This is a genomic window from Flavobacterium panici (assembly GCF_903819335.1).
GTDB lineage: Bacteria > Bacteroidota > Bacteroidia > Flavobacteriales > Flavobacteriaceae > Flavobacterium > Flavobacterium panici.
On sequence record NZ_CAIJDE010000046.1, the window covers coordinates 1 to 57,671 of the forward strand.

The following is a 57,671-nucleotide window of genomic DNA, read 5'->3' on the forward strand; positions in this document are numbered from 1 at the left end:
TAATTATCAATTATTTAAATATTAAATACAAAAATTAACAAGAAAAAAACAACCGCTTGTAAAAAGATTCATATTTTTTACTAAATTTGGTTAAAGACTCCATAAGTCTTAAAATTTAAGTATTTTTATTAACAATTGTTCATTTTTAATCTTTAAAATAGTGAGCCTCAAAACTATTGTAAAGAAAGAAATATACAAGCTTGATTTAGACCGGATATTAATATTAACCTACTAATATGAAAATCATACACAAGATTCGATCTTTAAAGAGCTTTCGCCTGCCTAATGTTTTTATTTTAATTTTGATCGTTTTTATTTCATGTGCATTGCTAATTTGCATCAACTTTTTTACGATTAAAATATTATCTGCTAACAGGGCATATGTAAACGGAGAATCTCATTACTCTAAAGGACAAAAAGATGCTTCACTCCATCTTATTACTTATCTATATAATAAAGATCCCAATCAATATAAATTATATTTAGAAGAACTAAAAGTACCTCAAGGCGACGGAATTGCCAGAAAAACGCTTTTAAAGGCCGGCGACAATAAAGTAGCAAGGCAGGGTTTTACTATTGGCCGAAATCATAAGGATGATTTAGACGATCTTGTCTGGTTGTTTGTGAATTTTAAAAATGTTCCGTTTTTAGCGAAGGCTATTCATGAATGGGAAGAAGGAGATGCTTTAATCGAGAAACTATTTATCATTGGAACTCAGGTAAATGCTAAGATCCAGCATAACACCTTAACTGTTGCTGATCAAATAAAATTTCTTCATCAAATAAGCAGTATTAGTGCCAAACTTACTATTAATGAGCGAAATTTTTCGAGTACACTGGGAGAAGGAACTCGTAAAATCAAAAACCTGCTCATCATTACTAATATTATTTTCACTTTAATAATCATTTTAAGCGTTTGCTCTTATTATTCGATAATGGTAAAACGTTTAATTGTTTCAAAAAAAGAAATTGAGGTCAAAAATGAAAATCTAATTTTAGCCAATAACGAGTTAGACCGTTTTGTATACAGTGCATCGCATGATTTAAGATCTCCCATAACTTCTTTAAAAGGTTTGATTGAAATTACGCAACTCGAAGATGATATTGATCAAATAAGAGATTATCTGCGGTTAATGTATCAGAGTCTTGCGAAACAAGATCAATTTATCAGCGATATTATTGACTATTCTAAAAATAAACGGAAACAAATTATAATGGAGCCTGTAAGTCTGCAGGAAATCTTTAATGAAGCTATTTCGCAATTAATGCATATTGAAAATGCCAGTAAAATAACTTTTACACAGGAATTATTAGTAGACCAAATTGAAAGTGACGGTTTGCGTTTAAAAATCATTATCAGCAATTTACTTTCTAACGCTATCAAGTATGCTGATAATACTAAACAGGAAATGTTTATTTCGATTAAAACTTATATTCATGAAGGTTTTAACAAAATTGAAGTATCTGATAATGGAATTGGAATTAATGACGATTGCAAGGATTATATTTTTGAAATGTATTTTGGAACAAACAAAAATAAAGGCTCAGGATTAGGGCTCTATATCGTTAAGGAAGCAGTAGAAAATATTAAAGGAAATATTTCGGTATTTTCTGAAAGTAATATTGGGAGCAAATTTATCGTAACAATACCAACTTCATATGGAGCTTAAACCTTCATTTCTATTAATTGAAGACAATTTAATTGATCAGCTTGTTACCAGAAAACTGCTGACAAAAGTTCTGGATATAGATCAGGTTTTTGTTGCCAATAATGGCCTTGAGGGCTTGCAGTGGATTATTAAAAATAAAAAAATCTGCCACTCTTTAATTATCTTATTAGATATCCAGATGCCAATAATGAATGGCTTTGAATTTCTGGATATTTTCGAAACACTAAATGAAGAAATTAAAAACGAAATTCTGATTTTCGTAATGTCTTCCACTCTAGATCAGGAAGAAATTAAGCGTATAAAAGATAACATATATGTGAAGGATTTTTTAACTAAACCCTTTCCAATTGAAGAATTAAAAAAACAGCTTACCAGCTATTTCTTATTCTAGAATACGGTTTATTTGTGAAAAGGCTCTTTGGTAATAAGCTTCTTTAGTTGAAGAAATCATAACACCACCATGAGTCGAAGAATGAACAAATTTGATTTCACCATCAGCATTTTCAACTACCATTCCAACGTGATTAATTTGACGTCTTCCGTTAGTTTTAAAGAAAATTAAATCTCCTTTTTGTGCTTCTGTAGTAGCTACTTTTGTTCCGATGCGAGATTGCTCGATGGAACTTCTTGGCAGTTTTATATCAAAATTTCCGAAGGTGCAGAACATTAAACCAGAACAGTCAAAACCTGCTTTGGTAGTTCCGCCAGAACGATAACGGGTTCCTATATTTTCTGTTGCGTTTAGAATTAATTGATCAATTAAATCTGAATGATTACCATTATAAACAAAAGTTGAGTCCTTTTTTATTACTGTATTATCTGCAATTTGAGCGGCAGGCGCAGCAGTAGTTTGATTTTCTAATTGAGGTACTGGAGAACTTACTGCATTTAATGCATCTGCTTTTTCTTTGGTTGTCCTTATTTTTAAAACGTATCCAACTGGAAGTTTTCCTTTAATAAACGGATTTTGACGTTCTAATTCTTTTACCGTTATTCCGTATTTTTTTGCTATTGCGTATTTTGTTTCTTTTGGCTGTACCTCAACGAAAATATCAACATCTGTTACCGGAGTACTTTCAGGTTTTTCAGCAGTCTGAGTTTGAGAGACAACAGGAGTATCTTTTATATTTTGATCTGTTTTTCCTCCAGAAGGACGAATTTTCAACATGTAACCCACTCCTAAATTCCCTTTAATAAAAGGGTTTTGGCGTTCTAATTCTTCAACCGTTATTCCGTATTTCTTGGCTATTGAAAATTTTGTTTCTTTGGGCTGCACTTCAACTACAATTTCTCCGTCTGCTGCCGGAATAATTTCTGGCTTTGCTTCATTGATTTTAACTGTATTTTCTGAAACTGCCTGAGCTTTTGACGGAATATTAAGCTGCTGTCCTATTTTTAAACCTTCTGTTTCTAACGTTGGATTTGCTTTTTTCAATTCATCAACAGAAACATTGTATTTTTTAGCGATTCCCCAAAGTGTTTCTTTTTGTAAAACCTCATGTGAACCAGGAGTATTATTGGCAATTGTTTGGGGAGTATTTTGTGAAGATTTGACGTTTTTATTCGGAATTAATAAAATCGAATTGAGTTTTAAAACTTTAGGTGCATCTGGATTTGCTTCTTTAATATCTTTAGCCTTTAATCCGTATTTTTTAGCAATTACAGTAAGGTTTTCTCCTTTTGAGATTTTATGTTTGGTAAATTTTTCCTGAGAAAAAGCTCCAACACTAAAAAAAAACAATACTATAATTAATCTAAAAACCATATTTACCTATTAAAGTTTATTACTCCTTTTTTTAAGTTTAGATAATATTTTAAACTTAAAAGGCGCGAATATATTACCTAAAAAGGCGAATTTAACTCATTCAAGCACAAAAACCATTTTTTTTAACAATTAATTTACTTCAAATTAACAAGAAAAACTCAGCTTTAACCTTAACTTCTAGTCTATCTGACAATTACATTTTTTCTTCTTAATTGTAATTTTTAATATAATTTTCATTTTGAAACCTGATGCCCTAGCCCAGATGGAAGCGGTATCCTTTTTATTTTTTCTTTAAAAATAAAAAGATATAGCGGACAGCTCGATTAGCTCCTAATAAAAAACGCCCTGTTTTCACAGAGCGTTTTTGGTATATAATAAATCTTAAAGATTAAGCTTTTCCAGCTGCGATTAAGTTTAATGCAGAACCTGCAACGAACCATCCAATTTGTCCGGCGTTGTAAGTATGGTTTGCTAAGATTATATCTTTTGTACCATCTGCATGAACAAATTCTAATGTTAATGGTTTTCCCGGAGCGAACTCAGTTAAATCAGTAAAATTGATTGTATCATTTTCCTGAATTTTATCGTAATCTGCTTCGTTTGCAAAAGTTAATCCTAAAAGACCTTGTTTTTTAAGGTTTGTTTCATGGATACGAGCAAAAGATTTCACTAATACTGCTTTAACACCTAAGAAACGAGGTTCCATAGCCGCATGCTCACGAGATGAACCTTCACCATAATTATGATCTCCCACAACGATAGACGGAACTCCAGCTGCTTTGTACGCACGTGCAACAGCAGGAACAGCATCGTATTCTCCCGTTAATTGATTTTTAACAGAGTTTGTTTTTTGGTTATAAGCATTTACAGCTCCAATCAACATATTGTTAGAAATATTATCTAAGTGTCCGCGGAAACGCAACCATGGTCCAGCCATAGAAATATGATCTGTTGTACATTTTCCGAAAGCTTTGATTAACAATTTAGCGCCTGTAATGTTTTTTCCATCCCAAGCATCAAACGGAGCTAATAATTGTAAACGCTCTGAAGCAGGATTTACTACAACCTGAACACCTGAACCATCTGCTGCCGGAGCCTGAAAACCTGGGTCTTCGGCATAGAAACCTTTAGAAGGAAGTTCATCTCCTGTTGGAGCGTCAAGCATTACTTCTTCGCCGTCTTCGTTGATTAATGTATCTGTTAATGGATTAAATCCTAAATCACCAGCGATTGCCATTGCAGTTACTAATTCTGGAGAACCAACAAAAGCTAATGTATTAGGGTTACCGTCTGCACGTTTTGAGAAGTTACGATTGAAAGAGTGAACGATTGTATTTCTTTCTTCTTTTTCTGCCCCTTCTCTATCCCACATACCAATACATGGTCCGCAGGCATTGGCAAAAACAGTTGCTCCAATTTTATGGAATGTATCAATAAATCCGTCTCTTTCGATAGTTGAACGAACTACTTCAGAACCCGGAGTAATGGTAAACTCGGCTTTTGTTTTTAAGTTTTTATCTGCAACTTGTCTTGCTAAAGATGCTGCACGAGAAATATCTTCGTAAGAGGAGTTTGTACAAGAACCAATTAAACCAACCTGAATTTGTAACGGCCAGTTATTTTTGATTGCTTCTTCTTTCATTTTAGAAATTGGAGTAGCTAAATCTGGCGTAAAAGGACCGTTTAAGTGTGGCTCTAATTGAGATAAATTGATTTCGATAACCTGATCAAAATATTTTTCCGGGTTTGCATAAACTTCTGGATCTCCTGTTAAGTAAGAAGCCACTTTATCTGCAGCCTCAGCAACATCAGCTCTGTTTGTAGAACGCAGGTAACGACTCATAGAATCATCATAACCAAAAGTTGAAGTTGTAGCTCCAATTTCTGCTCCCATATTACAAATAGTTCCTTTACCAGTACATGACATAGAAGTTGCACCTTCTCCAAAATATTCAACGATTGCACCTGTTCCTCCTTTTACAGTAAGAATACCGGCAACTTTAAGGATAACATCTTTTGGAGCTGTCCATCCTGATAATTTACCAGTTAATTTTACTCCAATTAATTTAGGGAATTTAAGTTCCCAAGCCATACCCGACATAACGTCTACGGCATCAGCCCCACCAACACCAATGGCAACCATTCCTAAACCACCTGCATTTACAGTGTGAGAATCGGTACCAATCATCATTCCTCCAGGGAAAGCGTAGTTTTCAAGTACTACTTGGTGAATAATTCCGGCTCCCGGTTTCCAGAAACCAATTCCGTATTTATTAGAAACCGACGATAAGAAATCGAAAACTTCGTTACTTTGTGTTTTTGCTCTGGCCAAATCGGTTGCAGCGTCTACTTTTGCCTGAATCAAGTGATCGCAGTGAACCGTTGTAGGTACAGCCACTTTAGATTTTCCGGCGTGCATAAATTGCAATAATGCCATTTGAGCCGTTGCATCCTGACATGCTACACGATCTGGTGCAAAATCAACATAATCAACTCCTCTTCCAAATGCCTTTGTTGGATCTCCATCCCAAAGGTGATTGTATAAAATTTTCTCCGTTAAAGTAAGTGGACGACCAACAATCTCGCGTGCTTTGTCAACACGACCCGGCATGTTCTCATACACTTTTTTAATCATTTCAATATCAAAAGCCATAAGTTATAATTGTTTTTGTTTTTTATATTTTGAACATGACAAGTTACAAAAAATAGAAGTCCCAGAAAAGAAAAAGCCCGAGTTTATCACTCGGGCTTTTAAAATATTAATAATCGTAAGATTACATTACTAACGATTTATTTGAAGGCGCAAATTTAGTTAAGTTGATACCGTCTACAGCCGTTGTATATTCAGCTAATGTTGGAGTTCTACCCAAAATTGTAGATAAAACTACAACCGGAGTTGAAGAAAGTAATGACTCTCCTTTTTTACCATCAGCATCTTCTACTACTCTTCCTTGGAAAAGACGAGTTGAAGTTGCCATTACTGTATCACCTTTTGCGGCTTTTTCCTGGTTACCCATACAAAGGTTACATCCCGGACGCTCTAAATATAACATGTTTTCATATTCTGTACGTGCTGCACCTTTTGGAGCATTATCGTCAAATTCGAAACCTGAATATTTTTGTAAAACTTCCCAATCACCTTCTGCTTTAAGCTCATCTACGATATTATAGGTAGGCGGCGCAACAACTAGTGGAGCATTGAATTCAACTTTACCATTTTGTGCTTCTACGTTTTTCAACATTTGAGCAAGGATTTTCATATCTCCTTTGTGAACCATACAAGATCCAATAAATCCTAGATCTACTTTTTTTACTCCTCCGTAAAAAGAAAGAGGCCTGATAGTATCGTGAGTATATCTTTTAGAAACGTCAACGTTGTTTACATCTGGATCGGCAATCATTGGCTCAGAAATTTGATCTAAATCAACTACAACTTCAGCATAATATTTAGCATTTGCATCTGGAGTTAAAGCTGGTTTCTCTGCTGATTTAATTTCTGAGATTCTCTTATCTGCTTTGTTAATTAACCCTTGAAGAACGTGTTTTTCATTATCCATTCCTTTATCGATCATGATCTGGATTCTGCCTTTTGCAATTTCCAATGATTCGATTAAAGTATCATCTTCAGAAATACAGATAGAAGCTTTTGCTTTCATTTCTGCAGTCCAGTCTGTAAATGTAAATGCCTGATCCGCAGTAAGCGTTCCAATGTGAACTTCAATAATTCTACCTTGGAAAACATTCTCTCCACCAAATTGGTGAAGCATTTGCGCTTGCGTAGCATGAACCACATCACGGAAATCCATGTAACCTTTCATATCTCCTTTGAATGTCACTTTTACAGATTCTGGAATTGGCATTGAAGCCTCTCCAGTAGCAAGAGCAAGAGCAACAGTTCCAGAGTCAGCACCAAAAGCAACACCTTTTGACATTCTTGTATGAGAATCACCACCAATAATGATAGCCCACTCGTCAATAGTAATATCGTTAAGTACTTTATGGATAACGTCTGTCATTGCATGGTAAACACCTTTTGGGTCACGAGCTGTGATCAAACCAAAATCGTTCATGAATTTCATCAATTTTGGAATGTTTGCCTGCGCTTTTTTATCCCAAACCGAAGCAGTGTGACAACCTGATTGGTATGCACCATCAACGATTGGTGAAATTACGGTAGCAGCCATAGATTCTAATTCCTGAGCAGTCATAAGACCTGTAGTATCTTGCGAACCTACAATGTTAACTTCTACACGAACGTCAGAACCAGCGTGTAATACTTTACCTGCAGGTACACCAACAGCGTTTCTGTTAAAGATTTTTTCTACAGCTGTAAGCCCTTGTCCTTCAATAGAAATTTCTTTTGATGGAGCAAAAACAAGAGGCGCTTCAACATCTAAAATTTTTGCTGCTAATGTTTGAAGTTTTTTACCAAACACGATAGCGTATGAACCACCAGCTTTAATGAATTCCATTTTTTGAGGCGTAAATGCCTTAGAAATATCAATTAATTCCTTATCGCCATTATAAAGTTTTTTCTCTTTAATATTGATTGTTAAAACTGTACCTGTTTCAACAGAATAGGTTTGCTCTAAAATTGGTTCGTCATTTTCATTACGTAAAACGTTACCATTAGCATCAACCTTTTTAACCCAGTTTTTAAGGTCTAAACCAATACCACCAGTAACGTCAACAGTTGTTAGGAAAATTGGAGAAATTCCGTTTGTTCCACCAACAATTGGAGCGATATTAACGAATGGGATATATGGGCTTGCTTGTTTTCCTGTCCAAAGTGCCACGTTATTTACACCTGACATTCTAGAAGATCCTACTCCCATTGTTCCTTTTTCAGCGATCAACATTACACTTTTATCAGGATGTTGTGCTTGTAAAGCTTTAATTTCTTGCTGTGCCTGAGGCGTAATCATACATTGACCGTGAAGTTCACGATCTGAACGCGAGTGCGCCTGATTACCAGGAGAAAGTAAATCTGTTGAGATATCACCTTCACCAGCAATAAAAGTAACCACTTTAATTTCGTCAGCTACTTCTGGAAGTTTTGTAAAAAACTCAGCCTGTGCATAACTTTCAAGGATTTCTTTTGCAACTGCATTATTATTTTTGAATGCCTCTATTAAACGGTCTGTATCTGCTTCATAAAGGAAAACTTGTGTTTTAAGAACTTTAGCCGCTTCTTTTGCAATAGCAACATCATTTCCTAAAGCTAAATCCAGCAAAACTTCTATAGAAGGTCCGCCTTTCATATGTGATAATAATTCAAAAGCAAAGGCTGGTGTAATTTCTTTAACTACAGCTTGCCCCAGAATAATTTCTTTTAAAAACTTGGCTTTTTCACCAGCAGCACTTGTTGTCCCCGGTAAAGTATTGTAAATAAAAAATTTAAGAGAATCTTCTCTGTACTCGTTATCTAAATCTTTAATTTGTGCAATAATTTCGCTTAATAATTCAGCGCTATCGATTGGTTTTGGGTGAAGTCCCTGATTTTTACGTTCTTCAATCTCTTGGATATAATCCTTATAAATATTCATAATTAAGGCAGATTTATTTTTTTGTTCGCAAATTTAATCATTAATGCGGATAATTAAAAATAATATAATAGAAGTCGCCTTTTCAAAAATTATTATTGTTAAAAAACGATTTTCACTGCTTGTTTTTGTCAAAATATCAATTTTGTATTAAAAAAATGAATTATTGATATTTTAAAATCTTTTCTTTAACAAAGTCGAAATTAGGTGTTATAAAGTAAGTGAGATTTTACCTCTATTTTCGCAAAGAATAGTTCTAAATAAATAATTATAACGTTATAGTTGCGATTTTTGACGTCTGTTTTTAGTCTTTTTCCCTAGTTAAAGTTTTATCAAATTTCACATTAAAAAAAAGCACCTAAAATATTTGTAATTCAATTTTTCTTTTAACTTTGCAATTCAAAGTTCTTTCAAAAACACAAAACTATGAAATACAAATTAGAAAATGCGAACGATTACATTAATCAAATTGGTGTTGGCTTTAGTGTCTTTACCAGTTTATTCAGCGGCTTTTTTTTATTGATTTTATTATTAAATGAAAACACTAAATTTTTCGGTGCTGGAGCATTAGGCACTCTTACATTAATAATGGAGTTTATTTACGGAGTTACCGTTACATTTCTTATTCTTAAAAAAAGGGAAAAATATCTTCATTTAACTCCTTTTCTTATACTTAACTGGTTTATTGGATGTTTTTGCCTAAATACTTTTGTTCCAATATTTGAAGATCTTCCGTTCTGGGTTTACCTTATCTCTTTACTCTTTTTTATTAGTAATTTTTTCATTTACCAAAAACCACAAGAAAATAATTTTACTCTTTTTGTCTTTTTTATAAATGGATTATCTTATAGTTTAATATTGTATTTCACATTCTTTCTATTACCCCTTACACCTTTTGCCTTCGTCGGAATTTTATTATTAGGAATTGGTTTTTATGCATTAGTCCCTTTACTAGTTTGCATTATTCACATAGCAACTATAGCTCGTTATTTTCAGGAAAACAGAAAACATTTGATTTCATTCATCGCAGGTTTTGGATTTATTTTAGTTCTCTTATTTTCTTTTGTTTTAATTCTTGACAGAGAAAGCAGGCTTATTAATGTTAGACGTCCCATCAGTTCCTTTACTTCAAATGAAGATTTACCTAATTATATTAAAATATCACAAAGTCTTGAGCCTAACTTTTTTAATGAAATTTTACTCAAAAAAGACATCGTTTATACTGGCCCTGAAAAGTACTTTGATTATGATCTTGGTTCTTTTGGAATTGAACAATTTAACGAAAGAAAAGTCCACAATCCTTTTATTACAATAGCTTACATTTTCTGTGAAGATCTTAATCTGAGCCAAGACGACCGAATTAATATTCTTAAATCTAATTTTGACAAACGATTAGAAACCGAAGAACATTTGTGGAGTGGTGAAGATTTGATTACCAAAGACATCAAAGAAGATGTAAAATTATATCCAGACAGCAGGCTTGCTTATACAGAAATCACCATGAATATTGCCTGTAAAAAAGATACATGGAGAGATCAGGAAGCTATTTATTCTTTCCAGCTTCCTGAAGGTTCTGTTGCAACTTCACTTTCATTATGGGTAAACGGTATTGAAAGAAAAGGAGTTTTAACGACAAAAGAGAAAGCTGAAAAAGCATACAAACAAATTGTTGGTGCAGAAAGTCGCGATCCATCTTTAATGCAATGGCGAGAAGGAAACAAAGTTGTTGTGAGGGTTTTTCCTGTAAACTATAAAACATCAAGAACTTTTAAATGCGGCTTCACTACTCCTTTAAAAGTTGAAGATAATAAATTGAAATACGAAAGCCTTTCTATTAAAGGCCCAAATATTTCAAATGCTTCTACAATTTCAAGAATCCAGATGACAGGAAAAAGTGATGTAGAGACAAGTAAGAATTTTAAACTGCAAAATAATTTCTATATCAATAAATCAAAAGGTCTTGATGATTGGGAGGCAATAATACCTTTGAGCAAAATATCGAAGTTAAATTCTTTTGCATGGAAGGACAAAATATATGAGGTAAAAGAGAGTCAAAAAGTAAATATTCCTTTTAATGCTTCAGAAGTTATTTTAGATTTGAACAGCAGCTGGACTTTAAACGAAATAGAATCATTTGTAAACGTAAAAGGAAAAGAATTTTATGTGTATGATGACAAGGAGAAAAAAGAAATAAACAAAGAAAACTTCGAAACTGTTTTTCTAGATTTCAAATACTTGCATTATTCTTTATTACCCTTATATACAATCAAACATAATAGTTTGATTATAACCAAATCCGGAAATTTTTCTGCAAATTTTGAAGAACTTAAGGAATCTGAATATTTAAAAAAGATTCGAAGTCAGACTAAATCACAAAACCTGAAAGTTATTAATATTTCCGGAGATATTAATCCGTTTTGGCAGACCGTAAAAGAGCAAAAATATGTAGATTTTTATCAGACAAATTTCAGAAATAGCTTAAAAATGCTGGAAGGAAATTATTTCATTAAGTATAAAACTGCTGATAATGTGGTTAATATTGAACCTTCAAACATTTCGATTCAGGAAAAACCAAAAGACAGTACTATTAAAAACTATGGGCCAAATCATATTTACAGAATGTATGCTTTTGGGAAAGTTCTTGAGGAACAAATTAAAATTCAAAATGATACCTTAAGTGCTAATAAATATGTAACACTTGCAAAAGACGCTAATATTGTTACTCCAATTTCGTCTTTAATTGTTTTGGAAACGGATGCAGATTACAAAAATAACGGAATCGAGAAAAATGTGGATACTCTTGGCAACGCTTCGATTAAAAATGACGGTGCGGTTCCGGAACCTCATGAATGGGTAATGATTATTATTGGTCTGACTACTCTTTTATTTTACTATCAAAGAAACAAAAAACAAAAAGCTTAATGAAAGTTTTACTGCAGTCACACGCCAAATTAATTGCTATTCTTGTTATAATCATTCTCTTAGTTCTAAACTATAGTATTGTATCAACAGGATTAGACAATAATTTTTTTGGCGTTATATTTTCTATTTTCCTATTTCTTTATGCAGGAAGAAAAACTACTTTAAGAATAAGTTATCCGCTGCTTGGATTAATTTTTTTATTAGAATTTATAAGCTTCAGACTGCATACAAAGTCATTGCATTTTCATGCTCTTTTGTTATTTGGATGTTTTGTTTATTACAGCTTTACCCAAAAATTTTCTTTTATTGCTTTTATCTGTCTCTTTTTGTTTTCGTCAATTTTTGATCAGTTATTCAATTATTTAACTGTCGAAATAAAACAGGCGCTTTGTTACGGAGTGTATTTAACATTAAAAAATTTCATTCCAATAACTAAAATTGAAGGCGTTAATTTCTATATCAATAATGCAAAAATTTCTATCGATACCGCTTGTATGGGTTTATCGATGTTTAAAACGGGATTGTTATTCGGAGCTTTTTTATTGACTCTGGAAGAACGTAAAAACCAAAAGTATTTCAACATACTGCAAATTTTAGTTTTTTGCTGTATAATAGTAGTTCTGAATATTATCTCCAATTATTTCAGAATTATCACTTTAGTTTTATTCAATTGTACCGAAGAAAATATACTGCATCACACTATTGGAATTATGTGTTTTGTATTTTATCAAATTGTTCCTCTTTTATTTCTAATTCGTTTTTTTCATCCTAAAAAAGAAAGCATAACCAGCAATTCATTTTTGCCAAAACTTTTGCCAATGATAATTGCGACCGGAATATTGTTTATTACTAGTTTAGAACTTAAAAAGGAACAAAATTATTCGCTGTTAGAAAATCTCAGTCCTAATTATAATATTAAAAAAGGGGTTTGGGTCAATAATGAAGTTTTTAAAATTGCAGCCCCAGAAACTTTAATTTATATAAAAACACCAATTCACAAACCTTTAATTTGCTGGACAGGAAATGGATATAAAATCATTGAGTCTAAAGAAATAATAAGAAGCAATGAAAAAATATGGCTCACAAAATTAGAAAAGAATAATATTAGATATTTCTCTTATTGGTGGTACGAATATGACAATAAAAAATATACGTCGCTTACCGAAGTTTTACTGCTAAAACTTTTTCACAACAAAACGGTACGTTTGATAAATGAAACGAGTATTAAAGAATTGAACTAAAAAAAAGCAATTCTTTTACTTTTAATAATTTTATTAGTTTTTAGCGACTTATTGTCCACTTTTTGATATCCTATTATCATTCCGTAGGAATGTTTCGTAGGTAGAAAAAAATAAAGATCATACACATTTGCGTTCCGTAGGAACGCTTGATAGGTCTGATTATTAAAAAACAATGTCAATCAAACGTTCCTACGGAACGTAATCCATTATGCCAATATAATTTTCTACCAATGAAATGTTCCTACAGAACAAGGAAATATGTAAAATAAAAAAAGGCTGTCTCAACTTTTGAAACAGCCTTTTTTTTAGATATATCTTACATCAGCTTTTTAATAATAACTTCTTCCGTTATTCCTTCAGCGTCTGCTTTGTAGTTTTTAATAATTCTGTGGCGTAAAATTCCGGTTGCCACGGCTTTTACATCTTCAATATCCGGCGAAAATTTACCATTGAAAGCTGCGTGGGCTTTTGCTGCTAAAATCAAGTTTTGCGAAGCTCTCGGCCCTGCTCCCCAATCCAGATAATTCTTTACAAAATCATTTGACAAAGCATTATCAGGACGTGTTTTACTTACCAGAGTTACCGCATATTCAATAACATTATCGGCAACAGGAATCCTTCTGATTAAATGCTGGAAATCGATAATTTCCTGCGCTGTAAATAATGGGTTTATTTCTACTTTATTATCAGATGTAGTTTGTTTTACAACTTTTACTTCTTCTTCAAAAGTTGGATATTCTAATTTAATCGCAAACATAAAACGGTCTAATTGTGCTTCCGGCAAAGGATAAGTTCCTTCCTGCTCAATTGGGTTTTGTGTTGCCAGTACAAAATAAGGTAAATCTAATTTATAGTTTTGTCCTGCAATTGTAACCGAACGTTCCTGCATTGCTTCCAATAAAGCTGCCTGCGTTTTTGGCGGCGTTCTGTTGATCTCGTCAGCCAAAATGATATTAGAAAAAATTGGCCCTTTTATGAATTTAAAATGTCTGTTTTCATCTAAAATTTCACTTCCTAAAATATCCGAAGGCATTAAATCCGGTGTGAACTGAATTCTTTTAAAATCTAAACCTAAAGCTTGAGATAAAGTATTAATCATTAAAGTTTTTGCCAAACCAGGAACTCCTATTAAAAGAGCGTGTCCTCCAGAAAATATACAAAGTAAAATTTGGTCAACAACGGCATCCTGCCCTACAATGATTTTTGCTATTTCGTTTTTTAATTCGTTGCGTTTCTGAACTAAGTTATGAATTGCTGTTACGTCAGACATTTATGAATGTATTTTAAATTAAAAAGAGTTAGTTGAATGAATTCATAAAACTAACTCTTTTTCTTTATTTAATAAAAATTATTTTTTCAACCAGTTATTAGCAAACGTACAATCTCTGTACTCTCCAATAATTTTGATGTAAGTATCTTTAATTTTAGTATCAAACCATTTTGCAATTGCGTTGATTTGTTTTTCTTTTAATGCTAATTCTTTAATTTTCGTGTAATCCTTAGCGTAGTCAGCAGTATGTTCGTCGATTCTGTTGGTAACAGTAATCAGTTTATACGTTTTTTTACCTTTATCATCTGTATTTAAAAGTGGCTGAGAAACTTCATCATCTTTTAAATTTGAAACCTGTCCGTATAAAGTTGGATCCATTTTAGTTAATTCAAAACGAGTATCCTGAGTATTTGGGTTTATTAAAGTTCCTCCATTTGCTCTGGTTTCTTTTTCGTCAGATTCTGTTCTTGCAGCCTCTGCAAAAGTAATTTGCTTGCTTACGATTTTCTCTCTAATATTTGCCGCTCTTTCTTTAGCTTCTTTCAAAGCACTTTCAGAAACTACAGGAGCAATTAAAATATGTCTTAATTCAACTTCCTGTCCTTTTATTTTGTCAACCATTATAATATGGAAACCAAAAGTAGTTTCAAATGGCTGCGAAATTTCACCTTCCTGCAAACTAAATGCTACGTCTTTAAATTCTTTTACGAAAGGCGTTTTACGTGTCATTTTATAATAACCTCCATTTGGCGCAGATCCCGGATCCTGAGAGTACAAAACTGCTTTTGTAGCAAAACTTGAACCTTCTAAAACATCTTGTCGAATAGCGTTTAATCTATCTTTTACTTTTTGTTTATCTTCATTAGAAACTTTAGGTTCAGTAACAATCTGCGCTACTTCCATTTCAGCTCCAAAAGTCGGCAATTCATCTTTAGGTATTTTTTTAAAGAAATTACGAACTTCCTCTGGAGTAATCTCTACATCTTTCACAATTTTATCTCTCATTTCTGAGGCTAATTTTTGCTCTTTTAAGATGTCAGCAAAATAGGTTTTAAATTCTTCTACAGAGCTTTTTTTATAGTATTCAACTACTTTATTGATATCTCCAACTTGTTGAATCATATAATTCAAACGCTCTTCCATCATTCCTCTAACTTCAGCATCACTTACAATAATACTATCCTGAATGGCCTGGTGCGCGTATAATTTATCTTCTAAAAGTTTACCAAGCATTTGGCATCTTGTAATATCTTTAGTATTGCCACCCTGGCTTGCAATCTCTAAATAACCTTTATCAATGTCAGAATCTAAAACAATATAATCTCCAACCGTAGCAATGATACCGTCAATTTTTTGTTTTCCGTGTACCGTTTCTACCGGTTTTTCGGCTACAACATCCTTAATAATTTCCTGTGCTGAAATTATTGAGTTGAAAAAAAATAAAAAACACATTGTTAAGACTACCTTATAATCAATTGTTTTTAGTTGCAATTTTTTTAATGACATTATTTTAAATTTAATTTTTGGATGTAAAGATCTGTATTCTAAAATTTAACTGGCTATTATTTATTTTCAAAAACGATTCTGAAAAACTAAATAATGAACTTCTGTTTTCTTTTATAAAACGAACAAAAATAACAATTCAATTACATAATACAACTATCAGCCATAGTATTAACAAAAAATTATGTGGATCGTATTTAAATTCACGATAAGAAGTTTAATTCTTCAATCTTTTTCTTTTTCAAAAAGCTGTTAACTCCAAAAGAGTCAAAACATTTCTAATTGATTTTCAAGCCTCTAAAAAAAAGTTTTAAACACTACAACGTTTTCGTTGTAAAACTATTTTCCTACAAAAACAAATCGAATCAAAAAACTCTTACTTTAGGTGCGTTATTAATAATTTATGGCAGTAAAAAATAAGAATATCTTGTTTTTGAAGTCTTAAAATTAGCAATTTAAAACTTTATTAATTTAACCTTAACCACAATCTATTATGAAAAAACCTATTGTAAGATTATTTTTTCTTACTGCAATTACAACCCTTTTGTATTCTTGTACAAATGAAACGAATGATGTTGATGCTAAAGCAGAAAGTCAGCAATTCAAAATTATCAACGTCACTAACCACGATGGAAAACCTTTTAGCACCGGAGCTTCTTTATCATCTCCAACAGGAAAATATGTAGATAATCCGGGCGGAGGCGTAATGATGCAGGCTTTTTATTGGGATGTTCCTGCGGGCGGAAACTGGTGGAATACCGTAAAAGGAAAAGTGACTGCGTGGGGAAATGCCGGAATTGGCTCTATCTGGCTTCCACCCGCTTCTAAAGCTCAAAATGGAGCATTTTCTATGGGATATGATCCAACGGATTATTTTGATTTTGGAGATTACAATCAAAATGGAAGTACCGAAACTCGTTTTGGTTCTAAAACAGAATTAGTAAGCCTAATAACGTCTGCTCACACAGAAAACATAAAAGTGTATGCCGATATCGTAATTAATCACAACAGCGGCGGTCAATCTGAAGCAAATCCGTATACAGGCACCAGCACGTGGACAAATTTCAGCGGTGTTGCTTCTGGAAAATTTACACGTAATTATAATGACTTCTATAAAAACAGCTACGGAAATAATGATGAAGGCTCATTTGGCGGTTTTCCTGATTTATGTCACGCAAATCCTCATGTTCAGGACTGGTTTTGGCTGAGAGCTGACGGAGTTGGAAAATATTACAAGAACACCATGAAGTTTGACGGCTGGAGATTTGACTACGTAAAAGGATTTGGCGCGTGGGTTGTAAATTCATGGAACGCTAATGTAGGCGGATTTTCGGTTGGAGAATTATGGGATTCAAACGTAAATATATTAAATGACTGGGCAAACGCTGCTAACAGCTCTGTTTTTGATTTTGCTTGTTATTATAAAATGAATGATGCTTTTGATGGCAATAATCTGGCGCTTTTGAATGATGATATGATGTGGAAAAGAAATCCGTACAAAGCGGTGACTTTTGTAACGAATCATGATACAGATGAAATTTGGAGCAAAATGCTGGCGTATTCTTATATTTTAACTCACGAAGGATATCCAACAATTTTCTACAGAGATTATGAAGAATGGCTGGATAAAGCGAAATTAAACAACTTGATCTGGATTCATAACAATAAAGCAACAGGTACAACTTCTATTTTATATTCTGATAATGATGAATATGTAGCAAGAAGAAACGGTTACAACGGAAATCCGGGGTTAGTAGTTTACATCAATAATTCTGATGTTTGGCAGGAAAGATGGATTCAAACCAATTGGGCCAATACACAGATTAAAGATTTTACAGGAAATTCAACTTGGTATCCAACAACTCAGGCAGACAAATGGGTAAAAATTCAATGTCCGCCAAAAGGATATTCTGTTTGGTCAATTAACCAATAATTTATTTTTCAATATCAATATAAGGCTGTTTTTAAAAACAGCCTTATTTTTTTATAAAAAGTACTGTTTTGAAAACTTATCGCTTTCAATTTAAGAACTGAATATTTTTATTAAGCCGTAATTAATAGTACTTTTGCAACCTATTTATACAAAATATGAGCTTTTTAAAAGAAATACAACGCAGAAGAACATTTGGAATTATATCGCATCCCGATGCCGGTAAAACAACATTAACGGAAAAATTATTGTTATTTGGAGGGGCGATTCAGGAGGCTGGAGCTGTAAAAAATAATAAAATTAAAAAAGGAGCAACGAGTGACTTTATGGAAATCGAACGCCAGAGAGGTATTTCGGTTTCGACTTCTGTACTTGCTTTTAATTATAAAGATAAAAAAATCAACATTCTTGATACTCCCGGACACAAGGATTTTGCCGAAGATACATTTAGAACTCTTACTGCTGTTGATAGTGTAATTGTGGTTATTGACGTTGCAAAAGGGGTTGAGGAACAAACGGAAAAATTGGTTGCTGTTTGTAGAATGCGTAACATTCCTATGATTGTTTTCATCAATAAATTAGATCGTGAAGGTAAAGATGCTTTTGATTTGATGGATGAAGTAGAGCAAAAACTGGGATTAAAAGTTACACCTTTAAGTTTCCCTATTGGGATGGGTTATGATTTTCAGGGTATTTATAATCTTTGGGAAGAAAACATCAATCTTTTTAGTGGAGACAGCCGTAAAAATATCGAGGAAACTATTGCTTTCTCTGATGTTCAAAACAATCCTGAACTAGATAAAATTGTTGGACAGAAAGCTGCCGAAAAACTTCGTGAAGAATTAGAATTAATTGATGAAGTTTATCCAAAATTTGAGCGTCAGGATTATTTAGATGGAAAAATCCAGCCTGTATTTTTTGGTTCTGCATTAAATAATTTTGGAGTTCGCGAATTGTTAGATTGTTTCGTGGCAATTGCTCCTTCACCAAGACCAAAAGATTCTGAAACTCGTTTGGTTGATCCGGCAGAAGAAAAAATGTCTGGTTTTGTATTTAAAATTCACGCTAACATGGATCCGAAACACCGTGACCGTTTAGCTTTTATAAAAATTGTTTCCGGAACTTTCGAAAGAAACAAACCTTATTATCACGTTCGTCAAAAGAAAAATTTAAAATTCTCAAGTCCGAATGCCTTTTTCGCTGAGAAAAAAGAAATCGTTGATATTTCTTATCCCGGAGATATTGTGGGTTTACACGATACCGGAAACTTTAAAATTGGTGATACTTTAACAGAAGGCGAAGTAATGAGCTTTAAAGGAATTCCGAGTTTCTCTCCGGAACACTTTAGATACATCAACAACGCCGATCCTATGAAAGCTAAGCAATTAGAAAAAGGAGTCGATCAGTTAATGGATGAAGGTGTAGCGCAGTTGTTTACTTTAGAGATGAACAATCGTAAAGTTATTGGAACTGTTGGAGCACTTCAATATGAGGTAATTCAATATCGTTTAGAGCACGAATACGGTGCAAAATGTACTTATGAAAACTTCCCTGTTCACAAAGCTTGCTGGGTAAAACCTGATGATGCTAAAAATGAAGAGTTCAAAGAATTTAAACGTATTAAACAAAAATTCCTTGCGCATGATAAATACGGTCAGCTGGTTTTTTTAGCCGATTCTGATTTTACTATTCAAATGACACAAAGTAAATATCCAAGTGTGAAATTATACTTCACTTCTGAATTTGATTAATCACTTCTTTAGAAAATATAAAAAGGCTGTCTACTATTAGACAGCCTTTTTTCATTACAATCCCCAACATTTTGTTTTATTGATCTGTATAATTAATTCCTAATCCGCCGGCAATAAAAATTTTAGTCAGCTCATCTGCATCAATAATTATATTTTGTGATAAAACATTATTTTTAACTGCTTTTATAGTAAAAGGTATTTCTTTTGAAAGATAATAATCACTTCCTGAAATCGTAACTATTAGCGCTTTGCTAGTTTTTGCAACTTGGGCTGTTATAGTAAATTCTCCCGTTTTTGGATTTACTTTCACAGGAGTTTCTGAACCATTAACAGATAACATTAAATCTGGATATGTTTCTTTATTAAAAGGTTTATGTGTTTTTGCTTCTAATAATTTTCCTTTTACTGTTATCGAAACTTCTTCATTTACAATTTGATTAGAAACCACTTTGCCTAATCTATACATTGGCTCTGCACAGGCTTTTTCGATTTTAACAGGCTCTTTTTCTTGTGCGGTAAGATTTGAGGCAAGCAAAATAGTTGCTGCAACTGCCGCATATTTTAAAGTATTTATTTTAGAAGTTTCACTGTATTCAAATTGTTCTTCAAGCTGCGTTGTTTTTAATCGTGCACAAATGTTTGCGTCTTTATTTCCGGCAATGAACCTTGCAACTTCAGAATTTGTTTTTTTGCTTAAATCAATTACATTTTTCATGCATGAATCACAAAATGAACCACCAGCGTTAGGAATCATTTTATCAAAATTTTCAGAACAAGGATTTTTTATTTCTAAGGTGAATTTCTTTTTCATACTATACTTTATTTAAGTTAAAACCTTTGTTAATGGTTCTTACTTATATAGAGTACATTTTAAATAAAAAGGTTGGGAAAACATCGAAATATTTTCAAATTATAAATTGATTTATTCATTTTTAGGCATAAAAAAAGCGCTAATTTGATTAGCGCTTTTTTTTAATTTGAATTAAATCAACCTTACTAAGTCATTATATTTCAAAAATTAATCTTTCATAGGCACTGCCAAATTAGAACAATATAACCACGAAGGAAAATTTAGTCGATTAAAGTATATTAAATCAGATTAACTGCATTAATTGTTAGCTCTACAGCAAAAAAAAGCCCCATTAAAATGGGGCTTTAAAATTTATGCTTGTCCTGCCGGACCAAAATTAAGCGGTATTGGTGCTTGTTCCGTTTCTTTGATTTCGCCGTGAGCGGCCTCAAATCTATGGATATTTTCACCTATTGCTCTTAATAATCTTTTAGCATGTTGTGGTGTCAAGACAATTCTTGACTTTACCTTGGCTTTAGGAATACCCGGCATAATGCTGACAAAATCTAAAACAAACTCTGATGATGAGTGATTGATAATCGCAAGATTAGAATAAATTCCTTCTGCAATACTTTCGTCTAACTCAATGTTAATTTGCTCTTGTTGTTGTTTCGGATTACTCATAGTTTCCTAATTAATAAATGTATTCTTCTTTATTAGCCATCATTTCATTGTAATCGTCTTTAGATCCTACGATAGTGTTATCATATTCTCTCATACCAGTTCCCGCAGGAATTCTGTGTCCAACAATTACATTTTCTTTTAATCCTTCTAGATCATCTACTTTACCAGCTACTGCAGCTTCGTTAAGTACTTTCGTTGTCTCCTGGAATGAAGCCGCAGAAATGAATGATTTAGTTTGTAACGAAGCTCTTGTAATACCTTGAAGAACTGGCGTTGCAGTTGCAGTAATTACGTCTCTTGCTACAACAAGATTTTTATCATTTCGTTTCAATAATGAATTCTCATCACGTAACTCACGAGGTGAAATAATCTGACCTGGTTTCAATACAGCAGAATCTCCAGCGTCTTCAACTACTTTCATACCATATAATTTATCGTTTTGAACGATGAAATCTTTAGTGTGAATTAATTGATCTTCCAGGAATAATGTATCTCCTGGATCTTGAACTCTTACTTTACGCATCATTTGACGAATAACTACCTCAAAGTGCTTGTCATTAATTTTTACCCCTTGTAAACGGTAAACCTCTTGAATTTCATTCACCAAATACTGTTGAACAGCAGCTGGTCCTTGAATTCTTAAGATATCATCTGGTGTAATTGCACCGTCAGACAATGGAACTCCCGCTCTTACGAAGTCATTTTCTTGTACTAAGATCTGGCTTGAAAGTTTAACTAAATACTTTTTAATTTCACCAAATTTAGATTCGATAACGATCTCACGGTTACCTCTTTTGATTTTTCCAAAAGAAACAACACCATCAATTTCAGATACAACTGCTGGGTTTGAAGGGTTACGAGCCTCAAGCAACTCAGTAATTCTTGGTAAACCTCCCGTGATATCGCCTGCTTTAGAAGAACGACGTGGGATTTTTACTAATACTTTACCTGCTTTAATTTTCTCACCATTTTCAACCATTAAGTGTGCACCTACTGGTAAGTTGTAAGAACGAATTAATTCACCTTCTTTACCATAAACTAATAACGTTGGGATTAATTTTTTATTTCTAGCCTCAGAAATTACTTTTTCCTGGAAACCAGTCTGCTCATCGATCTCTACCATGAATGATTGTCCTTGCTCTAAATCCTCGTAAGCAATCTTACCAGTAAACTCAGAAACAATTACACCATTATAAGGGTCCCACTTACAGATTACAGTTCCTTTAGCAACAGTTTCTCCATCTTTAACAAAGATACTAGAACCGTAAGGAATGTTATGTGTATTTAAGACGATTCCAGTTTTCTCATCAACTAATTTTAATTCAGTTGAACGTGATACTACGATATCTACCGCATTACCTTCGCTGTCTTCACCTTTAACAGTTTTTAAATCTTCAATCTCAAGTCTACCGTTGAATCTTGTAATGATACTAGATTCTTCAGAAATACCTCCAGCAACCCCTCCAACGTGGAACGTACGAAGTGTTAACTGTGTACCTGGCTCTCCAATAGACTGAGCTGCAATAACTCCGACAGCTTCACCTCTTTGTGTCATCTTACCAGTAGCTAAGTTTCTACCGTAACATTTAGCACAAATACCTTTTAAAGCCTCACAAGTTAATGGAGATCTAACCTCTACTTTTTCAATTGGAGAAGCTTCGATAGTTCTCATAATTGCTTCAGTAATTTGCTGGCCAGATTGAACCATTACTTCATTAGTAAGTGGGTTTATAACATCTTGCAATGCAACACGTCCTAAAATTCTTTCTCCTAATGATTCAACGATTTCCTCATTTTTCTTCAATGCAGAAACTTCAACACCTCTTAAAGTTCCACAATCTTCGATGTTAACAATAACATCTTGAGAAACGTCATGAAGCCTTCTTGTTAAGTATCCGGCATCGGCCGTTTTAAGAGCCGTATCCGCAAGTCCTTTACGAGCACCGTGAGTAGAAATAAAGTACTCAAGGATCGAAAGACCTTCCTTAAAGTTAGAAAGAATCGGGTTTTCAATAATCTCACCACCACCAGCAGTAGATTTTTTAGGCTTAGCCATCAAACCACGCATACCAGTTAACTGACGAATCTGTTCCTTAGAACCCCTCGCCCCAGAGTCAAGCATCATATATACAGAGTTGAAACCTTGTTGGTCTTCTCTAATATTTTTCATTGCTAATTCTGTTAACTGAGCATTTGCTGAAGTCCATACGTCAATAACTTGGTTGTAACGTTCGTTATTCGTAATAAGACCCATGTTATAATTCACAGAAATACCTTCAACTTGCTCTCTGGCATCTGCAATTAATTTTGTTTTTTGTTCTGGAATTCTAATATCACCTAAAGAGAATGATAAACCTCCTCTAAATGCGAATTTATACCCCATATCTTTCATATTATCCAAGAAAGCTGCCGTTGTAGGTACATCAGTCACACTTAAAATGTGTCCGATAATATCTCTAAGGTTTTTCTTAGTCAATACATCATTGATATATCCAGCTGCTTCAGGTACCACTTCATTAAATAATACACGTCCTGCAGTTGTTTGAATAATTTTGTACACTAATTCTCCAGCGTCATTAAAATCTTTTGCTCTAATTTTCACACGAGCATTCAATTCTAATCTTCCTTCGTTTAATGCAATGTTTACTTCTTCAGCAGAATAGAAAGTCAAATCCTGACCTAAAATAATGTGATCTTCTGTAGAAATACGTTCTTTGGTCATATAATATAGACCCAAAACCATGTCCTGAGATGGTACCGTAATAGGTGCACCATTTGCAGGATTCAAGATATTGTGAGAAGCCAACATTAATAATTGAGCCTCTAAAATAGCTTCTGGTCCTAAAGGTAAGTGAACCGCCATCTGATCCCCGTCGAAATCGGCGTTGAATGCCGTACATACTAATGGGTGTAACTGGATCGCTTTTCCTTCAATTAATTTTGGCTGGAAAGCCTGAATACCAAGTCTGTGCAAAGTAGGAGCACGGTTCAGTAATACTGGGTGTCCTTTAATTACATTTTCTAAAATATCCCAAACTACCGGCTCTTTTTTGTCAATGATTTTCTTAGCCGATTTTACTGTTTTTACAATACCTCTTTCAATCAATTTACGGATAACGAAAGGTTTGTATAACTCAGATGCCATATCTTTTGGCAATCCGCATTCGAATAATTTTAACTCAGGACCAACAACAATTACCGAACGAGCAGAATAATCCACACGTTTTCCAAGTAAGTTTTGACGGAAACGTCCTTGCTTACCTTTTAATGAGTCAGATAATGATTTCAATGGTCTGTTAGATTCTGTTTTAACAGCAGAAGCTTTACGAGTGTTATCAAATAATGAATCTACAGATTCTTGTAACATACGTTTCTCGTTTCTTAAGATAACTTCTGGAGCTTTAATCTCCATTAATCTTTTCAAACGGTTGTTACGGATGATTACACGACGGTATAAGTCGTTCAAATCTGAAGTTGCAAAACGACCTCCATCAAGCGGCACAAGCGGACGTAATTCTGGTGGGATAACTGGAACCACTTTCATGATCATCCATTCTGGACGGTTTTCGCGGTTTTCGTTAGACTCACGGAAAGACTCAACAACTTGTAATCTTTTTAATGCTTCAGTTTTACGTTGTTTAGATGTTTCGTTGTTAGCGCTGTGTCTTAATTCATAAGATAAAGCATCTAAGTCAATACGAGCCAATAAATCCATAATACACTCTGCTCCCATTTTGGCAACAAATTTATTTGGATCTAAATCATCTAAATATTGGTTTTCCTGCGGAAGAGTATCTAAAATATTTAAATATTCTTCTTCAGTTAAGAAATCTAGTCTTTGTAAAGATTCTCCATCTGCATTTTTAGCAATACCAGCCTGGATTACTACGTATCTTTCGTAGTAAATAATCATATCTAATTTCTTAGATGGAAGACCAAGGATATAACCAATTTTGTTTGGAAGAGAACGGAAGTACCAGATATGAGCAATTGGCACAACAAGGTTGATGTGTCCTACTCTATCACGACGTACTTTTTTCTCAGTAACTTCAACACCACAACGGTCGCAGATGATACCTTTGTAACGAATTCTTTTATATTTACCACAAGCACATTCAAAATCCTTAACAGGTCCGAAGATTCTTTCACAGAAAAGTCCGTCACGCTCTGGTTTGTGAGTTCTGTAGTTGATTGTTTCCGGCTTTAAAACCTCTCCTCTTGATTCTTTCAAGATAGATTCTGGTGAAGCCAATCCAATAGAGATTTTGTTAAATCTTTTTATTGGATTCTTATCTTTATTATTTCTATTATTCATCATAGTTTTTACTATTGATTTACTTGCTATTAAAAATTGATTTAGATTCACAATCTACATCTTTAAAAAAGTTCCCTTTTAAAAAGAGTTAAATCATTACGCTTACCACGAGTTACTTCTCTAAACTTCAAACTTAATTTGAAGCGCTAGTTATAAAATGCCTTGCATTATTATAAAAAATCGGAACGGGTTACGGGTATAAATCTTAAAAACTCTAATATTTAGTCACAGTTAGCAGTCTCAGTTTTCAGTACGGAACTGAATGCTGAGACTGTGACTGAAAACTTTTATTACTCTTCCAAACGAAGATCTAATCCTAGACCTTTCAATTCGTGCATTAATACATTGAATGATTCTGGTAAACCTGGTTCTGGCATAGTTTCACCCTTAACGATAGCTTCGTAAGTTTTAGCTCTACCAATAACGTCATCAGACTTAACAGTTAAGATTTCACGTAGTGTACTAGAAGCTCCATAAGCTTCAAGTGCCCAAACCTCCATCTCTCCAAAACGCTGACCTCCAAATTGAGCTTTACCTCCAAGTGGTTGCTGCGTAATCAATGAGTATGGTCCAATAGAACGTGCGTGCATCTTATCATCAACCATGTGTCCTAATTTAAGCATGTAAATTACACCCACAGTTGCTTTTTGTGCAAAACGCTCTCCAGTTCCACCATCATAAAGATAGGTATGTCCGAAACGTGGTACGTTAGCTTCATCAGTCAAGGCATTGATTTCGTCAAGAGAAGCACCGTCAAAAATTGGAGTAGCAAATTTTCTACCCAAGTTCATACCAGCCCATCCAAGAACAGTCTCATAAATCTGACCAATGTTCATACGTGAAGGTACCCCAAGTGGATTCAATACGATATCTACCGGCGTTCCATCTTCTAAGAAAGGCATATCTTCATGACGAACGATTCTTGCAACAATACCTTTGTTACCGTGACGTCCTGCCATTTTATCACCAACTTTTAACTTACGTTTTTTAGCGATATAGATTTTAGCCAATTTCAAGATTCCAGATGGTAATTCATCTCCAACTGTAATAGTGAATTTTTCTCTTCTTAAAGATCCTTGTAAGTCGTTCAGCTTAATTTTATAGTTATGAATTAAATCATTAACCATTTTATTTGTAGCGTCATCAGCAACCCATTGACCTTTGCTTAAGTGAGCAAAATCCTCTACTGCGTAAAGCATTTTTTGAGTATATTTTTTACCTTTTGGTAAAACTTCTTCACCCAAATCATTCATTACACCTTGAGAAGTTTTTCCGTTAACGATCAAGAATAATTTTTCAACTAATCTGTCTTTTAATTCAACAAATTTAGTTTCAAACTCCATTTCTAAAGCGCCTAAAGCATCTTTATCCTGAGTACGTTTACGTTTATCTTTTACGGCTCTTGCAAATAATTTTTTGTCAAGAACTACACCGTGTAAAGATGGAGAAGCTTTTAATGAAGCATCTTTTACATCACCTGCTTTATCCCCGAAGATTGCACGAAGCAATTTCTCTTCCGGAGTAGGATCTGATTCTCCTTTTGGTGTAATTTTTCCGATCAAAATGTCGCCAGGTTTAACCTCTGCTCCAATTCTAATCATACCGTTTTCATCTAAATCTTTAGTAGCTTCTTCAGAAACGTTAGGAATATCGTTTGTTAACTCTTCATTTCCTAACTTAGTATCTCTAACCTCTAATGAATAATCATCAACGTGGATAGATGTAAAAATATCATCACGAACTACTTTTTCAGAAATTACAATCGCATCCTCGAAGTTGTACCCTTTCCATGGCATGAACGCAACTTTTAAGTTTCTACCTAAAGCTAATTCTCCATTTTGAGTAGCATATCCTTCTGATAATACTTGTCCAGGAATAACTCTGTCACCTTTTCTTACGATTGGTTTCAAGTTAATACTTGTACCTTGATTGGTTTTTCTAAATTTAATAAGGTTGTATGTTTTCTCATCAGCATCAAAACTAACCATTCTCTCGTCTTCTGTACGATCGTATTTAATAGTAATGATATTAGCATCAACATATTCAACAGTTCCATGCCCTTCAGCATTGATTAATACTCTTGAATCTGAAGCTACCTGACGCTCTAAACCTGTACCTACAATTGGTGCTTCAGGACGGATCAAAGGAACTGCCTGACGCATCATGTTAGATCCCATCAACGCACGGTTCGCATCATCATGCTCCAAGAAAGGAATCAATGACGCAGAAATCGATGCAATCTGATTAGGAGCAACGTCTGTATAATGAACTACAGATGGTTCAACAACCGGGAAGTCACCTTCCTCACGAGCAATAACATTGCTAGCTGTAATTTTACCAGTTTCGTCCATTTCAATGTTTGCCTGAGCAATCATTTTACCTTCTTCTTCTTCAGCACTTAAGTAAATTGGAGTACTTTCTAAATCAACCACACCATTAGTTACTTTACGGTATGGAGTTTCAATGAATCCCATTCCGTTTACTTTTGCATAAACACCAAGAGATGAAATCAAACCAATGTTTGGTCCCTCAGGAGTTTCAATCGGACATAAACGACCATAGTGAGTATAGTGAACGTCACGAACCTCGAAACCAGCTCTCTCTCTCGAAAGTCCACCTGGTCCAAGTGCAGAAAGTCTTCTTTTGTGTGTAATCTCAGCTAATGGATTCGTTTGATCCATAAATTGAGATAACTGGTTAGTACCAAAGAAAGAGTTGATAACTGATGATAATGTTTTAGCATTGATCAAATCAATTGGTGTAAACACCTCGTTATCTCTAACGTTCATTCTCTCACGAATAGTTCTAGCCATACGTGCTAAACCAACACCGAATTGTTGAGACAATTGTTCACCAACTGTTCTAACACGACGGTTTGATAAGTGATCAATATCATCAATCTCTGCTTTAGAGTTGATCAATTCGATCAAATATTTTACGATTGTAATGATATCTTCTTTGGTAAGCACTTGCTTATCCATAGGGATATCTAAATCTAATTTTTTGTTCATTCTGTAACGACCAACTTCACCTAAGTTATAACGTTGATCAGAGAAAAACAATTTATCTATAATACCACGAGCAGTTTCCTCATCAGGCGGTTCAGCGTTACGCAGCTGACGGTAAATGTGCTCTACAGCTTCTTTTTCAGAGTTTGTTGGATCTTTTTGTAACGTATTGTGGATAATAGCATAATCTGCCTGGTTATTATCCTCTTTGTGTAACAAGATAGATTTAACGTTAGAATCGATGATCTCTTCAACATTATCTTTGTCGATAATTGTATCACGATCAAGGATGATTTCGTTACGTTCGATAGAAACTACTTCACCAGTATCCTCATCAACGAAATCCTCGTGCCATGTGTTCAATACACGTGCAGCAAGTCTTCTTCCAATATATTTCTTAATACCAGTTTTAGAAACTTTAATTTCTTCTGCTAAGTCGAAAATTTCAAGGATATCCTTATCTCTTTCGAAACCGATAGCACGGAATAAAGTTGTTACAGGTAATTTTTTCTTTCTATCGATATAAGCGTACATTACGCTGTTAATATCTGTAGAGAATTCTATCCAAGATCCTTTAAAAGGAATTACTCTCGCAGAATAAAGTTTAGTTCCATTTGCGTGGAATGACTGTCCAAAGAAAACCCCAGGAGAACGGTGTAATTGCGATACTACTACACGCTCGGCACCATTGATTACAAAAGTACCACTAGGAGTCATATAAGGTATTGTTCCAAGATATACATCTTGTACAATTGTTTCAAAATCTTCGTGTTCTGGATCTGTACAGTATAGTTTTAACCTGGCTTTTAAAGGCACACTATAAGTAAGACCTCTCTCTATACATTCTTGAATTGTATAACGTGGCGGATCAACAAAATAATCTAGGAATTCCAATACAAAGTTGTTTCTTGTATCTGTAATTGGGAAGTTTTCCATGAAGGTATTGTATAACCCTTCGTTGCCTCTTTCGTCAGATTTCGTTTCTAATTGGAAGAAATCCTTAAAAGATTTAACCTGAACATCCAGGAAATCCGGATAGTCAGGAATGTTTTTTGTAGAGGCAAAATTCAATCTTTCAGTCTGATTTGTTATCATCAATGGACAAAATTTTGATTAAAAAAAAGTAATTTTTTTGTGTAAAAACACAGTGCTTAGTTTATACTTTCTTTTTAAAATCAATACATCTTTAAAAATAAACAGATAAAATCAGTTCTATTTTTTTTCTTCGTATTGATCAAAAACTTTTTCGTATTTTAAACTATTTGATAATAAAATTTAATGTATTTTATTATACGAAAAATGGTTTAGGCCTTTGAGTGTTAACTCAGGACCTAAACCTAGTTCTTAAAACTGAGTTGAATTATTTAAGCTCAACTACAGCTCCAGCTTCTTCTAATGATTTTTTAAGACCTTCAGCCTCTTCTTTAGAAACACCTTCTTTAACAGTACTTGGAGCACCGTCAACTACATCTTTAGCTTCTTTAAGACCTAAACCTGTAAGTTCTTTAACTAATTTTACAACTGCTAATTTAGAAGCACCAGCTTCTTTTAATACAACTGTAAATTCAGTTTGTGCTTCTTCAGCAGCACCTTCTCCACCACCAGCAGCAACTACTACAGCTGCAGCAGCAGGCTCGATACCATACTCGTCTTTTAATATTGTTGCTAATTCGTTAACTTCTTTAACTGTTAAGTTAACTAATTGTTCTGCGAATTGTTTCAAATCTGCCATTTTTTCTATCGTTTAAAATGATTTGTAAAAATATAATTTATTTATTGTGCGCTAATTAAGCAACAAGGAAGCAAGCTTCCCTGCTTTGATTATTATGCTTCAGTTTCTTCTTCGCTACCAGCGAATTTGTTTTGTAAAGCAGAAATAATTCTTTGAGCTGGAGATTGTAATAATCCAATGATTTCTCCAATTAACTCTTCTTTAGACTTGATAGTTGCTAGTGCATCTAATTGGTTATCTCCAATGTAAACTTCATTGTTAATGAAAGCACCTTTTAAAACTGGTTTATCAGATTTCTTACGGAAATCTTTAATGATTTTTCCAGGAGCATTAGCTACATCAGAAATGAAAATAGCACTATTACCAGTCAAAACTGAAGGTAAGTCACCATAATCAGTAGAAGAAGCTTCCATTGCTTTGGCAAGCAAAGTGTTCTTTACAACTTCTAATTTGATACCTGCTTTAAAGCAAGCTCTACGTAAGCTTGAAGTTGTTTCTGCGTTTAAACCAGAAATATCAGATACATAAATGATATTTGTACCAGCTAACTGCGCAGTTAAATTTTCAATCGCGATTGATTTTTCTTCTCTAGTCATACTAAAAATTTTTAACTACCAATTATACTGCTTTTGGGTCTAATGCAATAGCAGGACTCATTGTGCTTGTAAGGTGAATACCTTTAATGTATGTACCTTTAGCAGCAGTTGGTTTAAGTTTTATTAATGTTTGAATAATTTCGTGTGCGTTGTCAACAATTTGCTCAGCTCCAAAAGAAACTTTACCAATTCCTGCGTGAACGATACCAGTTTTATCAACTTTAAAGTCAATTTTTCCAGCTTTAACCTCTTGAACAGCTTTTGCAACATCCATAGTTACAGTACCTGTTTTAGGGTTTGGCATTAAACCTCTAGGTCCTAAAATACGACCTAATGGACCTAATTTACCCATAACAGCTGGCATAGTGATGATAACATCAACATCTGTCCAACCATCTTTAATCTTTTGTAAGTAATCATCAAGACCAACGTGATCTGCTCCAGCTTCTCTTGCTTCAGCCTCTTTATCTGGAGTAACCAATGCTAATACTTTAACATCCTTTCCTGTTCCGTGAGGTAAAGTTACTACACCTCTTACCATTTGATTCGCTTTTCTTGGATCAACACCCAAACGCACTGCGATATCAACAGACTCATCAAATTTTGCAGAAGCAACAACTTTCAATAATGCCGCAGCATCTTTTAGAGAGTATAATTTGTTCTTTTCAATTTTTGAAGCAGCCTCTTTTTGCTTTTTTGTTAATTTTGCCATGTCTTTTTCTTAATTAAAAAGGAGCATCTCCTGATACAGTTATACCCATAGATCTAGCTGTTCCAGCAACCATACTCATTGCTTTTTCTACTGTAAAAGCATTTAAGTCAGGCATTTTGTCTTCAGCAATAGCTCTAATTTGTTCCCAAGTAACACTAGCTACTTTTTTACGATTAGGCTCACCAGAACCAGATTTTAGCTTTGCAGCTTCCATTAACTGAACTGCTGCTGGAGGAGTCTTAACAACAAAATCGAATGATTTGTCTTTGTACACAGTGATTTGCACTGGACAAATTTTGCCAGGTTTATCCTGAGTTCTAGCATTAAATTGCTTACAGAACTCCATGATATTAACCCCAGCAGCTCCTAAAGCAGGTCCAACCGGTGGCGACGGGTTCGCAGCACCTCCCTTAACTTGTAGTTTAACTACCTTACTAATTTCTTTAGCCATTTTTAAAAAATTTAATACACAATCAATTGGAAGCGATTGTGATAGATATTATATGTAACAAAAAATTATACTTTTTCAACTTGCATAAAACTCAATTCTAATGGAGTTTTTCTTCCGAAAATCTTAACCATTACTTCAAGTTTACGCTTTTCTTCATTGATTTTTTCAACCGTACCATTGAAACCATTAAAAGGACCATCGATCACTTTTACCGTTTCACCTAAGCTGAAAGGAATAGCACGAGTATCTGTATTAACAGCTAGCTCATCTACTTTACCTAACATACGATTCACCTCAGATAATCTTAAAGGAACAGGTTCCCCACCTTTAATCTCACCTAAGAAACCAATTACACTTGTAATAGATTTAATAATATGAGGTATCTCACCAACCAAGTTAGCTTCAATCATAACGTATCCAGGAAAATATACTTTATCCTTAGACATCTTTTTTCCCTCTTTTACAGTAACTACTTTTTCAGTAGGCACTAAAACCTGGGAAACATAATCCTCCATCCCTAGTCTGGCAATCTCAGTTTCGATGTAAGCTTTAACCTTGTTTTCCTGGCCGCTTACTGCTCTAACCACATACCATTTTTTCACATTATTATCTGCCATCACAAAAAAATTATCCTTTTAACCAGTTAAAAAATCCAGCCAAAGCTTTTGCAAAAAATTCGTCTACTCCCCAAGTTGCCAAAGCGAACAGAATCGAAAATACAGCCACAACAATTGTCAATTTTTGAACTTCAGCCCAAGCTGGCCAAGTAACATTTGACTTTAATTCTTCGAAAGCCTCTGATAAATAATTAGTAACTTTTGTCATTTGATATAATTTTTATTGCACGGGCGGAGGGATTCGAACCCCCATCAACGGTTTTGGAGACCGCTATTCTACCCTTGAACTACGCCCGTAATTAAAAGCCAGTGATTTCGTTAAAAAAATCAACTGGCTTTTTATAATTTGTTATAGGATTATCCTATGATTTCAGTCACCTGACCTGCACCTACTGTTCTACCACCTTCACGGATAGCAAAACGTAAACCTACGCTCATTGCGATTGGGCTTAATAAAGCAACATTGATAGTCAAGTTATCTCCTGGCATTACCATCTCTACTCCTTCTGGTAGAGTAATAACTCCTGTTACGTCAGTTGTACGTACGTAGAACTGTGGACGGTAGTTATTATGGAATGGAGTATGACGTCCACCTTCTTCTTTTTTCAAGATATAAACCTCAGCTTTGAAAGTAGCGTGTGGTTTTACTGATCCTGGCTTAATGATAACCATTCCTCTTTTGATAGATTCTTTATCAATACCTCTTAACAATAAACCTACGTTATCTCCAGCTTCACCTCTATCAAGGATTTTACGGAACATCTCAACTCCTGTAATAGTAGAAGTTAATTTATCAGCTCCCATACCAATGATTTCAACAGCATCACCTGTATTAGCAATACCAGTTTCGATACGACCTGTAGCAACAGTTCCACGACCAGTAATTGTAAATACATCCTCAACCGGCATCAAGAATGGTTTAGCAACGTCACGCACTGGCTCTTCGATCCAAGCATCAACAGCTTCCATTAATTCAATGATTTTTGGTACCCAAGCAGGATCATTATTCAATCCTCCTAAAGCAGAACCTTGAACAACAGGACCATTATCTCCATCATATTCGTAGAAAGATAATAAATCTCTAATTTCCATTTCAACAAGCTCTAACAACTCAGCATCATCAACCATATCCACTTTGTTCATGAAAACAACGATTCTTGGAATACCAACCTGACGTCCTAAAAGGATGTGCTCACGAGTTTGTGGCATTGGACCATCTGTAGCAGCAACTACTAAGATAGCTCCGTCCATTTGAGCTGCTCCAGTAACCATGTTCTTTACGTAATCCGCGTGACCTGGACAGTCAACGTGAGCGTAGTGACGGTTAGCTGTTTCATACTCTACGTGAGATGTATTAATAGTAATACCTCTTTCTTTCTCCTCTGGAGCGTTATCGATTTGATCAAACGATTTTGCTTGACAGTAACCAGCATCTGACAATACTTTTGTAATTGCAGCAGTTAATGTAGTTTTTCCGTGATCCACGTGTCCAATTGTACCTATGTTTAAGTGCGGTTTGGAACGATTAAAATTCTCCTTTGCCATTTTACTTAATTTTTAATCTTAGTTATATATTAATTTTCAATTTCCTACTTACTTGAGCCAATGTCGGGATTTGAACCCGAGACCTCTTCCTTACCAAGGAAGCACTCTACCCCTGAGCTACACCGGCAGAGAGTTCTGATTTTAGATTTTTGAATTCAGATTTTAGATTTTGAAAATCTAAAATCTAAAATCCGAAATCTTAACTTCTTTTTTTGTGGGGAGAGCAGGATTCGAACCTGCGAAGTTCACACAGCAGATTTACAGTCTGCCCTCGTTGGCCGCTTGAGTATCTCCCCTTGTAATTTTAGACTTTAAATTTTAGATTTTAGATTTCTCCAAATTATATTTTTTGTCCTAAATTTCTGTTTTCCAATATTTTAAAAGAACCAATTTCAAATCGCATTTGAAATATTTTTGAGCCGATAGAGGGACTCGAACCCACGACCTGCTGATTACAAATCAGCTGCTCTAGCCAGCTGAGCTACATCGGCGAATACATTAAAAAAGTCCGCTATTTCTAACGGACTGCAAATGTAGCTATTTTATCTTTGAATCAAAACATTTTTTAAAAAAAATTTCAATTAAATATGCGCTCTTATTTTTTCTTTCCTTTTTACCAGTAAACGCTCTAAAGATTCTGCCGAAAGCTCAACTGCTTCTTCAAACGATTTGCATTGCTTTTTAACCAAAAATTCATCTCCCGGAACATTAATCTTAATCTCTACCGCCTTATTCTCCTTATCACTTGTTCTTTCAACTTTTAAAAAAACATCAGCCGAAACAACTCGGTCGTAATACTTTTCCAGCTTATCCATTCTCTCTTGAATAAAATCCACCAATTTTCTGTCGACAGTAAAGTTAACTGCATGAACATCTACCTTCATAATAATTATTTTAGGGTTAAACATTTCAGAGTTATTACTTATTTCTTGGATGAGCATCTGAATAAACTTTTTTAAGTTCTGCTAAACTATTATGAGTATAAACTTGCGTAGATGCTAAACTCGAATGCCCTAATAACTCCTTAACTGAATTTAAATCTGCTCCGTTATTTAATAAATGAGTCGCAAAAGTATGCCGTAGCACGTGAGGACTTTTTTTTACCTTTTCAGAGACCCTACTAAAGTAACAATTTATTAATCGATACACAAACGATTCACTCAATTTTAACCCTTTTTTCGAAATAAAAAAATAATCAGAATCTTTGATTTCCTCAACCTCCACTCTTTCTTTTAAATACAAATTAATCTGATCTGCAACTATGGGCAAAAGCGGAATAATTCGCTCTTTGTTTCTTTTCCCTAACACCTTAATAAGATTCGAAGACAAATCAACATTCTTCATCATTAAACCTATTAATTCTGCACGACGCATTCCCGTTGTATAAAAAAGGTCAACAATAAGCTTATCTCTAATATCCTCAAATCCGAACGGAGAATCTACCCCAAGCATTAAATCGTTTACTTCTTTTTCTGAAAACGGAATCTGAACAATTTTAGGAGTTTTAAGTGCTTTATGTTTAAGCATTGGATTCACCTCTATTTGCTTAATTTTTAAAAGAAATTTATAAAAGGCTTTTAAGGAAGCCATTTTTCGATTTACAGAAACATTAGAAATTTCCTGATCAACTAAAGAAACAATCCAGCTTCTTATTTGACTATAATTAACTTTCTCAACATTATCCTGCTCGAAACGGGATTTATTAAATTCTTCAAAAAAACCAATATCATTCAAATAAGCATTAACCGTATGTGGAGAATATTTTTTTTCCAACTGCAAATAATCACGAAAAGCTTCTTTGTTTGATTTCATAAGAAAGTTTTTTTTCGATTTATACCTATTATATATAAACCATCAGAAGATTTTTAAAATAAAAAAAACCGTTAGCATCAAAGTTAAAACTTTTTGATGACTAACGGTAATTATTTTTGAAAAGCGAAATACTAACTTTCTAAACTATCTTTCAAAGTTTGGATGTAAGCAGCTTTTTGAATTTGAGCTCTTTTTACAACAGAAGGCTTAATAAAAGCAGTACGTGCTCTTAATTGACGAACAGTTCCTGTTTTATCAAATTTTCTTTTATAGCGCTTTAATGCTCTATCGATATTTTCTCCGTCTTTAATTGGTATAATTAACATAATATAGACACCTCCTCTCGTTAAGGCTGCAAATGTAAAAATTAATTATGAATTATGAATTATAAATTGTGAATTATTTTTTCTGAGAGAATAGAGCATAGAAAATAGAGAATAGACGGAGCTTCTTTACTCTTTACTTTACTCTTTACTCTTTACTCTTTCAACAAATTTCTAGAGATAACTAATTTTTGAATTTCAGTTGTTCCTTCTCCAATTGTACACAATTTAGAATCTCTGTAGAATTTCTCTACCGGAAAATCTTTTGTATAGCCATAACCTCCGTGAATCTGTACGGCTTCATTTGCAATTTTAACGCACGCTTCTGAAGCATACATTTTTGCCATTGCGCCTAATGTTGTGACTGGTTTATGCTGTTGTTTTAAGTATGCGGCTTTGTGCAGTAATAATTCTGAAGCTTCAATTTCTGTTGCCATATCGGCCAGTTTAAATGAAATTCCCTGAAAGCTGCTTATTGGCTGACCAAATTGATGTCTTTCTTTTGAATATTTTAATGCAGCTTCATAAGCGCCTTTTGAAATTCCTAATGATAAGGCGCCGATTGAAATTCGGCCTCCGTCTAGAATTTTCATTGCCTGAACAAATCCTTGTCCAACTTCACCTAATCTGTTTGCATCCGGAACCCGACAGCTGTCAAAAACTAATTCGGCAGTTTCACTTGCACGCATTCCTAATTTATTTTCTTTTTTTCCTGAAGAAAATCCAGCCATTCCTTTTTCTAATACAAAAGCAGTCATTCCTTTAGAATCTCCTTTTTCTCCTGTTCTAACAATTACAACTGCTACATCTCCGGAAATAGCATGTGTAATAAAGTTTTTAGCACCATTAATAACCCAAAAATCTCCATCTTTAACTGCTGTTGTATTCATTCCTCCTGCATCAGATCCTGTATTGTGCTCTGTTAAACCCCAGGCCCCAATATATTCTGCAGTGGCCAATTTTGGTAAATATTTTTTCTTTTGTTCTTCATTTCCAAAGGTCAAAATATGGTTGGTACAAAGCGAATTATGCGCCGCAACTGACAAACCAATTGAGGGATCTACTTTTGAAATCTCTTCAATAACCGTAATATATTCATGGTAACCTAATCCAGATCCTCCGTATTCTTCGGGCACTAAAACTCCCATAAATCCCATTTCGCCCAGTTTTTTAAACAAATCAACCGGAAAAATCTGGGCTTCATCCCACTCCATTATAAAGGGCTTAATATTTTTTTCTGCAAAGTCTTTTATAGATTGAGCAATCATCGACTGCATTTCGTTATAATCAAAATTCATTATGTACTATTTTTTTAGAACTCCAAATATAAACTAATTATTTTTGCTTTTTCAACAGGAAAACCTTTAATTTTTGACAAATCCTCAATATTATTAAAATTTCCGTTCATACTTCTATAGGTGACAATTTGTTTTGCAAGTGTATATTTAAAGTACGGAAACTGTGATAATTCTTTTAATGTCGCGTCGTTTATGGCTATCTTCTTAAAACCTGACGGCATAATTACTTTAAAATGGCTATTAAGCTGGGCTATAACTTCTGGCGAAAGTCCCCAAACTTCTTCAAGCTGTTCCATAGAAACAAAACCACCTAAAATTTCTTTCTGCTTTAATATTCTTGATGACAAAGCTTCGCCAATACCATATATTGCAATTAAATCTTCCTGACTGGCTTGGTTTATATCTTTAATTATTATGCTTTCTTTTTTGAAAGATGCTTTTTGAACGTACTCTTTTTTCTCTGTTTTAAAATCATTTTTCTTTTGTGTCCAATCCGGGAATTTAAACAAGGGAGACATTACCTTTAATAATGAATCTGAAATTTGTGTTACTTTTTGAAATTCCTCAGCTGAGTTTACATATTTATCTTGTTTTCGGAAAGCCAATAAACGATCTATTTCTTCAACAGACATTCCGAGTTTGTATCCTTTATAATCCGAAATAAAATTTGGGTTGAAAGTATATACTTTTTGTTTGTCCTTATATTTTGTCTCTTTTGCAGCATCTATTTCTTTTTGTAAGGAGAGCCATTTCTTCTCTTCGGGAAAAGTTTTTTCATACTGGTTAAAATCTGCAAAAAAATAAATTAACTGCAGTGTGATGATAATTATAAAAAGTAAAAAAATACCGATTCTTTGCTTGCTTGTAAATTTAAAATATTGATTGAACATCTTGAAATTTGTGATTATTATAAATGTATTGCTATTATAAAAAGTATAAAATACGGGATAAATTTTATATTTATTAGGAAAAATACTAAAAATATTATTTCTGAATTTGATATTTCAAACTCAATCGATATAATAGAGATTAAAATAAACTCAGCTCTTACAGAAGATTGCAAACAGAATAAATCAAAAATTTAAATATTTTATAACTTAAAATATCATAATTGTTTTTATTTTTTACAAAAAACGATACATTTGGAGCTTAATAACAATAAACCAATAAAATAGTATGTCAATTTGGAGAGTTAAACCAATATCTGCCTTTGAGGCCGATATGAAAAAAAGTGATTTAAAAAGAGTTCTTACAAGATGGGGTTTAACTTCATTAGGAATTGGGGCAATCATAGGTGGAGGAATTTTCACTTTAACAGGAATCGCAGCTCATGATTATGCGGGTCCAGCTCTGGCTCTATCCTTTGTTATTGCAGGTATAGGCTGTTTATTTGCTTCTCTTTGTTATGCTGAATTTGCTTCAGTATTACCGGTAGAAGGTTCTGCATATGCTTATGCATACGGAACAATCGGCGAAATTTTTGCCTGGTTCATTGGATGGAACTTGATTCTTGAGTACATGATGGGTGCCACCACCGTCGCCGTCGCCTGGAGCGGATACTTTGTAAAACTTCTCCATTTATTTGGAATTAACATCCCAATCTGGCTCTGCAATGATTTTCATACTGCTACAGAAAAAATCATTGAACATAATAAAGAGTTTCCTCTCGATCATATTGATTTACCTACATTCGCATTTAATTTACCTGCTTTTTTAATTACATGGGTTGTAACTGCAATTCTTGTAAAAGGAATTAAAGAGGCTGCAAGTACAAATAATATTATTGTAATTGTAAAAATTGCTGTAGTTCTTTTTGTAATTGTTTGTGGTGCTTTCTACATTAATACTGATAACTGGCATCCATTTATTCCTACTGAAGTTCCTGCTCTTGATGCGCTAGGAAATGCGACTGGAAAAATGAATTTCGGATTTGGAGGTGTATTAACGGCCGCAACAATTGTATTCTTTGCTTATATTGGATTTGACGCTGTTTCGACTCAGGCCGGAGAAGCAATCAATCCTAAAAAAGATGTACCATTTGCTATTATCGCTTCTTTAATTATTTGTACAATTCTATATATTCTGGTTTCATTAGTATTAACTGGAATGGTTCACTACGATCAATTAGACAAAGCTGCTCCGGTTGCTTCTGCTTTTAGTGAAAACGGATTAACATGGGCTGTATTTATTATCACAATTGCTGCAACTGCAGGTTTAACATCTGTAATGCTTGTGATGATGCTTGGACAAACTCGTATTTTCTTAGGAATGTCAAGAGATGGTTTATTACCTCCATTTTTCAGCAAACTTCACACAACTTTCAAAACACCTTATAAGAGTACGTATTTAGTTGGAACAATTATTTCTATTGTTGCTGCGCTTACTCCAATTGAAAAAGTAAGTGAAATGTGTAGTATGGGAACATTATTAGCATTTGGAATGGTATGTGTTGCCGTTATGATCTTAAGATATAAAAAACCAGAATTAGAAAGACATTACAAAACTCCGGCAGTTTATTTAGTTGGAACTTTAGGAGTATCTTTCAATTTATTCTTAATGACTCAGGTAAGACACGATACCTGGATCGCATTTTTAAGCTGGGGAACTTTAGGTATCATTGTTTATTTTGCTTACAGTAAAAAACGAGCGAAACTTAACAATCCTCAAAACGAAACTGAAGAAATCTAAAAAAAGATTTATCATAAAAAAACCTGTTCAATTGAACAGGTTTTTTATTTTTTATATTGTTTAGCTTTTGATTTATAAATCGAAAACAGAAGTCCTTTTTGCGCGGATTAAATCTTTAAGACGAATCCAGAAAGCCAATGTTAGGTAAACTCCAAAACCCAAACCTGCTGTTACAAACGAAATGTAAATAAAAAATAACCTTACGCTCGTTACACGCATTCCCAGTTTATCAGCCAGTCTGGATGATACATGAAAACCGTATTTTTCAAAAAAGAATTTTAGTTTTAAAATAGCTGACATTTTTTGATTTTAGACTTAAGATTTTATCCTTCGACTTCGCTCAGGATGACAAAAGTACAAATTATCTCATTAGTACATTTTCTAATTGTCTAATTATTTTTAAGCAGCTCCATTCCTATTGCACATTTTAAACACGCTTTATGGTTGCAGTACTCATTTTTAAGTTCTAATAAAGTTTGGGTTTCAAATGCATTTTTTGATTTTATTCCGAAAGAAGAAAACTTATCGATAATGGCGTTTTTTTCTGGTGCGACTTCATTCATAAAATCAATTAAATCTTCTGAAGCTGAATCTCCCATTATGTTAGAATAAGCAAACTGAATTGGAATTATGGTGTTTATGATTACTAAATCAACAAATGATTTTGATAATGTTTTCGCTTTCTTCGGGCTTTCTTTATCGAATTGATAATGATTCTGCCAATACGAACTTGCAGAAACATTCAGCAGTTCATAAACGTTTTTAGCTGATTTTAGCGCAATTATTTTCGAAAACAAGTTTTGATGTTTTTGATATAAATTAGCGAGTTGAGAAAGCCGAATCGTGGGGAAATTATCCGGCCGAAGTTTAAAAAACTGAACGGGATCTATAAATGATTTTTCCAACTGATATTTATGCAACAGATAAAAATACCTAAACTTTAAATCTTTAAAATAAACATCTTCTTTTTCTCCATCTAATAAATTCAAAGTTCCTAAAAGCAATGATTCCAGGTTTTCTACTTCAAAACTTTCTTTTCTGATGATCGAAAAAGGAATTGATTTTGACATTTGAAGAAAGGCCAAACCGTTTGTATTTAAACCAAAGTTCTTCGCCAAAAGGCAAAACAAAACCGCTTCCCAATCCTGATTGGTTTCTTCCAACAATTCGTAAACAAACTTTGATTTGCGTTCTAATCGTTCAAAAAATAATCTTTCCTGCCAGTTTTTAAAAACAAAGGCATCTATTTCATGTATTTGTTTTTCGCACGAAATCCAGGTTTTGGGAGAAACAAGTGCATTGTAATTATCTAAAACTTCTTTTTCGACATAATCTTTGAGTACCAAAACCGGAATTTCGGTATTGTTTACTCTAAAAATTGCAGTGTCGTTTTCCCAGACTACATGAAGAATTACATTTTCGTAAGCGGCATCTTTTTCATGATTATGAAGATACCAATCTGAGGATTTTACATGTATCTCTACATTTCCAGCCCATTTTTGACTGCCGATTTTAATATGGGCATTAAAAAAATCAGGCCCCGAAAGTTCTAAATAATCACCTGTTTTAATAATGGTAATAGATTCATTTTGAGCAGTTACAAGATTCAAAGTATCAAACTTTTTGAACCTCCAGAGATAATGAAGAAAGTCTTCTTTCATTTTTAGATTTTATATATTTCAAAAATCTAAAAATAGCAAAAAAATTAATACTATTCTTACAAATAAGAAAACTATTTATCGAAGCATATATAATTTAGCACAAGCTCTTGCGTCTGAAAGTGCTTCGTGGTGATTTAATTGTATTTTCATTTCGCGACAGCAATCACTTAATTTTGTTGGTTTTAAACCTTTTGCTTTGTAAATTTTAACGGTGCATTCCCATTTTGGGGCAATATTTAAATCTTCATAATTTAAACCGTGCAGCAGCATAGATTTCATTAAAACATTTCGGTCAAAACTTTCGTTGTGCGCCACCACAACCCTATTTTTTAATCTTTTCTCAATTTCAGGATATACCTGAAAAAAGGATTTTGCATTAACTGTATCTTTTGGATAAATACCATGAACACGAATCGTAAACGGATTGTATTCGTTATTTGGCGGTTTAATTAAAGTAACGAATTCATCTACTATAATTCCATTTTCAACAGTAACAATTCCCACAGAACATGGATGATGTCCAGTTGCTGTTTCAAAATCTATGGCCGTAAAATTCATTCTTTAATTATTTTTTAAAAAGATAAAATCCATAAATCTAACTGTTCAAAAGCTAGATTTATGGATGAAAATTATTTTGATAAAGTTCTTATTTAATAGAACCTATAATGTCATATTTAGTAATAATATGATGGTTTCCGTTTCCTAAATCAATTAAAACGGCATCATTTTCTTTTGTAAATAATTTCGAAACCTCTTCGATTGGAGTTCCTAATTTTACAATCGGGAAAGGTTTTCCCATTACTTCTTTAATTGGTTTTTCGGCTACGTTTTTATCGGCAACATAACTTCTAAACAAATCTGTTTCATCAACAGAACCCACAAATCCGTTGATATCAACAACCGGAATCTGCGAAATTTTATATTTACGCATACGTTCAATTGCGTGCGAAACCAATTCTTCTGTACGAACAACGATCAATTCTTTATCGATATGATCTTTAATAACATCTTCGGCCTTTGTTATGTTTTCTTCTAAGAATCCACGTTCGCGCATCCAGTCGTCATTAAACATTTTACCCACATAACGGCTTCCTGAATCGTGAAATAATACCACAACAACATCATCTGGCTTAAAATGCTCTTTTAACTGCAATAAACCTTTGATACAAGCTCCGGCAGAATTCCCAACAAAAATAGCTTCTTCAAGTGCAATCTTTCTGGTATAAACCGCAGCATCTTTATCAGTTACTTTTGTAAAACCGTCAATTAGAGAAAAATCAACATTTTTTGGTAAAATGTCTTCCCCAATTCCTTCTGTTATATACGAGTAAATTTCGTTTTCGTCAAAAATTCCGGTTTCATGGTATTTTTTAAAAACAGAACCATACGTATCAATTCCCCAAATTTTAATGTTCGGGTTTTTCTCTTTTAAGTATTTTCCAACTCCAGAAATTGTTCCGCCAGTTCCAACTCCCACCACAAAATGTGTAATTTTACCATCTGTTTGTTTCCAGATTTCAGGCCCTGTCTGCTCGTAATGTGCCAATGAGTTTGATAAATTATCGTATTGGTTTACATACCATGAATTTGGTGTTTCTTCTGCCAGACGTTTTGAAACTGAATAATAAGAACGAGGATCTGTAGGCTCAACATCTGTAGGGCAAACAACTACTTTTGCGCCAACAGCACGCAGAATATCCATTTTTTCTTTCGACTGTTTGTCTGAGATTACACAAATCAATTTGTAACCTTTTATAATCGCAACAAGAGCAAGTCCCATTCCGGTATTTCCAGAAGTTCCTTCAATAATAGTTCCGCCTGGTTTAAGTCGGCCGTCAGCTTCGGCATCTTCAATCATTTTCACAGCCATTCTGTCTTTTACAGAATTTCCAGGATTAAAAGTTTCGACTTTTGCTAGTACTAACGCATCAATTTCAGCAACAATTTTGTTGAGTTTTACCAATGGCGTATTACCAATTGTTTCTAAAATATTATTTGAAAAGTCCATTTTTATTTAAGTTTAATATTTGGTTTTTTAAGTAAAGTTACGTTTCGTTTTTTATTGGAAGAAGTTCCAGACTAAACCAAATCTGATTACAAAATCACGATACGGACTATTTGGTGTAGAGTAGTAATTAGTATTTGAAAACAAAGCATTTAAATGTTCTCCTTTTACATAAAAACGTGTCTGGCGAATTCTTGCATTTATGAAAACATCAAAAGTGGCATAATTCCCAATTTCTTTTTTATCCTGCACAAAAAACTCTCCAATAACAGGGTTGTAATCGTTAGCATAATATTTAGTAAAGTAATTAAATACAACTCCTGCCTGAGCATATAATGCTTTTTTGAAATAATAATTTGAATAATAAAGTGTGTTTCTGGTTACGAAATCAGGCACATTTAAAATCAAATCTGATTGATCTACTTTTTGATATAAAAGTGTATTGTCTAAAGCAAAGTTTCCAAATTTAAATTCTCTATTTGCTTTTATCTCTAAATAATTAATTGCATTTCCGTATTGAGCCGGTTTTATGAGTTGAGTTCTAACCGCATCGTCATCAGCATCAGATACATCTTCAAAATACAAATGATCTTTTAAAATGGTATAATTAACTTCGGCATTTAACCAAGGCGTATTAATGCTGGCTCCTAATGAATTGATTTTTTCATTTTTAAAATCATTCGACCAGTTGTACGATACATAACTGCTTTGGTACAAATTATAATTGTTGTTTGGCAGTTTATTGATGTTTCTGTATCTAAAATCAAACTGAATTTTATCGTTTAATTTATAACGCAGTTTTACATCAAGATCAGAAAGCGATTGATTGGTGATTGATCTTGTGTACAAAAATCTACCGTTCCATTTATTTTTTTGATATTCATACTGTCCGCCTACATTATTAATCTGTAGAAATAAATTATCCTGAATTGTTCTTCCGTCTTTAAAAATAATAATTTTATCATATTGATAATTAGATCTGTAATCATCAACAAAGAAATTAAATTTTCCTAAAAGAGAATTTTCATACGCAACTCCAACTTTGTTATAAAGTCTTTCAAAATGTGTTTGATCGTTTATATTACTCGTTACATAGGATTCCCCAAAACGTTTTACCGGTTCATCGATTCCGTCGACTGCAGAAAGTACAGTTGGCTGATTGTATTCGAAAAATTTATTCTCGTAATTTAATTGATGGTTTACATATAAATTATTGTCTCCATGTGTAGGATTTATTCTAAAAGCGTGATCAAAAAATAAACGTCTTCCTTTTAAAAATGACTTGGCATCTGTTAAATAAACCTGCAGACGCTGACGGTTTTTAAAATCGGGATCGTCGCTTTCAAAATCTTCCGGAGTTGTAATTCCACCGTTTTCTTCATTCGAATTATCCTGATATGTATAATGTGCATTTAATGCATATCTTCTGTTAGTAGTAGCGTAACTAGTTGTAAATCTAAAGTTTCCGGCACTTACTAATTGATTTATATAATCACCTTCTGAACGTAAACCTCTGTATGCAATAGAAAAATTAAGGTTTTTAGAAACATTCAGCGTGATGAACGAATCAACATTTTGTCCTTTATTAATCGTTGTATTAAAAAACAGTTCTGTAAAAGGTGTCGCTGCTGAGTAATATCTAACCTCATCTGCTTGTATGTAATTCGAATGCATGGCGCTAAAACCAATTTCCGGATACGGTGAAAAACTCGTTAAACTATATTGTAAAGTATTTAACGGCTGACCAATATTAGAGGATTCTAAAAGTCCAAAAAGATCTTTTCGAAGATGGTTTTGTTTGTAAGCACTTTTTATTGTCAGCGATGTATCGGCATAAATAGTATCATGTTCCAGCGTAATAATTTGATACTGATCTATCGTTGCAATTTTTGCCTTCTTCTTTTTAACAGTATCAGTTATACTAGAATATTGCGTATTCATATCTAAATTATTTTTAGAAGCTGGTTTAGGTTTTTCCTGAGAAAACAATAATGCTGGTACAATTAATAGATATAGAAAAATGAATATTCTCATTTGATGGCTTTATATGTAATTATTTCGACAAAATTTGTTGAGCAAAGGTAAAAGATAAATATGTATAAATAAAAAAACACTTCAATTTATACAATTACCTTGGCAGACAGTATGAAAACGAATATTTTTGCATAAAATTTTATGATATTTGCCTTTTAAAATTTCAAAAAAATGCTTGCAAAAAATTTCTCGGGATTTGTTTTAGAAACTGGAACTGACGAGGCCGGCCGCGGCTGTCTTGCAGGCCCTGTAACTGCTGCAGCTATAATCCTGCCTGAAGATTTTGAACACGAAATTTTAAATGACAGTAAACAATTGTCTGAAAAAATGAGGTTTTTTTTAAAACCCATTATTGAACAACATGCCGTATGTTTTGCTGTAACGCATTTATTTCCAGATGAAATTGACGAAATAAATATCCTCAATGCTTCGATGAAAGGAATGCAGGAATGTATTTTAAAATTAAAGCATGTTCCTGAATACATTATTGTGGATGGAAATCGTTCTATAAATGCAAAATTGGGTCTGAAAAACAGTTTTGGAAAACAATTTTCTCAGGAAGAAATTGCGTTACTAAAATCAATTCCCAATCAAAGCATTATAAAAGGCGATGCAAAATTCCTGAGTATTGCTGCAGCTTCTATTTTAGCAAAAACGTACCGCGATGAATATATGGATCAAATTCATGAAGAATTCCCCATGTACAACTGGAAACAAAATAAAGGTTATCCAACAAAAGAACATCGCGAAGCCATTAAAAAATATGGCCCAACAAAATATCACAGAATGAGTTTCAGGCTTTTGCCGGATCAATTAGAACTCAATTTCTTTGAAGAATAAAAAAAGAAGCTGTCTTGTCGAGGCAGTTCATACACTACAATTATTTTGTTTGTTTTTAGTGACTTAATTGGCCACTTTTTTGATATCCGATTTATCATTCCATAGGAATGTTTTGTCGGTAGAAAAATTAAAGATCAGTCATATTTGCGTTCCATAGGAACGTTTGACAGGTCAGATTATTAAAAAACAATGTCAAAATCAAACGTTCCTACGGAACGTAATCCATTATAACAATATAATTTCTACCAATGAAATGTTCCTACAGAACAAGGAAACATGTAAAATAAAAAAAGGCTTATCTAAATTGATAAGCCTTTTTGGCTTTAAAAATCTGCCCCAACACATTTTTAACTAAAACTGAAATTTATATCCAAAATCTGGCGAAAAACCAATTTGATCTTTTTGGTTTACGCTGTTTGTTAATCTGTTATATTCTCTTGTAAACACATTTGTATTATTAGTCACGTTTTGAAGATCGATATAAAACTGGTGAAATCTCTTTTTGTTTTTACTGTTTAATTTAATTCCGAATTTTACATCCAGTCGCAAATACGCGTCATATTGCTTGCTGAAAGCATTTGCATCGTCTCTAATTTCATAACCTGCGTTGTTTGATGGAACTAAATCCACAGGCGTATAATAACGTCCGCCGGCAGTTGTAAACTTGGTATCGATTGAAAATACATTTCTTTTTGCTTTGCCAACTTTAAACTCTTTTCCGCCTAAAAGATTGATTACGTAACCATTATTAAAAGGAGAATTTCGCTCGATATTATCGCTTCCTTTATATTTACTTTCAAAAAGAGAAGTGGTAAACAAGGCATAATAACCTTCGCTAAAGAATTTTTCAACCGTAAATTCAATTCCCTGATTAAATCCAGTTCCTTTACTTACCAAAGAAGTTTTATCTATCGAATAGCCAAAATCTGCGCCTTCTGTTAAAGAAGAATAACTGCTTGGAAACGATTCAACTGCGGCTTTGCTAATATCCTGATAATACAATTCGACTTTTCCGCGCCATTTATTTGCCAGACGAACATCATAACCTAAAACATAATGCTGACTTTGCACTAAATCCAGATTTTTATTGGTTTGAACCTGAGTTCCATTTACAAATTCATTCAAAAATAAAATAGGAACGGGAACACTTTGATGGTGAATTCCGAAACCAAAACTTACGGTGTTTTTAGGAGTTATAGCGTATGATAAAGCAGTTCTGGGTTCAAAAACAAACTGCTCATTAATTGAAAAATACTGCCCGTGAATTCCCGCGTTGAAAGTTAATTTTTCCGTCAAGCGGAATTGCCCCTGCGCAAACGGCTGTACGACATTATAATTTCCGTTGTTATTAATTAACGGAACAAAATCCGGGAAACCGTCTCCGTCAGAATCCTGCTGTCTGTCTCTTGAAGACATTTTTGCATCGAGCGTATAATTTTCATACAATAATCCCGCTCTAAAAGTTATTTTTTTATTGATTTTAGAATTGAATAAAGTCGAAAACGTAAATCTGTTTTCATAATTTTTAATATCCGAAAATGGAAGTCTGTTTTCTGTTGGCGTACCATAATTGTAATAACGGAAATTTTTATACGAGTTATTGGCATTCGAATAACCAACAATGGTTTTTAAATACGATTTTGAACCAATCTCTAAATTGTGTTTTAATCCAAAAGAAGCAAATCCGGAAGTTACATAACTGTCTTCATCCTGCGCTGCAAAAGGATCTTCTTTGTCGATTTTATTACCAAGAAAATCAATATCCGAAACGCCGTAAATTCCGAAAACAGAAAAATTCCCCAATTTACTTTTCCCAAAATCAACATTAAAACTAATATCGCTGTAATTAGGCTGTGCATCAGTTCCTGCTAATCCGGTAATGCCCACAAAACCATATCTTGCCGCGGCAACAAACGATCCGCCTTTTTTACCCAGCGGTCCTTCTGCCATAAACTCTAATCCCGGATAAGCTCCGGCACTAATCATATATTCGTATTCGTCGGGATTTCCTTTTCTAAAACCTAAATCAAAAACACCCGCAATTGCGTTTCCATACTCTGCCGGAAAAGCCGAAGTAAGGAAATCAGAATTTGCTAAAAGATTTGGATTTAATGCCGAAACCGGACCGCCCGTTGTTCCTAAAGTTGAAAAGTGATTTGGACTTGGAACCGGCATTCCTTCAATTCTCCATAACATTCCAGACGGAGAATTCCCTCTCACAACAATATCATTTCGGCTGTCGTCTCCGGTCGAAACTCCGGCGAAATTAGAAACCAAGCGCGCCACATCACTTCGTCCGCCTGCAAATCTTGTAACTTCTTCTGTAGTAAATTGTTTTGTCGAAACCAATGCCATTTTGTTTAACGGCTTTGCTTTGTTAGTTCCAGATGTTACGACGATTTCATCAAGTGTATTAAACTTTTCAATTAGCGAAACTGTCAGCAGATTATCTTTTCCCGTAGTTACATCAAGATCTGAAACAGAAGTATTTTCATATCCTGTAAAACTTATATTGATACTCTGTCTCCCAAGCGGAATATTAATTAATCTAAAACTTCCTTCTGAATCTGATTCTGTTTGAATACTTTCATTTCCAGCTAAAGAAATAATGGCTCCGACGATAGGTTTTTCAGATTGCTTGTCTATTATTTTTCCCCTAACAACGCCCGTTTGAGCGTAGGAAATCAAGCCCAAAAGGCTTAAGACAATTGATAGTATATTCTTCATTTTATTTTTGCTTTATTGGTTATAAAAGCAAAAATAGAATGCTGAGATTTCTTAAAAATTGACTTCGGTTAAGATTTGCTGCTTAAAGTAATTCGGGTTCTAATTCGGCTTAAACTTTCCGGCTGAATTCCTAAATAACTGGCAATGTGTTTTAAGGAAACTCTTTCGACCACTTTTGGACAGTATTTTAAAAAACGTAGATAACGTTCTTCCGGAGATAATAATGACATTGCCATATTTCTTCCTGTTAAACCTTTAATGGTTCGTTCCATCATAATTCGCAGGAAGGAATTAAAAACAGGATATTGTAAAACCAGTTTTTCAAAATCTTCTTTGTAGGCCAAATAAACTATCGAATCTTCGAGAGCTTCAATGTTTAATAAAGAAGGTTTGCCGTATAAAAAACTTTCAAAGTCTGAATACCAATCGTTTTCAAAAAAGAAATTTCCGGTTGATTCTACGCCGTCAACCAAATAATAATAACGAATACTGCCCTCAGCAATAAAAATTCCGAAATTACAAATATCTCCTTCTACCAAAAGATGTTCGTTTTTTTTGACAGTTTTAAAGCGAAGTATGCTTTCAAAAGCCAAGCTTTCTTCTTCATTAAATTCTATCATTCGGGATAAATCTGTAATAACACATTCCATGATTATCAAGGTTTTAGAAATAAAATAGTTTTTAGTTGTTAAAATAAATAACTTAAACTATCGAAAAAAATTGCGCTAAAAACTTTAATAAACAGAAACATAACCTACTACATCGTTATTTAACTTCCCGTATATTATTTTCTGCTTTTTAAGAATTCAGCAAATTGTTTAGTATCAAAATAAAATGGTCGAATGGCTGTAATTTTTCCGTTTTTCAAATCAAAATGTTCTGAAATAGGCATTGAAAGATATTTACCAGATTTTTTTGATTTGCATTTTATGGTAAAATAAATAATGACTTCATTTTTAGTTGCATCGCTAAAATAAGTAGGTTCTTTTTCGATTTCTAAATCAAAAAACTCAGCAGATTTTGCATACATTTTAGTCCATTCGTTAAACCCAATATAAGTTCCGCCGTAAGGCAAACCTTCTGCTTGACTACAAACTGCACCATCTTCAATTATTGCTGCCATTTTTACAAAATCCCTTGTTTTAAAAAGGCATTCGTAATATTGCGCTACAACTTTATAATTATCAGCTTCAAGATTTTGTAAAACTTCAGCATCAGACAAAGTAACTTCTGTATTCCAAAAACCAATAATTTTACTTACCTGACCTTTTCCATTTAATCTGGCAAAATCTCGGCCTCCCATTATAGGTTCTTTTTTCTTTGCGTCAATAATTTTCCACTCCCAGGTTACATAATTGTCTTTTACAACTTTTGCTCCCGATGTTAATACTGCATCAGGAAACTTTTTATAAAACTCATTTATAACATTATTTAAAGCTGCCTGACCTTTTATTGAAGCCGAAGGATCTTCAAAAGTACTGTCGTCCAGCCAGATTGATTTGATCAGTTTTAATCTTGCATCACTATTTTTCTCCTGCCAAACTTTTTCGTAAACCGCAATTGGATTTAATTTATCTTTCTTTTGAGCAAAAAGACCATTCAGCATAAAAAGGAAACATACAAAGTAGATTTTTCTCATAAGTTGTTAGATTAGATTTAGTTAAAAGCTTATATTTTAAGTAGAAAACCAAATTTACCATAAAAACATTAGAAAACCACGATATTGCTGCAATTTACCATCAATTCAAAATCCTGAGCGTTTACTGACCATTTTTAGATTTTTTGCAATAATTCTTTTGAAAAATAAATTTCTATTGAAAAACAGAAACTTCATCAGCTAGTTTAAAAGCATTTTTAAGTTCCTTTTCCCATTCTAAAACGCTTTCTGTCGAAGCTCTGTCTGCCTTGTCAAAATAAAAATGCTGTTTGATTTCAAATCCGCAATATTTAAAAACTCCAATGTCTGAAGTTAATTCCAAAGCTTTGTCCATTCCCATTGCTTCGTATTCAGCATTCGATTTTCCATGAGAATTTACAATAATGGCTTTTTTTCCTTTCAGCAGGCCTTTTTGAACGCCCTGATCGTATCGATACGCAAATCCGTAACTAAAAACACGGTCAATATAACCTTTCATAATAGCCGGCATTCCTGTCCACCAAATTGGGTAAACAAAAATAATTTGATCTGCCCACGAAATAAAATCTTGTTCTGTTTGGATATCTTCGGCAACTTGTCCCATTCTTTGTCCATGCATATCCTGCAAAGAAAGAACCGGATTAAAATTGATTTCATTTAAATCACGAACCACAATTTCTTGTCCTGATTTTTCTAAAGATGCTACGATTGTGTTTTTGAAGAAATGGTTTAAACTTGCTTCGTTTGGATGTGCGTAAATAATTAAATTTTTCATGTTTTCTAGTTTTAAAGATTGAACATGACAAATGTATAACGCAGGTTTGGGGAGTAATTGTAAGAAAACGAAATCGGCTTTACTGAGGTTTTGAACTGCAGATGTCGTTTTGAAATTTGAGGAACTTTGTTGGCGAAATATTCATATAATATTTAAAGTCGTGAATAAGCTGGCTTTGATCGTAATAACCGCATTCGTCAACAATCGTTAACCAATCTATTTTTAAATCGTTTAGTATATTTTTCTGAATTTGATCAACGGCTTTTAAAAATCTTTCATACCGATTGGCTTCTTTAACGGAATAACCAAAAACTTTCTTTTGATTGAGCTGAATGTTTCTTTCGGTTTGGTTTATCTGTGAAGCAATTGCTTTTATCGGATTCAAATTCTCGTTCTGAAAATCGTTTAAAAGAGTTGTAATTTTGGTTTGTTCCCTTAAATAAGGTTTGCAGAAATCTAAAATATAATCTACACGTTCTTTTGGATCAGCAATATTCTGAAGTTCTTCCCATAAAACCGTAAAACAGTTTTCATTAATTAAATCATCGGGATGAATGGGCATCGAATCAAAAAGTGCATTGCCAAAGAATCTGTAAAAAGCATCTTCTTTAAAATTGGCAACTAAAATTTGTGAACCTGGTTCTAAAGTATAATCAAAAGCTTGTTTGATTGGCCCCAAAACAATGCATTTTTCAACTTCCAGAAAAGTATTCTGCTGCGATTTTAAAGAGGATTTTGTTCCGAAGTTAAAAGCCAGAATGCTTTGAAAACTTGGCAATAAAGTTTTGGTTATGGGAAATTCTGTTTTATTTTCGGCAAAGTAGAAATGCGAAAAAACAGTTTCAAATGCTGAAGGAACGGCAATTCTGTAATTGTTATTTTCTTCAGCATTTTTCATACTTTATCTTCTAACTTTTTTTAATCCGTTTCTGTATCTAAAAAAATTAAACACATAGAAACATAGCTTTTTAATGTGCTAAAAAGGGAATCAAGAGAAACTCATTTCTCACACATAGTATCTATGTATATTTAGAGTAAGTGAAACGCCTTTTTTAAAGTTACAAAATCTATGTTTCTATGTGTTTAAATTATATTTAACGCTTTTATTTAATAAACTCAGCTTCAAACAAATTAGCTACATGTTTGATAATTTTAGACTTTACTTCTTCCTCGTCAACTTTTTCTACGCCAAGTTCTACGTTTAAAGAGGTAACGCCTTTTCCGCGAATGCCGCACGGAATTATATTATCAAAATAACCTAAATCTACATTTACATTTAAAGCAAATCCGTGCATCGTAACCCAGCGTGAAGCGCGAACGCCCATTGCACAAATCTTACGCGCAAACGGAGTTCCAACACCAAGCCAGACTCCGGTTTCGCCTTCGCTTCTGCCCGACTCTAAACCGTATTCTGCTAAAGTTAAAATCATTGCTTCTTCCAGAAAACGTAAATATTTATGAATATCCGTAAAGAAATTTTCTAAATCCAGAATAGGATACCCTACAATTTGTCCCGGTCCGTGATACGTAATATCACCGCCGCGATTGATTTTATAGAAAGTAGCCCCTTTTGCTTCGAGCTGTTTTTCGTTTAATAATAAGTTTTCAAAATCGCCGCTTTTGCCTAAAGTATAAACATGCGGATGTTCTACAAACAACAAATAATTTGGTGTTGGCAAGTCAAGTTCTTCTCTTCTGTTTTTGATTTTTAAGTCAACAATATCCTGAAAAAGCTCTTCCTGATATTCCCAAGTCGATTTATAATCTCGGTTTCCAAGATCTTGAAGTTGAATTTTTGTATTCATTTTAATTATTTTTCAAACTCGACATCAAAGTTAAGTTTGTCAGGATTCTCCATATAATCCGTGAAAGTGTATTGAATTGTAATTGATTTTCTATCGTCGCTGAATAAAGCATTCGGGTTCGATACTTTTTTTATTTTCTTCGGAAAGTGATATTTGATAATATAATTAGATGAAGCGAACATCATTTTAGACATATCTGGTGCCGAATCTTTTTTTACTTCTGCCAGTTTCTGTTTGTCAATTATGGCTTTTCTGGTAAATTTCTTTCCGTCGTAAGTATAACTTAGTTTACTGTTATTGTTTCCAAAATTACTTCCCATTGGATTTGCCGCTGCTGCCCCGCCTTCTAATTTTTGAAGTGTACTTGCCGTTTGCAAAATATCCTGAAGTTCGTTTACGCTTTTAAAATCAGTCTCAAAAGTCATTAAAAACTGTTTTTTCTCAGCGCTCATTTTAGTATGAACTACAAAATTTTCTAGTTTTTTAATTTCCTGCTGTGCTTCGGGAGACATTTTTGCGATGCTGTCTTTTTTATCTGCAAATAATTGTTTGAAGGTAAAAGTAGAATCAATGTCTTTTTTAGCGTCGGCTCCCATCTGGCTGCCAACTTGATCGCCTGCCATTTCCATCAATGCAGAACCATCCATGTCTACAGAGAATTTTCCGCTTCCGTTATCGTTAATGTAAATATTTTCAGTGAAAGTACAGCTTGTTAATGTCGCTATTAAAAAAGAAAAACTAAGTAGTTTGTATAATTTCATCGTAGTATAATTTTTTATCAAAGATACGAAGAGTATTTTATTTAAAGATACTAAGGTTCTGAGATTCTAAGGTACTAAGATTGGAGTGTGGTTTTTAATGTTTAACTGGAAAATTGACCACGGATTTTACGGATGAAACGGGTTTACACTGATTTCTTTTTTTACTATTGGCAACTTTGTCAAAGTTTTAAACTTTGACAAAGTTCATGCTAAACAATAACCTGTGTAAAGTCGTTTCATCCGTAAAATCCGTGGTCCATAAAACCTACTCTAAAACCACTTCCAAATTTGTCATTTCAGGATCCCTTAAACAATCTGAAAGCTGAAATTCCAGAGTTAAAGCTTTTTTATCAGAACTGATAACCGCTTTTTCATTAGAAACTGATTTTATCTTTTGAGGAAAACTATATTTTAAAGTATAAGTCTGTACTAATTTTAAGTTTCCGTATTTAGATTCATAGTTTTTATATCCATCTTTTGCTTTTTGTAGTTCTTCTGCATTAATAATCGAAACAGAACGTTTAAAAATTTTGCCGTTAAAATCATATGAAATCTTGTAGTAATGAGTTTCGGCAGTTAATGCGTAATTATTTTGAAGATCGTCTGCATAATCTTCTGTTTTATACAAATCCGGAATTTCTGAAACTTTATCAAAATGAAGCGAAAATACACTTCGAAATTCTTTCTCAAACGAACTCTTTTTAAGATGTACTTTTACATTGCTATATTTTTGAAATAGCTTTTGCTCCTCGGGCGTATATTTTAAAAATGTTTCCTTGTATTTTTCAATGTATTCCTTAAAAACATATGTGGTGTCCTGAAACACATTTTCACGTCCATACGACTCTCCCGCCAATTGCATATAACTATTTTCTTCGCGAAGCTGCTCCATTTTAATATCTCCGCTTCCGTCAGGATTAATGGTTATGGTTTCGGTAATTTGGCAGCTTGTTAATAGAATTAGAAATAGAAAGGCTGATAGGTATTTCATTTTTTTTGGAAGGTTCTTAGGTTCTAAGTTGCTAAGATACTGAGTTTTTTATTTAATTTCTTACAGAAATTTAGGTTTGTGTGTCCTTGCAAGGAACGAAACAATCTCACGATCAAAATGAAAACAATCCATCCATTTCTCTATTCATTTTAAAGATTGAAATCCAATAAATTGCTATTACAAAAAATCTAAAACCTGCATTCTAAAATCTACATTCTTTTCTTTATCTTTGCACACTTAAAAAAAGAGCATAAAATGGCATTATCAGAACAAGAAATCATCAGAAGAGAAAAACTTCAAAACTTACGCAGTCTGGGAATCAATCCTTATCCAGCTAATCTTTTTCCTGTAAATCATACTTCTAAGCAAATAAAGGAGTCATTTGAAGAAGGTAAGAAGGTTATCGTTGCGGGTCGTTTGATGAGCGTGAGAGATCAGGGAAAAGCTTGTTTTGCTGAATTGCAGGATAGCGAAGGACGTATTCAATTATACGTAAATCGTGATGTTTTGTGTGAAGGTGACGATAAAACTTTATACAATCAGGTATTTAAAAAATTAACTGATTTAGGTGACTTTATTGGTATTGAAGGAGAATTGTTTACTACACAAGTTGGTGCAAAATGTATTCGTGTAAACGGATTTACTTTTCTGAGTAAAACATTACGTCCGCTTCCTTTACCAAAAGTTGATGAAGAAGGAAATGTACACGATGCTTTTAATGATGCGGAGTTACGTTACAGAATGCGTTATGTAGATTTAACGGTAAATCAACATGTTAAAGAAACTTTCATTAAACGTACTAAGTTATTTAGCGCTATGCGTGGGTACTTTAACGACGCTGGATATCTTGAAGTTGAAACTCCGGTTTTACAGCCAATTCCGGGTGGAGCTGCAGCACGTCCGTTTATCACACACCATAATTCGCTTGATATTCCGCTTTACATGCGTATCGCAAACGAATTGTATTTAAAAAGATTAATTGTTGGTGGATTTGAAGGTGTTTATGAGTTCTCTAAAAACTTCCGTAATGAAGGTATGGACAGAACGCATAATCCTGAATTTACTGCAATGGAAATATATGTAGCTTACAAAGACTACAACTGGATGATGGAATTTGCTGAAGGATTGCTTGAACACTGCGCTATTGCAGTAAATGGAACAAGCGAAGTTACTTTTGGCGAGCACAAAATCAACTTTAAAGCGCCTTATGCACGTGTTACAATGACAGATTCTATCAAACATTTTACTGGATTTGACATTTCAGGAAAAACGGAAGAAGAATTGTTTGAAGCTGCAAGAGGAATGGGAATTGAAGTTGACAAAACAATGGGTAAAGGAAAATTGATTGATGAAATTTTTGGAGCAAAATGCGAAGGAAACTATATTCAGCCAACTTTCATTACTGATTATCCGAAAGAAATGTCACCTCTTTGTAAAGAACACCGCGACAATCCTGAACTTACAGAGCGTTTTGAATTAATGGTTTGTGGTAAAGAAATCGCAAATGCTTATTCTGAATTAAATGACCCAATTGATCAGCGTGAGCGTTTTGAAGATCAAATGCGTTTATCTGAAAAAGGTGATGATGAAGCGAATGGTGTTATTGACGAAGATTTCTTAAGAGCTCTTGAATACGGTATGCCCCCAACTTCTGGAATGGGAATTGGAATGGACCGTTTGATTATGTATTTAACAAACAATGCTTCTATTCAGGAAGTATTATTGTTCCCGCAAATGCGTCCGGAGAAAAAACAAGCTCAAATTGAACTTTCTGATGAAGAAAAGGTAATCATTACTTTATTGAAAGGAAACGAAAATAAAATGGAATTAGGACAGCTAAAAGTTACGGCTAACTTAAGTGGTAAAAAATGGGATGCGTCTATGAAAAACTTATCGAAACATGGTTTGACTAAAGTTGTCGTTGACGGCGAGTTTAAAACTGTGGAATTGGTGGAGTAATCTTTGTCTTATTTTATTACAAATACAGCCCGATAGGTTTATAACTTATCGGGTTTTTTATTTAAAATTGTATAACCTTAAAAAATCGAATTATGAATACTTTAAAGGTTTATCAGTTTAACCAACTTGAATTAGATATGCTTAAAGAAAGCGAAGAAGATATAAAATATGGCAGAGTTATTTCTCAGGAAGATTTAGACAAAGAAGATCTTGAATGGCTTTCTCAAATATGATATTAACCTCGACAGGAAACCATCGGTTTTTTTTATGTCTTATTGTTGTCGAATTAGATTGCGTAGACGCACTGCTGT

Annotated in this window: 44 protein-coding genes and 4 tRNA genes; 10 read left to right on the forward strand and 38 right to left on the reverse strand. The window is 33.6% G+C overall.

Annotated features, from left to right (window positions below):
• The first annotated feature begins 236 nt into the window (after positions 1-236).
• Entirely contained in the window at positions 237-1,670 is a 1,434-nt protein-coding gene (locus FLAPXU55_RS14040; protein WP_180858482.1) for a sensor histidine kinase, read from the forward strand.
• Complete coding sequence (locus FLAPXU55_RS14045; RefSeq protein WP_180858484.1) at positions 1,660-2,061, forward strand: response regulator; 402 nt, start codon at positions 1,660-1,662, stop codon at positions 2,059-2,061. Before FLAPXU55_RS14040 ends, FLAPXU55_RS14045 begins: the two co-directional genes overlap by 11 nt.
• Here the strand turns inward: FLAPXU55_RS14045 and FLAPXU55_RS14050 are convergent.
• The 3 genes from FLAPXU55_RS14050 to FLAPXU55_RS14060 form a co-directional block, all read right to left on the reverse strand.
• Positions 2,053-3,435 carry a C40 family peptidase gene (locus tag FLAPXU55_RS14050; RefSeq protein ID WP_180858486.1) on the reverse strand — a complete coding sequence of 461 codons (1,383 nt, stop codon included), beginning with the start codon at positions 3,433-3,435 and terminating at the stop codon, positions 2,053-2,055. The two genes, FLAPXU55_RS14045 and FLAPXU55_RS14050, sit on opposite strands and share 9 nt — an antisense overlap.
• A gap of 388 nt (positions 3,436-3,823) precedes the next feature.
• Entirely contained in the window at positions 3,824-6,088 is a 2,265-nt protein-coding gene (locus FLAPXU55_RS14055; protein ID WP_053472293.1) for an aconitate hydratase, read from the reverse strand.
• Between the two features lie 121 nt (positions 6,089-6,209).
• Positions 6,210-8,981: a bifunctional aconitate hydratase 2/2-methylisocitrate dehydratase gene (locus tag FLAPXU55_RS14060; protein WP_180858488.1), complete on the reverse strand. Its 2,772-nt coding sequence runs from the start codon at positions 8,979-8,981 to the stop codon at positions 6,210-6,212.
• A gap of 423 nt (positions 8,982-9,404) precedes the next feature.
• On the opposite strand from FLAPXU55_RS14060, the gene FLAPXU55_RS14065 reads away from it, so the two are divergent.
• Together FLAPXU55_RS14065 and xrtN are read left to right on the forward strand one after the other, a co-directional pair.
• Positions 9,405-11,900 (forward strand): XrtN system VIT domain-containing protein, encoded by a 2,496-nt coding sequence (locus FLAPXU55_RS14065; RefSeq protein WP_180858490.1) that lies wholly within the window; start codon positions 9,405-9,407, stop codon positions 11,898-11,900.
• Positions 11,900-13,141, forward strand: coding sequence for an exosortase N (gene xrtN, locus FLAPXU55_RS14070; RefSeq protein ID WP_180858492.1), 1,242 nt, complete (start codon positions 11,900-11,902; stop codon positions 13,139-13,141). Before FLAPXU55_RS14065 ends, xrtN begins: the two co-directional genes overlap by 1 nt.
• Before the next feature lie 316 nt (positions 13,142-13,457).
• Here xrtN and FLAPXU55_RS14075 read toward each other — a convergent pair whose 3' ends face one another.
• Positions 13,458-14,411 (reverse strand): AAA family ATPase, encoded by a 954-nt coding sequence (locus FLAPXU55_RS14075; RefSeq protein ID WP_180858494.1) that lies wholly within the window; start codon positions 14,409-14,411, stop codon positions 13,458-13,460.
• A 78-nt stretch (positions 14,412-14,489) separates the two neighbouring features.
• Complete coding sequence (locus tag FLAPXU55_RS14080; RefSeq protein ID WP_053472298.1) at positions 14,490-15,917, reverse strand: peptidylprolyl isomerase; 1,428 nt, start codon at positions 15,915-15,917, stop codon at positions 14,490-14,492.
• A gap of 490 nt (positions 15,918-16,407) precedes the next feature.
• On the opposite strand from FLAPXU55_RS14080, the gene FLAPXU55_RS14085 reads away from it, so the two are divergent.
• Positions 16,408-17,847 (forward strand): alpha-amylase, encoded by a 1,440-nt coding sequence (locus FLAPXU55_RS14085; RefSeq protein WP_180858496.1) that lies wholly within the window; start codon positions 16,408-16,410, stop codon positions 17,845-17,847.
• A gap of 155 nt (positions 17,848-18,002) precedes the next feature.
• Positions 18,003-19,595 (forward strand): peptide chain release factor 3, encoded by a 1,593-nt coding sequence (locus tag FLAPXU55_RS14090; protein ID WP_053472300.1) that lies wholly within the window; start codon positions 18,003-18,005, stop codon positions 19,593-19,595.
• 76 nt (positions 19,596-19,671) lie between these two features.
• On the opposite strand, the gene FLAPXU55_RS14095 is transcribed toward FLAPXU55_RS14090, so the two are convergent.
• The 20 genes from FLAPXU55_RS14095 to FLAPXU55_RS14190 form a co-directional block, all read right to left on the reverse strand.
• Positions 19,672-20,406: a hypothetical protein gene (locus FLAPXU55_RS14095; RefSeq protein ID WP_180858498.1), complete on the reverse strand. Its 735-nt coding sequence runs from the start codon at positions 20,404-20,406 to the stop codon at positions 19,672-19,674.
• A 351-nt stretch (positions 20,407-20,757) separates the two neighbouring features.
• Complete coding sequence (locus FLAPXU55_RS14100) at positions 20,758-21,069, reverse strand: DUF3467 domain-containing protein (RefSeq protein ID WP_053472302.1); 312 nt, start codon at positions 21,067-21,069, stop codon at positions 20,758-20,760.
• Positions 21,070-21,079: 10 nt separating this feature from the next.
• Positions 21,080-25,387, reverse strand: a complete 4,308-nt coding sequence (gene rpoC, locus FLAPXU55_RS14105) for a DNA-directed RNA polymerase subunit beta' (protein WP_053472303.1) — start codon at positions 25,385-25,387, stop codon at positions 21,080-21,082.
• A gap of 287 nt (positions 25,388-25,674) precedes the next feature.
• Entirely contained in the window at positions 25,675-29,487 is a 3,813-nt protein-coding gene (gene rpoB, locus FLAPXU55_RS14110) for a DNA-directed RNA polymerase subunit beta (RefSeq protein ID WP_053472304.1), read from the reverse strand.
• Positions 29,488-29,752: 265 nt separating this feature from the next.
• The gene (rplL, locus tag FLAPXU55_RS14115; RefSeq protein WP_025572412.1) at positions 29,753-30,124 is read right to left on the reverse strand and encodes a 50S ribosomal protein L7/L12; all 372 of its coding nucleotides are present in this window, start codon (positions 30,122-30,124) and stop codon (positions 29,753-29,755) included.
• 92 nt (positions 30,125-30,216) lie between these two features.
• Positions 30,217-30,720 carry a 50S ribosomal protein L10 gene (gene rplJ, locus FLAPXU55_RS14120; protein WP_053472305.1) on the reverse strand — a complete coding sequence of 168 codons (504 nt, stop codon included), beginning with the start codon at positions 30,718-30,720 and terminating at the stop codon, positions 30,217-30,219.
• 22 nt (positions 30,721-30,742) lie between these two features.
• Entirely contained in the window at positions 30,743-31,432 is a 690-nt protein-coding gene (rplA, locus tag FLAPXU55_RS14125; RefSeq protein ID WP_012024013.1) for a 50S ribosomal protein L1, read from the reverse strand.
• 13 nt (positions 31,433-31,445) lie between these two features.
• Positions 31,446-31,883, reverse strand: coding sequence for a 50S ribosomal protein L11 (rplK, locus tag FLAPXU55_RS14130; protein WP_026713295.1), 438 nt, complete (start codon positions 31,881-31,883; stop codon positions 31,446-31,448).
• Between the two features lie 65 nt (positions 31,884-31,948).
• A complete protein-coding gene (nusG, locus tag FLAPXU55_RS14135) occupies positions 31,949-32,500 on the reverse strand; it encodes a transcription termination/antitermination protein NusG (RefSeq protein WP_031456759.1) in 552 nt (183 codons plus the stop codon).
• A gap of 10 nt (positions 32,501-32,510) precedes the next feature.
• Entirely contained in the window at positions 32,511-32,708 is a 198-nt protein-coding gene (gene secE, locus FLAPXU55_RS14140; RefSeq protein WP_008466927.1) for a preprotein translocase subunit SecE, read from the reverse strand.
• Between the two features lie 18 nt (positions 32,709-32,726).
• Positions 32,727-32,797, reverse strand: a tRNA-Trp gene (locus FLAPXU55_RS14145).
• A 60-nt stretch (positions 32,798-32,857) separates the two neighbouring features.
• Positions 32,858-34,045 (reverse strand): elongation factor Tu, encoded by a 1,188-nt coding sequence (gene tuf / locus FLAPXU55_RS14150; protein WP_053472306.1) that lies wholly within the window; start codon positions 34,043-34,045, stop codon positions 32,858-32,860.
• Between the two features lie 55 nt (positions 34,046-34,100).
• Positions 34,101-34,172 (reverse strand) — tRNA-Thr (locus FLAPXU55_RS14155).
• A gap of 88 nt (positions 34,173-34,260) precedes the next feature.
• A tRNA-Tyr gene (locus FLAPXU55_RS14160) sits at positions 34,261-34,341 on the reverse strand.
• Positions 34,342-34,462: 121 nt separating this feature from the next.
• Positions 34,463-34,536: transfer RNA gene (locus tag FLAPXU55_RS14165), tRNA-Thr, on the reverse strand.
• A gap of 90 nt (positions 34,537-34,626) precedes the next feature.
• Entirely contained in the window at positions 34,627-34,929 is a 303-nt protein-coding gene (hpf, locus tag FLAPXU55_RS14170; RefSeq protein ID WP_053472330.1) for a ribosome hibernation-promoting factor, HPF/YfiA family, read from the reverse strand.
• A gap of 34 nt (positions 34,930-34,963) precedes the next feature.
• Positions 34,964-35,857 (reverse strand): tyrosine-type recombinase/integrase, encoded by an 894-nt coding sequence (locus FLAPXU55_RS14175; RefSeq protein WP_180858500.1) that lies wholly within the window; start codon positions 35,855-35,857, stop codon positions 34,964-34,966.
• Positions 35,858-35,988: 131 nt separating this feature from the next.
• Positions 35,989-36,183 (reverse strand): 30S ribosomal protein S21, encoded by a 195-nt coding sequence (rpsU, locus tag FLAPXU55_RS14180; RefSeq protein ID WP_012024008.1) that lies wholly within the window; start codon positions 36,181-36,183, stop codon positions 35,989-35,991.
• A 152-nt stretch (positions 36,184-36,335) separates the two neighbouring features.
• Complete coding sequence (locus FLAPXU55_RS14185) at positions 36,336-37,478, reverse strand: acyl-CoA dehydrogenase family protein (protein WP_053472308.1); 1,143 nt, start codon at positions 37,476-37,478, stop codon at positions 36,336-36,338.
• A 14-nt stretch (positions 37,479-37,492) separates the two neighbouring features.
• On the reverse strand, positions 37,493-38,368 hold the full coding sequence (locus tag FLAPXU55_RS14190) for a ComEA family DNA-binding protein (RefSeq protein WP_180858502.1): 876 nt from the start codon (positions 38,366-38,368) through the stop codon (positions 37,493-37,495).
• Positions 38,369-38,654: 286 nt separating this feature from the next.
• On the opposite strand from FLAPXU55_RS14190, the gene FLAPXU55_RS14195 reads away from it, so the two are divergent.
• Positions 38,655-40,166 carry an amino acid permease gene (locus tag FLAPXU55_RS14195; protein WP_180858505.1) on the forward strand — a complete coding sequence of 504 codons (1,512 nt, stop codon included), beginning with the start codon at positions 38,655-38,657 and terminating at the stop codon, positions 40,164-40,166.
• 72 nt (positions 40,167-40,238) lie between these two features.
• On the opposite strand, the gene FLAPXU55_RS14200 is transcribed toward FLAPXU55_RS14195, so the two are convergent.
• The 5 genes from FLAPXU55_RS14200 to FLAPXU55_RS14220 form a co-directional block, all read right to left on the reverse strand.
• Positions 40,239-40,466, reverse strand: coding sequence for a PspC family transcriptional regulator (locus tag FLAPXU55_RS14200; protein ID WP_007810860.1), 228 nt, complete (start codon positions 40,464-40,466; stop codon positions 40,239-40,241).
• A gap of 89 nt (positions 40,467-40,555) precedes the next feature.
• Positions 40,556-41,827, reverse strand: a complete 1,272-nt coding sequence (locus tag FLAPXU55_RS14205) for a DUF2851 family protein (protein WP_180858507.1) — start codon at positions 41,825-41,827, stop codon at positions 40,556-40,558.
• 75 nt (positions 41,828-41,902) lie between these two features.
• Positions 41,903-42,385, reverse strand: a complete 483-nt coding sequence (locus FLAPXU55_RS14210; protein WP_180858509.1) for a 3'-5' exonuclease — start codon at positions 42,383-42,385, stop codon at positions 41,903-41,905.
• An 88-nt stretch (positions 42,386-42,473) separates the two neighbouring features.
• Entirely contained in the window at positions 42,474-43,835 is a 1,362-nt protein-coding gene (locus tag FLAPXU55_RS14215; RefSeq protein WP_180858511.1) for a pyridoxal-phosphate dependent enzyme, read from the reverse strand.
• A 51-nt stretch (positions 43,836-43,886) separates the two neighbouring features.
• Positions 43,887-45,866 (reverse strand): putative porin, encoded by a 1,980-nt coding sequence (locus FLAPXU55_RS14220; protein ID WP_180858513.1) that lies wholly within the window; start codon positions 45,864-45,866, stop codon positions 43,887-43,889.
• A 171-nt stretch (positions 45,867-46,037) separates the two neighbouring features.
• Between FLAPXU55_RS14220 and FLAPXU55_RS14225 the strand changes: the two genes are divergently transcribed.
• On the forward strand, positions 46,038-46,706 hold the full coding sequence (locus FLAPXU55_RS14225) for a ribonuclease HII (RefSeq protein ID WP_180858515.1): 669 nt from the start codon (positions 46,038-46,040) through the stop codon (positions 46,704-46,706).
• Between the two features lie 351 nt (positions 46,707-47,057).
• Here FLAPXU55_RS14225 and FLAPXU55_RS14230 read toward each other — a convergent pair whose 3' ends face one another.
• The 8 genes from FLAPXU55_RS14230 to FLAPXU55_RS14265 all read right to left on the reverse strand — a co-directional run bounded on the left by FLAPXU55_RS14230 (position 47,058) and on the right by FLAPXU55_RS14265 (position 55,401).
• Positions 47,058-49,433, reverse strand: coding sequence for a TonB-dependent receptor (locus FLAPXU55_RS14230; RefSeq protein WP_180858517.1), 2,376 nt, complete (start codon positions 49,431-49,433; stop codon positions 47,058-47,060).
• Positions 49,434-49,501: 68 nt separating this feature from the next.
• The gene (locus FLAPXU55_RS14235; RefSeq protein ID WP_180858520.1) at positions 49,502-50,083 is read right to left on the reverse strand and encodes a Crp/Fnr family transcriptional regulator; all 582 of its coding nucleotides are present in this window, start codon (positions 50,081-50,083) and stop codon (positions 49,502-49,504) included.
• Positions 50,084-50,217: 134 nt separating this feature from the next.
• Positions 50,218-51,072 (reverse strand): nuclear transport factor 2 family protein, encoded by an 855-nt coding sequence (locus FLAPXU55_RS14240; RefSeq protein WP_180858522.1) that lies wholly within the window; start codon positions 51,070-51,072, stop codon positions 50,218-50,220.
• Positions 51,073-51,244: 172 nt separating this feature from the next.
• On the reverse strand, positions 51,245-51,844 hold the full coding sequence (locus FLAPXU55_RS14245) for an NAD(P)H-dependent oxidoreductase (protein WP_180858524.1): 600 nt from the start codon (positions 51,842-51,844) through the stop codon (positions 51,245-51,247).
• Positions 51,845-51,923: 79 nt separating this feature from the next.
• The gene (locus FLAPXU55_RS14250; RefSeq protein WP_180858526.1) at positions 51,924-52,742 is read right to left on the reverse strand and encodes an AraC family transcriptional regulator; all 819 of its coding nucleotides are present in this window, start codon (positions 52,740-52,742) and stop codon (positions 51,924-51,926) included.
• 205 nt (positions 52,743-52,947) lie between these two features.
• Entirely contained in the window at positions 52,948-53,649 is a 702-nt protein-coding gene (lipB, locus tag FLAPXU55_RS14255) for a lipoyl(octanoyl) transferase LipB (RefSeq protein ID WP_180858528.1), read from the reverse strand.
• 5 nt (positions 53,650-53,654) lie between these two features.
• A complete protein-coding gene (locus tag FLAPXU55_RS14260) occupies positions 53,655-54,410 on the reverse strand; it encodes a hypothetical protein (RefSeq protein ID WP_180858530.1) in 756 nt (251 codons plus the stop codon).
• A 265-nt stretch (positions 54,411-54,675) separates the two neighbouring features.
• Positions 54,676-55,401 (reverse strand): hypothetical protein, encoded by a 726-nt coding sequence (locus FLAPXU55_RS14265; RefSeq protein WP_180858532.1) that lies wholly within the window; start codon positions 55,399-55,401, stop codon positions 54,676-54,678.
• Positions 55,402-55,656: 255 nt separating this feature from the next.
• Here FLAPXU55_RS14265 and lysS point away from each other — a divergent pair, with 255 nt between their 5' ends.
• Positions 55,657-57,360 carry a lysine--tRNA ligase gene (lysS, locus tag FLAPXU55_RS14270; RefSeq protein WP_180858534.1) on the forward strand — a complete coding sequence of 568 codons (1,704 nt, stop codon included), beginning with the start codon at positions 55,657-55,659 and terminating at the stop codon, positions 57,358-57,360.
• 92 nt (positions 57,361-57,452) lie between these two features.
• Positions 57,453-57,593 carry a hypothetical protein gene (locus FLAPXU55_RS14275; protein WP_180858536.1) on the forward strand — a complete coding sequence of 47 codons (141 nt, stop codon included), beginning with the start codon at positions 57,453-57,455 and terminating at the stop codon, positions 57,591-57,593.
• Positions 57,594-57,671: the final 78 nt, after the last annotated feature.

Excerpts from the sequence above, each read along its gene's own strand:
- FLAPXU55_RS14200 (WP_007810860.1), bottom strand. The coding sequence starts at position 40,466 with ATGTCAGCTATTTTAAAACTAAAATTCTTTTTTGAAAAATACGGTTTT.
- FLAPXU55_RS14060 (WP_180858488.1), bottom strand. The coding sequence starts at position 8,981 with ATGAATATTTATAAGGATTATATCCAAGAGATTGAAGAACGTAAAAAT.
- FLAPXU55_RS14195 (WP_180858505.1), top strand. The coding sequence starts at position 38,655 with ATGTCAATTTGGAGAGTTAAACCAATATCTGCCTTTGAGGCCGATATG.
- rpoB (WP_053472304.1), bottom strand. The coding sequence starts at position 29,487 with ATGATAACAAATCAGACTGAAAGATTGAATTTTGCCTCTACAAAAAAC.
- FLAPXU55_RS14045 (WP_180858484.1), top strand. The coding sequence starts at position 1,660 with ATGGAGCTTAAACCTTCATTTCTATTAATTGAAGACAATTTAATTGAT.
- lysS (WP_180858534.1), top strand. The coding sequence starts at position 55,657 with ATGGCATTATCAGAACAAGAAATCATCAGAAGAGAAAAACTTCAAAAC.
- FLAPXU55_RS14235 (WP_180858520.1), bottom strand. The coding sequence starts at position 50,083 with ATGGAATGTGTTATTACAGATTTATCCCGAATGATAGAATTTAATGAA.
- FLAPXU55_RS14055 (WP_053472293.1), bottom strand. The coding sequence starts at position 6,088 with ATGGCTTTTGATATTGAAATGATTAAAAAAGTGTATGAGAACATGCCG.
- FLAPXU55_RS14050 (WP_180858486.1), bottom strand. The coding sequence starts at position 3,435 with ATGGTTTTTAGATTAATTATAGTATTGTTTTTTTTTAGTGTTGGAGCT.
- FLAPXU55_RS14230 (WP_180858517.1), bottom strand. The coding sequence starts at position 49,433 with ATGAAGAATATACTATCAATTGTCTTAAGCCTTTTGGGCTTGATTTCC.
- rpoC (WP_053472303.1), bottom strand. The coding sequence starts at position 25,387 with ATGATGAATAATAGAAATAATAAAGATAAGAATCCAATAAAAAGATTT.
- FLAPXU55_RS14205 (WP_180858507.1), bottom strand. The coding sequence starts at position 41,827 with ATGAAAGAAGACTTTCTTCATTATCTCTGGAGGTTCAAAAAGTTTGAT.
- FLAPXU55_RS14245 (WP_180858524.1), bottom strand. The coding sequence starts at position 51,844 with ATGAAAAATTTAATTATTTACGCACATCCAAACGAAGCAAGTTTAAAC.
- FLAPXU55_RS14215 (WP_180858511.1), bottom strand. The coding sequence starts at position 43,835 with ATGGACTTTTCAAATAATATTTTAGAAACAATTGGTAATACGCCATTG.
- FLAPXU55_RS14185 (WP_053472308.1), bottom strand. The coding sequence starts at position 37,478 with ATGAATTTTGATTATAACGAAATGCAGTCGATGATTGCTCAATCTATA.
- rplK (WP_026713295.1), bottom strand. The coding sequence starts at position 31,883 with ATGGCTAAAGAAATTAGTAAGGTAGTTAAACTACAAGTTAAGGGAGGT.
- xrtN (WP_180858492.1), top strand. The coding sequence starts at position 11,900 with ATGAAAGTTTTACTGCAGTCACACGCCAAATTAATTGCTATTCTTGTT.
- FLAPXU55_RS14260 (WP_180858530.1), bottom strand. The coding sequence starts at position 54,410 with ATGAAATTATACAAACTACTTAGTTTTTCTTTTTTAATAGCGACATTA.
- FLAPXU55_RS14175 (WP_180858500.1), bottom strand. The coding sequence starts at position 35,857 with ATGAAATCAAACAAAGAAGCTTTTCGTGATTATTTGCAGTTGGAAAAA.
- FLAPXU55_RS14250 (WP_180858526.1), bottom strand. The coding sequence starts at position 52,742 with ATGAAAAATGCTGAAGAAAATAACAATTACAGAATTGCCGTTCCTTCA.
- FLAPXU55_RS14220 (WP_180858513.1), bottom strand. The coding sequence starts at position 45,866 with ATGAGAATATTCATTTTTCTATATCTATTAATTGTACCAGCATTATTG.
- FLAPXU55_RS14190 (WP_180858502.1), bottom strand. The coding sequence starts at position 38,368 with ATGTTCAATCAATATTTTAAATTTACAAGCAAGCAAAGAATCGGTATT.
- rplL (WP_025572412.1), bottom strand. The coding sequence starts at position 30,124 with ATGGCAGATTTGAAACAATTCGCAGAACAATTAGTTAACTTAACAGTT.
- FLAPXU55_RS14210 (WP_180858509.1), bottom strand. The coding sequence starts at position 42,385 with ATGAATTTTACGGCCATAGATTTTGAAACAGCAACTGGACATCATCCA.
- hpf (WP_053472330.1), bottom strand. The coding sequence starts at position 34,929 with ATGAAGGTAGATGTTCATGCAGTTAACTTTACTGTCGACAGAAAATTG.
- rplJ (WP_053472305.1), bottom strand. The coding sequence starts at position 30,720 with ATGACTAGAGAAGAAAAATCAATCGCGATTGAAAATTTAACTGCGCAG.
- secE (WP_008466927.1), bottom strand. The coding sequence starts at position 32,708 with ATGACAAAAGTTACTAATTATTTATCAGAGGCTTTCGAAGAATTAAAG.
- FLAPXU55_RS14085 (WP_180858496.1), top strand. The coding sequence starts at position 16,408 with ATGAAAAAACCTATTGTAAGATTATTTTTTCTTACTGCAATTACAACC.
- lipB (WP_180858528.1), bottom strand. The coding sequence starts at position 53,649 with ATGAATACAAAAATTCAACTTCAAGATCTTGGAAACCGAGATTATAAA.
- tuf (WP_053472306.1), bottom strand. The coding sequence starts at position 34,045 with ATGGCAAAGGAGAATTTTAATCGTTCCAAACCGCACTTAAACATAGGT.
- FLAPXU55_RS14095 (WP_180858498.1), bottom strand. The coding sequence starts at position 20,406 with ATGAAAAAGAAATTCACCTTAGAAATAAAAAATCCTTGTTCTGAAAAT.
- FLAPXU55_RS14075 (WP_180858494.1), bottom strand. The coding sequence starts at position 14,411 with ATGTCTGACGTAACAGCAATTCATAACTTAGTTCAGAAACGCAACGAA.
- FLAPXU55_RS14080 (WP_053472298.1), bottom strand. The coding sequence starts at position 15,917 with ATGTCATTAAAAAAATTGCAACTAAAAACAATTGATTATAAGGTAGTC.
- FLAPXU55_RS14265 (WP_180858532.1), bottom strand. The coding sequence starts at position 55,401 with ATGAAATACCTATCAGCCTTTCTATTTCTAATTCTATTAACAAGCTGC.
- FLAPXU55_RS14240 (WP_180858522.1), bottom strand. The coding sequence starts at position 51,072 with ATGAGAAAAATCTACTTTGTATGTTTCCTTTTTATGCTGAATGGTCTT.
- FLAPXU55_RS14065 (WP_180858490.1), top strand. The coding sequence starts at position 9,405 with ATGAAATACAAATTAGAAAATGCGAACGATTACATTAATCAAATTGGT.
- nusG (WP_031456759.1), bottom strand. The coding sequence starts at position 32,500 with ATGGCAGATAATAATGTGAAAAAATGGTATGTGGTTAGAGCAGTAAGC.
- FLAPXU55_RS14275 (WP_180858536.1), top strand. The coding sequence starts at position 57,453 with ATGAATACTTTAAAGGTTTATCAGTTTAACCAACTTGAATTAGATATG.
- FLAPXU55_RS14090 (WP_053472300.1), top strand. The coding sequence starts at position 18,003 with ATGAGCTTTTTAAAAGAAATACAACGCAGAAGAACATTTGGAATTATA.
- rpsU (WP_012024008.1), bottom strand. The coding sequence starts at position 36,183 with ATGTTAATTATACCAATTAAAGACGGAGAAAATATCGATAGAGCATTA.
- FLAPXU55_RS14100 (WP_053472302.1), bottom strand. The coding sequence starts at position 21,069 with ATGAGTAATCCGAAACAACAACAAGAGCAAATTAACATTGAGTTAGAC.
- rplA (WP_012024013.1), bottom strand. The coding sequence starts at position 31,432 with ATGGCAAAATTAACAAAAAAGCAAAAAGAGGCTGCTTCAAAAATTGAA.
- FLAPXU55_RS14040 (WP_180858482.1), top strand. The coding sequence starts at position 237 with ATGAAAATCATACACAAGATTCGATCTTTAAAGAGCTTTCGCCTGCCT.
- FLAPXU55_RS14225 (WP_180858515.1), top strand. The coding sequence starts at position 46,038 with ATGCTTGCAAAAAATTTCTCGGGATTTGTTTTAGAAACTGGAACTGAC.